Origin of the sequence: Leifsonia sp. Leaf336 (assembly GCF_001423695.1) — a bacterium.
Classification (GTDB): Bacteria; Actinomycetota; Actinomycetes; order Actinomycetales; family Microbacteriaceae; genus Leifsonia.
Map to the genome: position 1 here is coordinate 281,207 of NZ_LMOZ01000002.1, position 56,358 is coordinate 337,564.

General features: G+C 70.3%; 53 protein-coding genes (2 of these 53 only partly in view). 30 read left to right on the top strand and 23 right to left on the bottom strand.

Features of this window, described 5'->3' with window-relative positions:
* The 5 genes from ASF88_RS10275 to ASF88_RS10295 all read right to left on the bottom strand — a co-directional run.
* A protein-coding gene (locus ASF88_RS10275) for a YqaJ viral recombinase family protein (RefSeq protein WP_235493480.1) crosses the window boundary here: on the bottom strand, positions 1-460 show its 5' portion. 176 nt of this gene lie to the left of the window's left edge; the window shows 460 of its 636 coding nt (coding positions 1-460); the start codon lies at positions 458-460; its stop codon lies off the left edge, out of view.
* Between the two features lie 149 nt (positions 461-609).
* Positions 610-1,644, bottom strand: coding sequence for a Gfo/Idh/MocA family protein (locus ASF88_RS10280; RefSeq protein ID WP_055917650.1), 1,035 nt, complete (start codon positions 1,642-1,644; stop codon positions 610-612).
* A 50-nt stretch (positions 1,645-1,694) separates the two neighbouring features.
* On the bottom strand, positions 1,695-2,432 hold the full coding sequence (locus ASF88_RS10285) for a ThuA domain-containing protein (RefSeq protein ID WP_055917654.1): 738 nt from the start codon (positions 2,430-2,432) through the stop codon (positions 1,695-1,697).
* Complete coding sequence (locus ASF88_RS10290) at positions 2,429-3,577, bottom strand: Gfo/Idh/MocA family protein (RefSeq protein WP_055917657.1); 1,149 nt, start codon at positions 3,575-3,577, stop codon at positions 2,429-2,431. Before ASF88_RS10290 ends, ASF88_RS10285 begins: the two co-directional genes overlap by 4 nt.
* A gap of 110 nt (positions 3,578-3,687) precedes the next feature.
* Positions 3,688-4,875, bottom strand: a complete 1,188-nt coding sequence (locus ASF88_RS10295; protein ID WP_055917660.1) for an ROK family transcriptional regulator — start codon at positions 4,873-4,875, stop codon at positions 3,688-3,690.
* Positions 4,876-5,044: 169 nt separating this feature from the next.
* Here ASF88_RS10295 and ASF88_RS10300 point away from each other — a divergent pair, with 169 nt between their 5' ends.
* Genes ASF88_RS10300 through ASF88_RS10315 form a run of 4 tightly spaced genes read left to right on the top strand, consistent with a single transcriptional unit; the run spans position 5,045 to position 9,087 of the window.
* Positions 5,045-5,776 (top strand): sugar phosphate isomerase/epimerase family protein, encoded by a 732-nt coding sequence (locus ASF88_RS10300; RefSeq protein ID WP_055920269.1) that lies wholly within the window; start codon positions 5,045-5,047, stop codon positions 5,774-5,776.
* Complete coding sequence (locus ASF88_RS10305; protein ID WP_055917663.1) at positions 5,773-6,870, top strand: Gfo/Idh/MocA family protein; 1,098 nt, start codon at positions 5,773-5,775, stop codon at positions 6,868-6,870. Before ASF88_RS10300 ends, ASF88_RS10305 begins: the two co-directional genes overlap by 4 nt.
* A 40-nt stretch (positions 6,871-6,910) precedes the next feature.
* Positions 6,911-8,044 (top strand): Gfo/Idh/MocA family protein, encoded by a 1,134-nt coding sequence (locus ASF88_RS10310; RefSeq protein ID WP_268765644.1) that lies wholly within the window; start codon positions 6,911-6,913, stop codon positions 8,042-8,044.
* On the top strand, positions 8,041-9,087 hold the full coding sequence (locus ASF88_RS10315) for a sugar phosphate isomerase/epimerase family protein (RefSeq protein WP_055917669.1): 1,047 nt from the start codon (positions 8,041-8,043) through the stop codon (positions 9,085-9,087). Before ASF88_RS10310 ends, ASF88_RS10315 begins: the two co-directional genes overlap by 4 nt.
* A 3-nt stretch (positions 9,088-9,090) precedes the next feature.
* On the opposite strand, the gene ASF88_RS10320 is transcribed toward ASF88_RS10315, so the two are convergent.
* On the bottom strand, positions 9,091-9,762 hold the full coding sequence (locus tag ASF88_RS10320) for a DedA family protein (RefSeq protein ID WP_082518895.1): 672 nt from the start codon (positions 9,760-9,762) through the stop codon (positions 9,091-9,093).
* Positions 9,763-9,816: 54 nt separating this feature from the next.
* On the opposite strand from ASF88_RS10320, the gene ASF88_RS10325 reads away from it, so the two are divergent.
* On the top strand, positions 9,817-10,404 hold the full coding sequence (locus ASF88_RS10325; protein ID WP_055917672.1) for a pentapeptide repeat-containing protein: 588 nt from the start codon (positions 9,817-9,819) through the stop codon (positions 10,402-10,404).
* Positions 10,405-10,468: 64 nt separating this feature from the next.
* Here ASF88_RS10325 and ASF88_RS10330 read toward each other — a convergent pair whose 3' ends face one another.
* A complete protein-coding gene (locus ASF88_RS10330) occupies positions 10,469-11,140 on the bottom strand; it encodes an ABC transporter ATP-binding protein (protein WP_055917675.1) in 672 nt (223 codons plus the stop codon).
* A 29-nt stretch (positions 11,141-11,169) separates the two neighbouring features.
* On the bottom strand, positions 11,170-12,741 hold the full coding sequence (locus ASF88_RS10335; protein WP_055917677.1) for an ABC transporter permease: 1,572 nt from the start codon (positions 12,739-12,741) through the stop codon (positions 11,170-11,172).
* Positions 12,742-12,903: 162 nt separating this feature from the next.
* Here ASF88_RS10335 and ASF88_RS10340 point away from each other — a divergent pair, with 162 nt between their 5' ends.
* The 6 genes from ASF88_RS10340 (at position 12,904) to ASF88_RS10365 (ending at position 18,449) form a co-directional block, all read left to right on the top strand.
* Positions 12,904-13,674 (top strand): response regulator transcription factor, encoded by a 771-nt coding sequence (locus ASF88_RS10340; protein WP_327063239.1) that lies wholly within the window; start codon positions 12,904-12,906, stop codon positions 13,672-13,674.
* Positions 13,671-15,341 (top strand): sensor histidine kinase, encoded by a 1,671-nt coding sequence (locus tag ASF88_RS10345; RefSeq protein ID WP_082518896.1) that lies wholly within the window; start codon positions 13,671-13,673, stop codon positions 15,339-15,341. Before ASF88_RS10340 ends, ASF88_RS10345 begins: the two co-directional genes overlap by 4 nt.
* Positions 15,338-16,171, top strand: a complete 834-nt coding sequence (locus ASF88_RS10350; protein WP_055917681.1) for an alpha/beta fold hydrolase — start codon at positions 15,338-15,340, stop codon at positions 16,169-16,171. Before ASF88_RS10345 ends, ASF88_RS10350 begins: the two co-directional genes overlap by 4 nt.
* A gap of 198 nt (positions 16,172-16,369) precedes the next feature.
* A complete protein-coding gene (rplJ, locus tag ASF88_RS10355) occupies positions 16,370-16,885 on the top strand; it encodes a 50S ribosomal protein L10 (protein WP_055917683.1) in 516 nt (171 codons plus the stop codon).
* Between the two features lie 52 nt (positions 16,886-16,937).
* Positions 16,938-17,327: a 50S ribosomal protein L7/L12 gene (gene rplL / locus ASF88_RS10360; RefSeq protein ID WP_055917685.1), complete on the top strand. Its 390-nt coding sequence runs from the start codon at positions 16,938-16,940 to the stop codon at positions 17,325-17,327.
* 459 nt (positions 17,328-17,786) lie between these two features.
* On the top strand, positions 17,787-18,449 hold the full coding sequence (locus ASF88_RS10365; RefSeq protein WP_055917687.1) for a class I SAM-dependent DNA methyltransferase: 663 nt from the start codon (positions 17,787-17,789) through the stop codon (positions 18,447-18,449).
* Positions 18,450-18,455: 6 nt separating this feature from the next.
* Here ASF88_RS10365 and ASF88_RS10370 read toward each other — a convergent pair whose 3' ends face one another.
* Entirely contained in the window at positions 18,456-19,604 is a 1,149-nt protein-coding gene (locus ASF88_RS10370; RefSeq protein ID WP_055917691.1) for a hypothetical protein, read from the bottom strand.
* 54 nt (positions 19,605-19,658) lie between these two features.
* Here ASF88_RS10370 and ASF88_RS10375 point away from each other — a divergent pair, with 54 nt between their 5' ends.
* Together ASF88_RS10375 and ASF88_RS10380 are read left to right on the top strand one after the other, a co-directional pair.
* Positions 19,659-20,144, top strand: a complete 486-nt coding sequence (locus tag ASF88_RS10375; RefSeq protein WP_235493404.1) for a MarR family winged helix-turn-helix transcriptional regulator — start codon at positions 19,659-19,661, stop codon at positions 20,142-20,144.
* Between the two features lie 61 nt (positions 20,145-20,205).
* Positions 20,206-21,444 carry an MFS transporter gene (locus ASF88_RS10380; RefSeq protein WP_055917696.1) on the top strand — a complete coding sequence of 413 codons (1,239 nt, stop codon included), beginning with the start codon at positions 20,206-20,208 and terminating at the stop codon, positions 21,442-21,444.
* A gap of 284 nt (positions 21,445-21,728) precedes the next feature.
* Here ASF88_RS10380 and ASF88_RS10385 read toward each other — a convergent pair whose 3' ends face one another.
* The 5 genes from ASF88_RS10385 to ASF88_RS10405 form a co-directional block, all read right to left on the bottom strand.
* Positions 21,729-22,736 carry a LacI family DNA-binding transcriptional regulator gene (locus ASF88_RS10385; RefSeq protein ID WP_055917699.1) on the bottom strand — a complete coding sequence of 336 codons (1,008 nt, stop codon included), beginning with the start codon at positions 22,734-22,736 and terminating at the stop codon, positions 21,729-21,731.
* Between the two features lie 10 nt (positions 22,737-22,746).
* On the bottom strand, positions 22,747-22,983 hold the full coding sequence (locus ASF88_RS10390; protein WP_055917702.1) for a hypothetical protein: 237 nt from the start codon (positions 22,981-22,983) through the stop codon (positions 22,747-22,749).
* Between the two features lie 4 nt (positions 22,984-22,987).
* The gene (locus ASF88_RS10395) at positions 22,988-23,902 is read right to left on the bottom strand and encodes a carbohydrate ABC transporter permease (protein WP_055917705.1); all 915 of its coding nucleotides are present in this window, start codon (positions 23,900-23,902) and stop codon (positions 22,988-22,990) included.
* Positions 23,899-24,939 (bottom strand): carbohydrate ABC transporter permease, encoded by a 1,041-nt coding sequence (locus ASF88_RS10400; protein WP_055917708.1) that lies wholly within the window; start codon positions 24,937-24,939, stop codon positions 23,899-23,901. The genes ASF88_RS10395 and ASF88_RS10400 overlap by 4 nt, the downstream gene beginning before the upstream one ends.
* 87 nt (positions 24,940-25,026) lie before the next feature.
* Complete coding sequence (locus ASF88_RS10405) at positions 25,027-26,319, bottom strand: ABC transporter substrate-binding protein (protein ID WP_055917711.1); 1,293 nt, start codon at positions 26,317-26,319, stop codon at positions 25,027-25,029.
* 193 nt (positions 26,320-26,512) lie between these two features.
* Between ASF88_RS10405 and ASF88_RS10410 the strand changes: the two genes are divergently transcribed.
* From ASF88_RS10410 to ASF88_RS10420, 3 genes are all read left to right on the top strand, one after another.
* The gene (locus tag ASF88_RS10410; RefSeq protein WP_055917714.1) at positions 26,513-28,387 is read left to right on the top strand and encodes an ABC transporter ATP-binding protein; all 1,875 of its coding nucleotides are present in this window, start codon (positions 26,513-26,515) and stop codon (positions 28,385-28,387) included.
* An 88-nt stretch (positions 28,388-28,475) separates the two neighbouring features.
* Positions 28,476-29,717: an Nramp family divalent metal transporter gene (locus ASF88_RS10415; RefSeq protein WP_055920275.1), complete on the top strand. Its 1,242-nt coding sequence runs from the start codon at positions 28,476-28,478 to the stop codon at positions 29,715-29,717.
* A gap of 143 nt (positions 29,718-29,860) precedes the next feature.
* On the top strand, positions 29,861-32,146 hold the full coding sequence (locus tag ASF88_RS10420; RefSeq protein WP_082518897.1) for an ATP-binding protein: 2,286 nt from the start codon (positions 29,861-29,863) through the stop codon (positions 32,144-32,146).
* Positions 32,147-32,159: 13 nt separating this feature from the next.
* Here the strand turns inward: ASF88_RS10420 and ASF88_RS10425 are convergent, their stop codons facing one another.
* The gene (locus ASF88_RS10425; RefSeq protein ID WP_055920277.1) at positions 32,160-32,828 is read right to left on the bottom strand and encodes a metal-dependent transcriptional regulator; all 669 of its coding nucleotides are present in this window, start codon (positions 32,826-32,828) and stop codon (positions 32,160-32,162) included.
* 71 nt (positions 32,829-32,899) lie between these two features.
* On the opposite strand from ASF88_RS10425, the gene ASF88_RS10430 reads away from it, so the two are divergent.
* From ASF88_RS10430 to ASF88_RS10455, 6 genes are all read left to right on the top strand, one after another.
* Positions 32,900-34,264 carry a cystathionine beta-synthase gene (locus ASF88_RS10430; RefSeq protein WP_055917718.1) on the top strand — a complete coding sequence of 455 codons (1,365 nt, stop codon included), beginning with the start codon at positions 32,900-32,902 and terminating at the stop codon, positions 34,262-34,264.
* A 45-nt stretch (positions 34,265-34,309) separates the two neighbouring features.
* Positions 34,310-35,455: a cystathionine gamma-synthase gene (locus ASF88_RS10435; RefSeq protein ID WP_055917721.1), complete on the top strand. Its 1,146-nt coding sequence runs from the start codon at positions 34,310-34,312 to the stop codon at positions 35,453-35,455.
* A gap of 9 nt (positions 35,456-35,464) precedes the next feature.
* Entirely contained in the window at positions 35,465-35,884 is a 420-nt protein-coding gene (locus ASF88_RS10440; RefSeq protein ID WP_055917724.1) for a VOC family protein, read from the top strand.
* Positions 35,885-36,007: 123 nt separating this feature from the next.
* Positions 36,008-36,559 carry a GNAT family N-acetyltransferase gene (locus ASF88_RS10445; protein ID WP_055917727.1) on the top strand — a complete coding sequence of 184 codons (552 nt, stop codon included), beginning with the start codon at positions 36,008-36,010 and terminating at the stop codon, positions 36,557-36,559.
* 59 nt (positions 36,560-36,618) lie between these two features.
* Positions 36,619-37,731, top strand: a complete 1,113-nt coding sequence (locus ASF88_RS10450) for a carboxylate-amine ligase (RefSeq protein WP_157498306.1) — start codon at positions 36,619-36,621, stop codon at positions 37,729-37,731.
* 59 nt (positions 37,732-37,790) lie between these two features.
* Entirely contained in the window at positions 37,791-38,060 is a 270-nt protein-coding gene (locus ASF88_RS10455) for a hypothetical protein (protein ID WP_055917734.1), read from the top strand.
* Between the two features lie 10 nt (positions 38,061-38,070).
* Here ASF88_RS10455 and ASF88_RS10460 read toward each other — a convergent pair whose 3' ends face one another.
* The 3 genes from ASF88_RS10460 to ASF88_RS20810 form a co-directional block, all read right to left on the bottom strand.
* The gene (locus ASF88_RS10460) at positions 38,071-39,540 is read right to left on the bottom strand and encodes a DUF1254 domain-containing protein (protein ID WP_082518898.1); all 1,470 of its coding nucleotides are present in this window, start codon (positions 39,538-39,540) and stop codon (positions 38,071-38,073) included.
* 94 nt (positions 39,541-39,634) lie between these two features.
* Complete coding sequence (locus ASF88_RS10465; RefSeq protein ID WP_055917737.1) at positions 39,635-39,841, bottom strand: hypothetical protein; 207 nt, start codon at positions 39,839-39,841, stop codon at positions 39,635-39,637.
* A 184-nt stretch (positions 39,842-40,025) separates the two neighbouring features.
* Positions 40,026-40,187, bottom strand: coding sequence for a hypothetical protein (locus ASF88_RS20810; protein ID WP_200935265.1), 162 nt, complete (start codon positions 40,185-40,187; stop codon positions 40,026-40,028).
* Positions 40,188-40,276: 89 nt separating this feature from the next.
* Here ASF88_RS20810 and ASF88_RS10475 point away from each other — a divergent pair, with 89 nt between their 5' ends.
* Complete coding sequence (locus ASF88_RS10475; protein ID WP_055917743.1) at positions 40,277-41,245, top strand: aldo/keto reductase; 969 nt, start codon at positions 40,277-40,279, stop codon at positions 41,243-41,245.
* A 6-nt stretch (positions 41,246-41,251) separates the two neighbouring features.
* Here the strand turns inward: ASF88_RS10475 and trxA are convergent, their stop codons facing one another.
* Positions 41,252-41,635, bottom strand: coding sequence for a thioredoxin (trxA, locus tag ASF88_RS10480; protein ID WP_055917747.1), 384 nt, complete (start codon positions 41,633-41,635; stop codon positions 41,252-41,254).
* A gap of 153 nt (positions 41,636-41,788) precedes the next feature.
* Here trxA and ASF88_RS10485 point away from each other — a divergent pair, with 153 nt between their 5' ends.
* From ASF88_RS10485 to ASF88_RS10510, 6 genes are all read left to right on the top strand, one after another.
* Complete coding sequence (locus ASF88_RS10485) at positions 41,789-42,400, top strand: glyoxalase (protein ID WP_055920283.1); 612 nt, start codon at positions 41,789-41,791, stop codon at positions 42,398-42,400.
* 92 nt (positions 42,401-42,492) lie between these two features.
* Positions 42,493-43,782, top strand: a complete 1,290-nt coding sequence (locus ASF88_RS10490) for a bifunctional glycosyltransferase family 2/GtrA family protein (protein ID WP_055917750.1) — start codon at positions 42,493-42,495, stop codon at positions 43,780-43,782.
* Positions 43,779-45,881, top strand: coding sequence for an ArnT family glycosyltransferase (locus tag ASF88_RS10495; RefSeq protein ID WP_055917753.1), 2,103 nt, complete (start codon positions 43,779-43,781; stop codon positions 45,879-45,881). Before ASF88_RS10490 ends, ASF88_RS10495 begins: the two co-directional genes overlap by 4 nt.
* A gap of 164 nt (positions 45,882-46,045) precedes the next feature.
* Positions 46,046-47,350 carry an APC family permease gene (locus ASF88_RS10500; protein ID WP_055917755.1) on the top strand — a complete coding sequence of 435 codons (1,305 nt, stop codon included), beginning with the start codon at positions 46,046-46,048 and terminating at the stop codon, positions 47,348-47,350.
* 165 nt (positions 47,351-47,515) lie between these two features.
* Positions 47,516-48,496 carry a LacI family DNA-binding transcriptional regulator gene (locus ASF88_RS10505; RefSeq protein WP_055917757.1) on the top strand — a complete coding sequence of 327 codons (981 nt, stop codon included), beginning with the start codon at positions 47,516-47,518 and terminating at the stop codon, positions 48,494-48,496.
* A 47-nt stretch (positions 48,497-48,543) separates the two neighbouring features.
* Positions 48,544-49,929, top strand: a complete 1,386-nt coding sequence (locus ASF88_RS10510; protein ID WP_055917760.1) for an MFS transporter — start codon at positions 48,544-48,546, stop codon at positions 49,927-49,929.
* 27 nt (positions 49,930-49,956) lie between these two features.
* Here ASF88_RS10510 and ASF88_RS10515 read toward each other — a convergent pair whose 3' ends face one another.
* Positions 49,957-51,228: an MFS transporter gene (locus tag ASF88_RS10515; RefSeq protein WP_055917763.1), complete on the bottom strand. Its 1,272-nt coding sequence runs from the start codon at positions 51,226-51,228 to the stop codon at positions 49,957-49,959.
* Between the two features lie 116 nt (positions 51,229-51,344).
* On the opposite strand from ASF88_RS10515, the gene ASF88_RS10520 reads away from it, so the two are divergent.
* Positions 51,345-52,457 carry a glycerate kinase gene (locus tag ASF88_RS10520; protein WP_055917766.1) on the top strand — a complete coding sequence of 371 codons (1,113 nt, stop codon included), beginning with the start codon at positions 51,345-51,347 and terminating at the stop codon, positions 52,455-52,457.
* 320 nt (positions 52,458-52,777) lie between these two features.
* Here the strand turns inward: ASF88_RS10520 and ASF88_RS20945 are convergent, their stop codons facing one another.
* The 3 genes from ASF88_RS20945 to xylA all read right to left on the bottom strand — a co-directional run.
* Positions 52,778-53,164 (bottom strand): hypothetical protein, encoded by a 387-nt coding sequence (locus ASF88_RS20945; protein WP_055917769.1) that lies wholly within the window; start codon positions 53,162-53,164, stop codon positions 52,778-52,780.
* A gap of 488 nt (positions 53,165-53,652) precedes the next feature.
* The gene (locus tag ASF88_RS10530; protein ID WP_055920285.1) at positions 53,653-55,095 is read right to left on the bottom strand and encodes a xylulokinase; all 1,443 of its coding nucleotides are present in this window, start codon (positions 55,093-55,095) and stop codon (positions 53,653-53,655) included.
* A 127-nt stretch (positions 55,096-55,222) separates the two neighbouring features.
* Positions 55,223-56,358 carry the 3' portion of a xylose isomerase gene (gene xylA / locus ASF88_RS10535; protein WP_055917772.1) on the bottom strand. 58 nt of this gene lie beyond the right edge of the window, so only the last 1,136 of its 1,194 coding nucleotides appear in the window; its start codon lies beyond the right edge, outside the window; its stop codon occupies positions 55,223-55,225.

Below are 56,358 nucleotides of genomic sequence, written 5' to 3' on the forward strand. Positions count from 1 at the left end.
ACACGAAGAGGGTCCGCTCGGCGCCGAGGACGTACTGCTGCCACCAGATCTGGCGCAGGTAGCTCCGCGGGATGCTGTTGAACGGTTTGTTGGTCGTCTTGATCTCGGCGAGCTCGATCCGGCCTCCCTGCCGGACCGTCAGCCCGTCGGGCGTCGCCAGGTGGCGGCGGTCGCGCTCGGCGTGGAACAGCAGGTCGGACGGCTGGATGCCGTGCGTCGCCGCGACCCACGCGGCGATCTCCGGCTCGCGCACGCGCCCGTGCTGCGTGAAGACGTTGCCCGAGAACCCCGAGCCGTTCAGCTTCTCGGTGACTGCGGCGCGCAAGGATTGCTGGGTCGACAGCTTGGCGACGTCGGTGGCGGTGATCCCGCGGCTGCGGGCGCGGAGCCAGCCCACCCTGTCGCTCGACGACGCCACGACGCGCGCCAGGTGACCTTCGGCTCCGGGAACGGCGGGCACGACCGGCCGTGGCGCCGGTGCGGACGTCACCGGCCCGAGGTCCGCCAGCACGCCCGGCCGGTACAGTTCGCGCCGGGAGAGGTCGCGGTCAGGGGCGGCGGAGCGGTCGAACACCCCTCCATTCTGCAACGCTCGGCCGACGCGCGCCGTCACCCCACGCCCGCGGCGCCGAGCTGACGGCGTGCCTCGTCGATGGTGGCCATCGTCGAGACCGCCTCGTCGAGCGGGTGCAGCGGGGATTCGGTGCGGCCCTCGGCGACGTAGCGGGCGAGCGCGGCCGCCTCGTACGACATCCCCTGACGGTGCGGACGGCCGTAGGGGTCGTTCCAGTGGGCGGCGAGGCCGCCGTCGGCGCGATGGAAGCGCAGCCCGCTCGGGCCCCAGAACGGGCTGTCCATCTCGATGCGGGCGTCCGACCCGGCGATCGTCGCCAGCGAAGGCGTGCCGGCCAGGAGGCCGGTGCTGAGCAGGGCCTGGCCGCCACGGGCCGACGTCAGCAGGAGCGCGACCTGCTCGTCGACGCCGGTGGAGGCCAGGGTGCCCGTCGCGATGATTCCGGCCGGTGCGCCGAGCGCGAAGGAGGCCCACGACACCACGTAGACCCCGAGGTCGAGCAGCGCACCTCCGGCGAGGGCCGGGTCCCAGAGCCGGCCCGCCGGATCGAACGGCGCGCGACCTCCGAAGTCGGCGGTGACGACCCGGATGTCGCCGAGGGCGCCGTCGGCGAGGAGCTGGCGCACGATGTCCGTCTGCGGCAGGTAGCGCGTCCACATGGCCTCCATCGCGAAGACCCCGGCCTCGCGCGCCGCCGCCACGATGGTGCGAGCCTGCTCGGCGGTGGCGGCGATCGGCTTCTCGATCAGCACGTGCTTGCCCGCGCGGATCGCCAGGAGCGCGTGTTCGAGATGCTCGCTGTGCGGGGTCGCGACGTAGACGACGTCGACCTCGGGATCGGCGACCAGGGCTTCGTACGAGCCGTAGGCGCGCTCCACGCCGTGGGCCGCGGCGAACGCGCTCGCCCGCTCGGCGGAGCGCGAGCCGCAGGCGACCATGCGCTGGGAGGTGTGGGCGTGCAGGGCGTCGGTGAAGTCGGCGGCGATGCCGCCGGGGCCGATCACGCCCCAGCGCAGGGCGGGAGCGTCGGCCGGGTCGGGGAAGCGGGGCGAGGGAAGCACGTCGGTCATGCCCCCAGTCTGCCCTGCCCCGGCAGGTGGGATCTGCCGGGACGGGCGGCTCACACCGGCTGCGGGTTCGAGACCTCGGGGGCCGCTCGCACACCGGCGACGGGAGCCGCCCAGCGCACGCCGTTCGCCAGCACGCGTCGCACCTGCGGGTGGTAATAGACCGGGTACTCCTGGTCACCGGGCGAGAAGTAGAAGATCTTGCCGCGACCACGGGTGAAGGTGACCCCCGAGCGGAAGACTTCTCCGCCCGTGAACGAGCTGATGAAGACCAGGTCGTCGGGCGTCGGGATGTCGAAGAACTCCCCGTACATCTCCTGCGCCTCGATCACGATCGGCTGCTCGACCCCCTGGGCGATCGGGTGGGTCGGGTTCACGTTCCAGACCAGCTCGCGCTCGCCGCCCTCCGGGTTGCGCCACCGGAGCGAGCAGGTTGTGCCGAGCATCCGGATGAAGATCTTCGAGAAGTGGCCCGAGTGCAGCACGATGAGGCCCATGCCGCCGAGCACGTGGCGTCGCACGCGCTCCACGACCTCGTCGGAGACCTGGTCGTGGGCGATGTGACCCCACCAGAGCAGGACGTCCGTCTCGGTGAGCGCCTCCTCGCCGAGCCCGTGCTCGGGGTCGGCGAGGGTCGCGGTGCGCACGGCGACATCGTCGCCGAGCAGCTCGGACAGGCCGGCGGCGATGGCCCCGTGGATGCCGTCGGGGTAGATCGCGGCGATCTCGGGCTGGGTGGTCTCGTGGACGCCCTCGTTCCAGACGGTCACGCGCAGTGCGGTCATGGTCATGCCTCCGTGGTCTCGGTGCTGGTGGTGTCGGTGCTGCCGGCGTCGTCGAGGCCGGTGGTGGCCGGGCTCAGCCGCACCTCGGCGCCGCGACGCGCGGACTCGTAGGCCGCGTCGATGACGCGGGCGCGGTCGAGCGCGAGAGAGCCGTCCCAGTGCGACCAGTTGGCCTCGTCGGCGACGTGCTCCAGGAAGGTCTCGACGACGGCGAGGTGGCCGCGGCCGGCGTCGGCGGTCACTGCGATGTCCTCGACCTCCTCACCCTCCCCGGTGAAGATCGTGAGTTCGCCCGCGGGCGCGTAGTCGACGACCCGGAGGTCGGCGCCGCCCTCGGTGCCGTAGAGCGTGATGCCGAACTCGTCGCCGGCGGGACGGTAGGCCGCCCAGCTGGTCTCGAGGACGATCGACCCGCCGCCCTCAAGCCGCAGCAGCATGCTGGCGAGGTCCTCCACCTCGTAGGCGGAGCCGACGTGCTGCTTGTCGCTCTTCGCGCCGCCACGGCCGCGTGCGCCGAGCTCGGAGTGAGTGACGGCCGAGACCGCGGTGACCTGCGGCTCGCCGAACAGGTGCAGGGCGTAGTCGAGGACGTGCACGCCGATGTCGATCAGCGGGCCGCCTCCGGCCATCTCGCGGTTGGTGAACCAGCTGCCGAGGGCCGGGATGCCCGCGCGGCGCAGCCACACCGCCCTGGCGTGGTACGGCCGCCCGATCTGGCCGTCGTCGATGGCCGCCTTGAGCGCCTCGATGTCGCCGCGGCGGCGGTGGTTGAAGGCGACCTCCAGCACGCGGCCGGCGCGGTGCGCGGCGTCGACCATCGTCCGTGCCTCGTCGGCGGTGCGCGCGATCGGCTTCTCGCTGAGCACGTGGATGCCGGCCTCGAGCGCGCCGACCGTGATGGGCGCGTGCAGGAAGGTGGGGACGGCGACGCTGACGACGTCGAGGTCGCCGTCGGCGACGAGGTCGCGCCAGTCGCTGTAGCGGCGCTCGACGCCGTACTTCTCGCCGAGCTCGGCGCGCGGGCCGTCCTCCATGCCGGCGATCGCGACGAGCTCGACGCCCGGGAGCTTCGCGTAGGCGTCCATGTGCTGCTGGCCGGCCCAGCCGAGGCCGACGACTCCGGCGCGGAGGGTCTTGGATGCGGTGGTCACTGCTGTCCTTTCGAGGGGGTTTGTTCTGGAGTTGTTCCGGACGGTGAAGAGGTCGGGGGGTCGATCGAATCGATTCGATGCTAGACGCGGCGGTCGACCGCGTACGGCGGTCAGCGGGGGAGGGGATGGGAGGCGATGCCCGGGCCGAGCGTGTGCTGGATGACCATGATGGCCGCTCCGATGGCGCCGCCGGTCTCGCCGGAGCGGGACTCGGTGATGGTCAGGTGCTGGGTGGCGAGCGGGGTCGACCGCTGGTAGACGACCTCCCTCACTCCGGCGAGCAACTGCTCGCCGACGCGGGACAGGCTGCCGCCGACCACGACGAGAGACGGGTTGAGCATGTTCACGCAGGTGGCGACGACCTCGCCGAGGTCGCGGCCCGCCTGCCGGATCGCCTGGAGCACCTCCGGGTTGCCCGTGCGGGCCAGTGCGACGACGTCGTCGCTGGTCTCGGCCGGGATGCCCGCGGCCGTGAGCGCGCGGGCGATCGCCGGCCCGCTGGCGAGGGCCTCCAGGTCGGCGTCGCGCGCGCCGTGACTCGGCGTCTCGCTCGAGAACGGCACGCGGACGTGGCCGAGGTCTCCCGCGGAGCCCTGCGCCCCGCGCTGCAGCCGGCCTCCGCTGATGATGCCGGCGCCGATGCCGGTGGCCACCTTGACGAACAGGAGGTCCGAACGGTCGGGCCACGCGAGGGCATGTTCGCCGAGCGCGAGGAGGTTCACGTCGTTGTCGACCAGCACCGGGACGTCGAATGCGCGCCGCACGTAGGCCGGGATGTCGAACCGGTCCCAGCCGGGCATGATCGGCGGGTTGACCGGCAGGCCGGTCGAGTGCTCGACCGGTCCGGGGACGCCGATGCCGATGCCGACCAGGTCGGCGAGCGGGCGGCCGGTCGCGGCGAACAGTCGCTGGGCGGCCTTCAGAGCCCAGTCGAGAACCGGCTCCGGGCCATCGGCGATGAGCAGGCGCCGCGACTCGCGGGTCGTGATCGTGCCGGCGAGGTCGGCCAGGGCGACGACGCCGTGCGTGGCGCCCAGGTCGATCGCGACCACCACGCGCGAGTCGGGGTTGAAGCGGATGCGGGCGGGAGGGCGGCCCCCCGTCGAGACGTCGTCTCCGGCGGGCGCCACGAGCCCGGCGGCGGTCAGCGTGTCGATGCGCACCGCGATCGTCGAGCGCGCGAGCCCCGTGAGCTCGGCCAGCTGCGCGCGCGTGCGCGGCACGCCGTCGCGCAGGATCGCCAGGAGGTCCGAGGCGTCCGCAGCGACGATGCCGGGCTCCCGGACGCTGTCGGTCATGCACGTATTGAACCACACCGCTCTTCAGCCGTCCAAAGACTGACGACAACACTTCGACTTTTGATTGACATTCGACAGAAGTGCGACTTGAATGATGACGGACGCCGCATCGTGCGTTCCCATCCCCATCTTTCGACCGAGGAGAACAGTGTCGAACTCAAACCTCTCCGTGCAGCTCTATACGGTCCGCGAGCTCCTGACCGAAGACACGGTCGGGACCCTCCGCCGGATCGCCGAGATCGGATTCACCCAGGTCGAGCCGTTCGGCCTCCTCGACTTCGCCGACGGCCTCCGTCAGGGCTTCGCCGAGACCGGCCTGACCGCCCCGACGACTCACCAGGGCTTCATCGGCCGCGACGACGAGGCTCTCGACACGGTGTTCGCCACCGCCGCCGAGCTCGGCATCCAGACCGTGATCGACCCGTACGTGCCCGCCGAGCGCTGGCAGACCGCGGCCGACGTCGATGAGACCGCCGCGCAGCTCAACGCCGCGGCCAAGGTCGCCGCCAAGCACGGTGTGCGCGTCGGCTACCACAACCACGCCCACGAGCTCGAGAGCACCATCGACGGCGTCACCGCCCTCGAGTACTTCGCCGGCAAGCTCGACCCGGAGGTCGTGCTCGAGGTCGACACCTACTGGGTGGTCGTCGGTGGCGGGAACCCCGCGGAGCTGCTCCCGAAGCTCGGCGACCGCGTCGTCGCCCTCCACGTCAAGGACGGCGCAGGCACGACCGAGACCAAGGACCAGGTCGCCGTCGGCCAGGGCTCGCTGCCCATCGCGGAGATCATCGCCGCCGCCCCGAACGCCCTCCGGGTGATCGAGCTCGACGACTCACGTGGCGACCGCTTCCAGGCCGTCGCCGACAGCTACGCCTTCCTCACCTCCGAGGCCTTCGCGTGACCGGCGGCAAGGTCGGCGTCGGCCTCATCGGCGCCGGCGTCATCAGCAACCAGTACCTCGAGAACCTCACCGCGTTCCCCGACCTCGATGTGCGCTTCGTCGCCGACATCGACCTCGAGCGCGCGAAAGCGCAGGCCGACAAGTACGGGGTCCCCGGCTCCGGCACGGTCGAGGAGCTCCTCGCCGACGACGGCATCGAGATCGTGGTCAACCTGACCATCCCCAAGGTGCACGTCGAGGTCGCGCTGCAGGCGCTCGCCGCCGGCAAGCACGTGTGGAGCGAGAAGCCGTTCGCGCTCGACCGTGCCAGCGGCGTGCAGCTGCTGGAGGCCGCGCACGAGAAGGGACTGCGCGTCGCCACCGCGCCCGACACCTTCCTGGGCGCCGGCATCCAGTCGGCCCGCCGCATGGTCGAGAACGGCGGCATCGGGGCTCCGCTCACCGCGCTGACCCTCCTGCAGAGCGCCGGCCCGGAGTCGTGGCACCCGAACCCGGACTTCCTGTTCCAGGAGGGCGCCGGCCCGCTCTTCGACATCGGCCCGTATTACCTCACCGCGCTGGTGCAGCTGTTCGGCCCGGTCAAGCGCGTGAGCGCCGTGGCCTCCAAGGCCAAGGAGACCCGCGTCATCGGCTCGGGCCCCCGTGCCGGCGAGTCGTTCGCGGTGACCGTGCCGACGCACGTCAGCGCGCTGTACGAGTTCGAGAGCGGCCAGACCGCGCAGTCGATCTTCAGCTTCGACTCCAAGCTCGGCCGCACGCAGTTCGAGGTCGCCGGACTCGAGGCTACCCTCGTCGTGCCCGACCCCAACACCTTCGAGGGCGACCTCCTGGTGCACGGAGCCGACGGCGTCGAGACGCTGCCGTCGACCGGAACGACCAGCACGCGCGGCATCGGCGTCGTCGAGCTCGCCCGCGCCATCCGCGCCGGTGTGCCCGAGCGCGCCTCGGGCGAGCAGGCCTTCCACGTCCTCGATGTGATGGTGGCGACGATCGAGGCCGGCGAGTCCGGCACCCCGGTCGAGGTGAAGAGCACCGTCCAGGTCGCACCCGCCCTCCCGGAGGACTGGGACCCGCGCGCCTCCACCCTGGCCTGAGGCTGGCACGCACAACATGTCGGACGACGGACGGAGAGATGTGAGCGGCACCGAGTCGGGCGGCCTGAGCCGACGGGACGAGAGCACGGCGGGGTCGCGGCTGCGCGTCGCGATCGTCGGAGGCGGCTTCATGGCGGAGGTGCACTCCCGCGCCGCACGCGCCGCTCGCGCCGAGCTGGCGGGCATCGTCTCGTCCACTCCGGAGCGTTCGGTCGCGGCGGCCGAGCGCCTCGGCATCGGCCGGGCGTACGGCTCGCTGGAGGAGGTGCTCGGCGACGACTCGATCGACGTCGTGCACGTCACGACGCCGAACGCGCTGCACGCGTCGCAGGCCGCGGCCGTGCTGGCCTCCGGAAAGGACGTGGTCTGCGAGAAGCCGCTGGCCACGTCGGTGGCCGACGGGGAGTCCTTGGTCGCCGCGGCCGCCGGGCGCACCGCGACCGTGCCGTTCGTGTACCGGTTCCATCCGCTGGTGCGGGAGGCGCGGGCGCGCTTCGCCTCCGGCGCCGCGGGCCAGGTGCTCACCGTCAACGCCTCGTACCTGCAGGACTGGCTGCTCGCCGCCGGCGACGACAACTGGCGCGTCGATGCCGAGCAGGGCGGCCGCTCGCGCGCGTTCGCGGACATCGGCTCGCACCTCGTCGACCTCGTCGAATTCGTCAGCGGCGACCGGGTCGCGCGACTCTCGGCGAAGAAGCGCACTGTCTTCGCCGAGCGCGCCGCCCACGCCGGCATCACCACCGAGGACGCCGCGGCCGTGGTCATCGAGACCGAGTCCGGCGCCATCGGCACCCTGCTCGTGTCGCAGGTGGCGCCCGGCCGCAAGAACCGGCTGTGGCTCGAGATCGCGGGCAGCACCGAGAGCGTGGCCTTCGATCAGGAGCAGCCGGAGACGCTGTGGATCGGCCGTCGGGCCGGGAGCCTCCTGGTGCCCCGCGACGCCGACCAGCTCAGTGCGGACGCCGCGCGGCTGTGCGTGGTCCCGTCGGGTCACCCGCAGGGCTACCAGGACGCGTTCAACGCGTTCGTCGCCGACAGCTACGCGGCCGTCGCGGGGCAGAGCCCCGACGGACTGCCGCGCTTCGAGGACGGCCTGCGTGCCGTCCGGATCACCGACGCCGTGATCGACTCGGCCGAGTCGGGCACCTGGATCGAGATGGGAACCACCGAATGACCGACACCACCACGACCGACGCAGCCGAGTCGGGCCGCACGCACCCGGTCACCCTGTTCACCGGCCAGTGGGCCGACCTGACGCTCGAGGAGGTGGCGAAGTACGCCTCCGAGTGGGGCTACGACGGCCTGGAGATCGCCTGCTCGGGCGAGCATCTCGACGTCTGGCGTGCCGCGGAGGACGACGCGTACCTGCAGGGCCGCCTCGACATCCTCGACAAGTACGGCCTGAAGGTGTGGGCCATCTCCAACCACCTCAAGGGCCAGGCGGTCTGCGACGACCCGATCGACTTCCGCCACCAGGCGATCGTCGGCTCGAAGGTGTGGGGCGACGGCGACCCGGAGGGCGTGCGCCAGCGCGCCGCGGAGGAGCTGAAGCTCACAGCCAAGGTCGCCCGCAAGCTCGGCGTGGACACCGTCGTCGGCTTCACCGGATCGAGCATCTGGCCGTACGTCGCCCAGTTCCCGCCGGTGCCCGCCTCCGTCATCGACGCCGGCTACCAGGACTTCGCCGACCGCTGGAACCCGATCCTCGACGTCTTCGACGGCGAGGGCGTGCAGTTCGCGCACGAGGTGCACCCGTCCGAGATCGCGTACGACTACTGGACGAGCGTGCGCTCCTTGGAGGCCATCGACCACCGCGAGGCCTTCGGCTTCAACTGGGACCCGTCGCACATGATGTGGCAGGACATCGATCCGGTCGGCTTCATCGTCGACTTCAAGGACCGCATCTACCACGTGGACTGCAAGGACACCCGGCTGCGCCCGAAGAACGGCCGCGCCGGCGTGCTCGGCTCGCACCTCCCGTGGGGCGACCCGCGCCGCGGCTGGGACTTCGTCTCGACAGGTCACGGCGACGTGCCGTGGGAGGACTCCTTCCGCGCGCTGGAGTCGATCGGCTACACGGGTCCGATCTCCATCGAGTGGGAGGACGCCGGCATGGACCGCCTGCACGGCGCCGCGGAGGCCGTGGGCTACATCCGTTCGCTGCTCTGGAAGCTCCCGACCGCGTCGTTCGACGCCGCGTTCAGCAACCAGGACTGAGCGTCAGCGAGTCGGCCGGTGCTCGTCTCCGGCCGACTCGACGCTGGTGGCGGGCACCGTCTCGGTGCGCGACCGCCTGTCGAGCACCCACGCCCGGATCCCCGCCACGATCGAGGCGAGGATGACGACTCCGGCCACGAGATAGGCGATCGGCCGGACGCTGGGGTTCACCGCCGCGAAGTATCCGATGACCGTGATGAGCACGCCCCAGCTGAGCGCTCCGACCAGGTTGGCCGTGAAGAACCTCCAGTACTTCATCGCGCTGATGCCGGCAATGGGTGGGATGAAGACGCGGCCCCAGGGGATGTAGCGGCTGATCACGACCGACCACCAGCCGAAGAGCTCGTAGAAGCGTTCGGCCCTGCGCACGCCCGCCTGCACCCAGCGGCCTCCGCGCCGTGCGAGGTACGGCCGGCCCAGCCTCCGGCCGAACCAGAAGCCGACCTGATCGCCCAGCACCGCCGCGATTCCCACACCGATCGCCAGCACCCAGATCGACAGCTCGGAGTGCGTTCCCGTGAGCAGGCCGGCGGCGAAGAGCAGCGAGTCACCGGTGATGAACGGGATGAAGACGCCGACGAACAGCGCGGTGCCCGAGAAGACCAGGCCCCAGACCGCGAGGTAGAAGACGATCGGGCCCACGTCTCCGAGGAAGTCCGTGAGGTCGTGGGTCATCCTCCGAGGGTATCGGGCCGCGATGGGCACCGCGCTGGTCGCTAGGCTCGGGACGTGGAGATCATCCGGGGCGAGGACTGGTACGGGCGCGACCTCGACGGCCTCGAGTTCGACGGCGCCGAGTTCGTGGACGTCGACATGACCGAACTGCGGTCGACGGGCGCGACGTTCACCGCGTGCACGTTCCGCAGTGTGCGGTTCAACGTCGGCGAGCACACCGACAGCGCGTTCGTGAACTGCACGTTCATCGGCTGCAACTTCTTCGACGCGACCTTCCGGCGCTGCAAGTTCACCGGCAGCAGCTTCAGTGGATGCGATTTCGCGCTGCTGAAGGTGGAGGGCGGCAACTGGTCGTTCGTCGACCTCGGCCGCGCGGAGCTGCGCGGCGCCGACTTCACGGGCGTGAAGCTGCGGGAGGCCGACCTCAGCCGTGCACGGTGTCAGGAGGCCGTGTTCGCGGGCTGCGACCTCTCGGCGGCGGTGCTCGCCGGCGCCGACTTCTCGGCGGCGAACCTGGTCGGCAGCGACCTCACCGGCGTCGACCCGGAGGAGGTGGGCCTCCGCGGCGCCACCATCGATGTGCGTCAGGCCACGATGCTCGCCGAGGCGGCCGGGATGACCGTGGTGGCGACGCCGTCGTAGCGGCCCTCGCGCGACGACGCCCGCCCCCGGTGTCGCGGGAGCGGGCGTCGAAGACGGATCGCGGCTACGCGACCTCTTTCACCTGGCCGTGCTTGATGTGGAGGCGACGCTGCGCGCGCTTCGCCACGGCGGTGTCGTGGGTGACGACGATCACGGTGAGGCCGCGGTCGCGCCAGAGGCCCTCGAGGAGGTCCATGATCTCGTCCCTGGTCTCCTCGTCGAGGTTGCCCGTCGGCTCGTCGGCGAGCAGCACGTCCGGGTTCTTCACCAGAGCGCGGGCGATCGCGACGCGCTGCTGCTGACCACCCGAGAGCTCTGTCGGGAGGTGGCTGCCGCGGTCCGCGAGGCCGACGGAGGCCAGGGCCTCCGCGGCCCGGCGCTTGCGCTCCTCGGCACTGACCTTGAGCGGCGCGAGCGCGGTCTCCACGTTCTCCTGGGCGGTCAGGGTCGGGATCAGGTTGAAACCCTGGAAGACGAATCCGATCTCGTTGGCGCGGATGTCGGTCAGCTTGCCGTCGCCGAGCTTCGACAGGCTCGCCGGCCCGAGCTCCACGGACCCCGAGGTGGGACGGTCGAGCGCGCCGAGCATCTGCAGCAGCGTGGACTTGCCTCCACCGGTCGGCCCCTGGATGGCGACGAGTTGGCCGTCCGGGATCTCCAGGGTGACGTCATTGAGGGCGATGACCTCGCGCTTGGACTGGGTGTACTTCTTGGTGACGTTCGTGAGGGTGTACACGATGGCTCCTTCTGGTCGTCTCGACCGGGTCAGGCGACCGAGCGCAGGGCGGCGGCGGGGCGGAGGCGGGAGGCGCGCCAGCCGCCGATGGCGCCGGCGAGCAGGCCGCCGAGGACTGCAAGGGCGACGGCGCCGACGATGATCCAGAGGGTCACCGGGGCGTGCAGTGCGATGTCGGCCGTCGTGCTGGTGGCCGCCCGGCGGACACCGGCGAACGCGCCGTTGCCTCCGGCGAAGCCGCCGCCTCCGGCGAAACCGCCTTCACCGCCTGCGGCGCCTGTGCCGCCGGTGCCGACCGCTCCGTTCGCGCCGGTCCGACCGGCGGCATTGGCGAAGCCGGAGCCGATGCTGCCGGTCAGAGTCGGGGAGATCACGTTGACCACGAAGACTCCGATCAGTCCCACCGCGACGCCGATGACGCCGCCGATGAGGCCCTGCACGACCGACTCGCCGGCGACCTGGCCGGTGATGCGGCGGTTGGACCAGCCGATCGCCTTCAGGGTGCCGAACTCGCGGGTGCGGCGGGTGACGCCCGAGATGGTGAACAGGATCGCGATGAGGAAGGCCGCAGCGAGCACGATCACCGACAGCCAGGTGCCGAGGTTCGAGATGAGCTGGCCGGCGCTCCCGAGCGAGCCGGAGACGCTGGAGGCCAGGTCGGCCTGCGTGCTGACGGTCGTGCCGGGCAGCGCCTTGGTCAGGTCGGTCTTGATCTGGTCGATGTCGCTGGAGGACGCGGCCGTGATGTAGACCGACGAGATCTTGGAGGCCTGGCCGGACAGGGTCTGCGCGACATCGAGCGGGATGTACGCGTTCGAGGCCGTCGTGGAGTCGGCGCCGGTCGCCGACACGATTCCGATGACCTTGAAGTCGGTGCCGCCGATCGTGACGGTGTCTCCGACGGCCTTGCTCGCGCTCTTCGCGTAAGCCGCATCGAGGACGACGACGTCTGCGCCCTTGTCGGAGGCGGTGAAGGTGCGCCCGCTCGACAGCGTCACGGACGACAGCGGTCCGACGGACTTGCCGGCCGGGTCGAGGCCCATCACCGAGAACGTGTCGACGGAGAACGAGCTGCCGCCCGCGCCGTCCGCGCCTCCGGTCGGCGGGGGAGTGCTCGCGGTCGCGCCGCCTCCCGCCTGGCGCTGCTCGCGCAGCTGCTGGAAGTTGGGGAGGGTGCCGCTGAAGCTGGTGTTGGTCAGGGAGAGGACCGCCGCGGCCGACTGGACGTTGTCGACCTTCTTGGCGGTGGTCAGCGTGGACGCGTCCATCACCGTGGCTCCGCGGGTGGGCTGCAGGCGCGACGTGTTGATCGACCGGCCGGAGCCGGTGTCGGTTCCCGCGCCGGCGCCGAAGTCGAAGCGCGGGCCTCCGCCCTGCGCCTGCTGGGTCGTCGCGTTCTGCGCGGTCGCGGGCTGGGAGACCGTGACGTCGGTCCCGACCCCGTAGACGGACTGCAGCACGCTGGCCTGCGCGTCCTTGACGCCGGCGGAGATTGCGTTGACGATGATGACGAGCGCGATCGCGAGGGCCATGCCGATCGCGATGATGACCGTCTGCTTGCGGCGATTGAGGAGCTCGCGCCGCAGATATGTCCCGAACATTGGCTTCCATATCTCTGGGGTCGGAAAGAAGAGTCATCGGGACGCTAGGTTCGGCGGTTTTCGGCTCACTGTGGCGAAGCTATGTTTTCGCCGTATGCGTGGCCGAAACCTCTCAGAAGGTCCATAGGTTTCACAAAGTCACTGTCAAGTGGACTCCTCATAATGGGAAAGGTGACCATCAACGCCCGCGCCGCCTCCGGCCCCTCCAGCCAGCCCCGTACCCTTCTGCGCCGTGCCGACGGCAGTTCGATCCGCGTCCTCGTCGTCGACGACGAGGCGACGCTGACCGACCTGCTCGCCATGGCGCTCCACTACGAGGACTGGGAGGTCAAGACCGCCTCCAATGGGCAGCAGGCACTGCAGCTGTCACGCGAGTTCAAGCCGGACGTCGTGGTGCTCGACATCATGCTGCCCGACATCGACGGGCTCCAGGTGCTGTCGCGGATGCGCGCCGACGGCAACGAGGCGCCTGTGCTGTTCCTGACGGCGAAGGACTCCCTCGACGACCGCATCGCCGGTCTCACGGCGGGAGGGGACGACTATGTCACGAAGCCGTTCAGTCTGGAGGAGCTGGTCGCCCGGCTCCGCGGCCTGCTGCGCCGGTCACGCGCGGCAGTCGCCGACCAGGACGACCCGGTGCTCATCGTCGGCGATCTCGTCCTCGACGAGGACAGCTACGAGGTGCACCGCGACGGCGAACCGATCCAGCTGACGGCCACCGAGTTCGAGCTGCTCCGCTTCCTGATGCGCAACCCGCGCCGCGTGCTCAGCAAGGCGCAGATCCTCGACCGGGTGTGGTCGTACGACTTCGGCGGATCCTCCAGCGTCGTCGAGCTCTACATCTCCTACCTCCGCAAGAAGATCGACGCCGGTCGGCCGCCGATGATCCACACCGTCCGCGGCGCCGGCTACATGGTGAAGGCCGCGCAATGACCGCTGCCCGCACTGCGGGCGCCCCGACCCCCGGCCGTGAGCGCGTCCGGCGCCTCGGTCTCCGTCCGTTCCGCTCGTGGACGCTGCGCAGCCGTGTGGTGCTCGTCGTGGTCGCGATGCTCGCGGTGCTCGGCGCGGTGATCGGGACGGTCAGCGTCCTCGCCCTGCAGAACTACCTGATGGAGCGACTGGACCAGCAGCTGACCAGCGCTCTCGAGCGCGGTCAGCACACGGCCGACCGCATCAACGCGGGAGGCCCGACGATCCCGGAGGCCCAAGGCGTCGTGACGACGCCAGGGCAGCCGACGGGGACTCTCGGCGCCGTCCGCAGCGCGAATGGAGGACTGCTCTTCCCCCCGGTCGTCCTCTCCGACCGACCGTCGCAGTCGACCGATCAGCCGCTCGGACCGAAGCAGGTGACCATCAACGGACTCGCCCTGCTCACCGTTCCGGCCGACTCCCAGCCGCGCACGGTCGACCTGGGCGCCTCCCTGGGCTCGTACCGCATCGCCGCGGCCCAGCTCGACAACGGCGACAGCGTCATCATCGGCCTTCCTCTCAGCGAGGTGAACGCGACGATCCAGCAGCTCACGCTGGTCATCGTCCTGGTGACCCTCGCGGGGCTCGTCTTCGCCTTCCTCATCGCCAGCTTCGTCGTCCGCCTGGCGATGAAACCCCTGGCGCGCGTCGCGTCGACCGCCGAACAGGTGGCGCACATGCCGCTCGACCGCGGCGATGTCGCGCTGTCGGTGCGTGTGCCGGAGGCGGACACCGACCAGCACACGGAGGTCGGCAAGGTGGGCTCGGCGCTCAACCGGATGCTCGGACACGTCGCGTCCGCGCTGACGGCCCGGCAGGCGAGCGAGCAGAAGGTCCGCCAGTTCGTCGCCGACGCCAGCCACGAGCTCCGCACGCCGCTCGCCTCCATCCGCGGCTACGCCGAGTTGACCCGGCGCTCGCCGCACGAGCTGCCGCAGGACATCACCCGCTCGATCGGCCGCATCGAGTCGGAGGCCACCCGAATGACGTCCCTGGTGGAGGACCTGCTGCTGCTCGCCCGGCTCGACGAGGGACGGGAGCTCGACCACGACCCCGTGGACCTCTCGCTGCTGCTGATCGACGCCCTCAGCGACGCGCACGCCGCCGGTCCCGACCACACGTGGAGCCTCCACCTGCCGGAGGAGCCGGTGGAGGTGTCGGGCGACGCCCCTCGACTGCATCAGGTGGTCATGAACCTGCTCGCCAACGCGCGGGTCCACACGCCGGAGGGCACCAAGGTCGTCGCGTCCCTGGCCGTGGACACCGCCGCTCAGGAGGCCGTCGTCACGGTCGCCGACGACGGTCCCGGCATCCCGGAGGACCTCCAGTCGACGCTGTTCGAGCGCTTCGCTCGCGGCGACAGCAGCCGCAACCGCGCCACCGGGTCCACGGGCCTGGGCCTCGCGATCGTGCAGGCGGTCGTGGAGGCGCACGGCGGCGCGGTCGCCGTGGTCAGCGAGCCGGGGTCGACCGTGTTCACCGTGCGGCTGCCGCTGGCGCCACTGGACCCTCCGGCTGGAGCAGCGCCCGCGGCCACGGCCCCGGCCGACTCCGGTATCGCCGACACCGCCGGAACCTCCGAGATGGACTCCGACCCCGCCGAGACCGACGGAGCAGTGCGGGAGTGACCGTCGCGGTGCTGCCGACAGTCGCGTACGGGGACCCGTCCGCCCCTCCGCTGATCCTGTTGCGCGGGCTGCCGTCGGAGCCCGGGCGCGCCCGCGGCCTCGACGCGCTCACCGAGCGCTGGATCGTCGGCGGCCCCGCCCGCTCGCATCGCGTGCACGCGGTCGGCAGGCCTGCGCAGCTCGCGCCGGGGGCGACGATGGCCGAGATCGCCGCCCTCTACGCGGGCGCCCTGCGGCGCCGGTTCGGCGCTCCGGCCGCGGTGATGGGGGTGTCGACCGGAGCGAGCATCGCCCTGCAGCTCGCGACCGACCATCCCGACCTGGTCAGCTCGCTGGTGGTGGCGGCGGGTGCCGCCGCGCTCGGGGCCGCGGGTCGTGCCGTCCAGCGCCGCTACGCCGACCTCCTCGCCACCGACGAGCGGGTGGCCACGAGCGAGCTGGCCGTCGCGACGATGGACTCCCCGCTCCTGGCGCCGGCGGTCCGCCTCGTCACGCGGCTCCTGCCCGGGCCCGCCGACCCAGCGGGCCTGCGTGTGCTGGTGGAGGCTGAGGACTGCTACGACGTGCGCGACCGGCTCTGCCGCGTGGCCGCGCCCGCGCTGGTCGTCTCGGGCGGGCGCGATGTCTTCTACCCCCTCGACCTCGCGACCGAGACGGCGCACCGCCTCCCGAGGGGAACCCACATCGTCTACCCGAACCGTTCGCACGCGGGCGTGCCGCTGCATCCCCGGTTCGGCCGCGACATCGGGGAGTTCTTGCGCGCCCAGCTTCCGGCCGGCCGGATCCGGTCCGGCGATTTGCGTGCCCAGGGGTCGATCCCGTACTCTTGACGGAGCCAAAGACCGCTGGTCGACGTGCATGCACGTCTGAAGTTCCACTCAGGTGGAGGCCCGCGCAGGTGTGTGAAGCACTTCCCGCAGTTCTCTGCGATGACGAGCTCCGTGCCCTGCGCCGGAGCTTTTTTCTTTGCCCGCGGTCGAGGCGCACACCGCTCCCGCGGTGTGCGAGAAGACAACCGAGGAGTAGCCATGGCGAACAAGGAAGCCACGGTCGCCGAGCTCGAAGGACTGTTCGAGAGCTCGACCGCCGTTCTGCTGACCGAGTACCGCGGTCTCACTGTTGCTCAGCTCAAGACGCTGCGCAAGTCCATCAGTGAGCACGCGACGTACGCCGTGGTGAAGAACACGCTGACCAAGATCGCGGCCAACAACCAGGGAATCTCGTCGTTCGACGACGAGCTGGTCGGTCCGTCCGCGATCGCGTTCGTGCACGGCGACCCCGTCGCCGTCGCGAAGGCACTGCGCGACTTCACCAAGGCAAACCCTCTGCTGGTGGTCAAGGGCGGTTACTTCGACGGTAACCCGCTGACCGCAGAAGAGGTAGGCAAGCTCGCCGACCTCGAGTCCCGTGAGGTTCTGCTGGCCAAGCTGGCCGGCGCCTTCAAGGCCTCGCTGTTCGGAGCCGCATATCTGTTCAACGCACCGCTGTCGAAGGCCGTTCGCACGGTCGACGCGCTGCGTGAGAAGCAGGAGTCCGCTGCCTGATCCGTACGGATCACGCAAGCGGTGAGTAACCACACACACTAAGGAGAAAATCATGGCAAAGCTGTCGACTGAGGAGCTGCTCGACGCGTTCAAGGAGCTCACGCTCATTGAGCTCAGCGAGTTCGTGAAGAAGTTCGAGGAGACCTTCGAGGTCACCGCCGCCGCCCCCGTCGCCGTGGCCGCCCCGGCCGCCGGTGGTGCGGGTGCCGCTGCCGAAGAGGTCGAGGAGAAGGACTCGTTCGACGTCGTCCTCGAGGCCGCCGGTGACAAGAAGATCCAGGTCATCAAGGAGGTGCGCGCCCTCACCAGCCTCGGCCTCGGTGAGGCGAAGGCCCTCGTTGACGGCGCGCCGAGCACCGTGCTCGAGGGCGCCAACAAGGAGACCGCCGAGAAGGCGAAGGCTCAGCTCGAAGAGGCTGGCGCCACCGTCAACCTCAAGTAGTCGACGCCCCGTCGGGGCTTCTTCTACCGCAGGCTGACACAGCCACGCGACGCGGACTCCTTCTGTAACAAGAGTGTTCCGCGTTGTGGAGGGCGTCGCCCCCGTAACGGGGCGGCGCCCTCCGTGGTTTAAGCCACGCCGGCCGGCGCAGCGCGGACGCTCGTCCCACCAGAGCGTCCGATCGCGCCCGCCTGCGTGCATCGGTGTGCAAGGACGCACAACCGGAAGAAGAAACCACGATGAATACCTGGCGTACTTTCGCCTCCACCCTGCGCGGACTCGGGGCCGCGCTCCTGCACGGTGACCACCGCGATGACGGCGCTCACCCGCCGGATCTATACCGCAGGACCCTCCTGTACGACCGGTACCTGCGGTAATCCCAGTTGAGGGGCACGCTGTTGTCGCTTTCCACCCCGGGAAGCGACAACGGCGTGCCCCTCGTGCTTGTAGGTTGGGGCGGTGGAGAGCGAAGCGGAGGCGCGGGTCGCCTACGACCTGGTGGCCGACGACTACGCGGCCCTGCTCGAAGGCGAGCTCGAAAAGCTGCCGCTCGAACGCGCGCTTCTGACGGCATTCGTCGAGCAGGTCGACGCGACAGGGGGAGGCCCGATCGCCGACCTCGGCTGCGGGCCCGGACGGGTCGCCGGCTTCCTCGCAGGGATCGGAGCGGACATGCGCGGCATCGACCTGTCGCCGGGCATGGTGGAGGTCGCGCGCCGCGACCACCCGGGCATCCCGTTCGCGGTCGCGCCGATGGCGGCGCTGCCGTTCCAGGACGGCGAGCTCGCCGGCGCGCTGGCCTGGTACTCGATCATCCACATCCCGCAGGACCTGCAAGACGGGGTGTTCGCCGAGTTCGCTCGGGTGCTCCGCGTCGACGGGTTGCTGCTGCTCGCCTTTCAGGTCAGCGAAAACGGCGACGAAGACGTCGTGCACCTCCGGCAGGCCTACGGGCACGAGATCGACCTCCGCACTCGTCGCCAGTCACCCGCTCGCGTGAAGCGTCGCCTCGAAGAGGCCGGCTTCGCGCTTCTCGCCGAGCTGGTCCGCGAGCCGATCCCACCGGAGAAGTCCCGGCAGGCCTTCGTGCTGGCTCACCGCTCGGCGGACGCCGACTCCTGAGGGCCGCTACGGGAACGGCAGCGCGACGGGGTACCAGTACGTCTGCATCGCCGCGTCGCTCGCGCACGTCTGCAGGGCCACCACGCCGGCGGTCGCCGGCGCGGTGAGGCAGAGGCCGGTGGCAGCATTGACGAGCTGCAGAAGCGAGCCGCCCGAATTCGACACCGATTGCGGTATCCACAACTGCTGCAGGTTCGACGTGTTCGAGGTGTTGACGACGACGCCGGATCCCACGCCCGTGGTGCTCGCCGTGACGAAGCCGTTGTTCGTGGCTGTCGTCCTGACGCGCAGTTGGATGGCGTTCAAGCCGCTGACCGGGAGCATCGAGATCGCCTGGTTACCGAGGCTCACGTCCGTGCCGATGTTGTGGCAGGTGAAGGTGTCGATCGGAGACCCGGTTCCGGCGCCGACTCCACCGCGGAGGTCGAGGCAGAGCGCGGCGGGGCTGAGGATGTTCTGCGGTTTGACCTGGTAATACGTGGTGACGTTCGACAGAACGGTGAACGGGTAGATCAGCGAGGTGGTGATCGGCTCGGGGGTGGCCGTCGCCTGAGCCTGGAGGTCGTCGAGCGCGATGTCGGCTCGGAAGGCGGGGGTGAAGCTCGTCGTTCCTGAGGTCGAACCCAGCGCGGACGCGAGGGTCTGACGATTCTGGCCGCTGTTCGCGGACGAGCTCGACCCTCCCGTCGGATACCCGCGAACGCAGAACAGCGCGGTGGCCTGGGGGGCGAGCGCGACGGCTGCGCTCGTGACGCCGCTCGCCCAGGCGCCGGAGACCGCTCCCGGCACCGGGTCGGTCGCCGTCGTGCAGGCCGCCGCGGATGCGACCGGCCAGACCACAGCAGTGAGCAGTGTCCCGAGCCCGGTCGCCGGAGTCGAGTCGGGGAGCGCCGTCAGGGTCACGTCAGACGTGCCGGCGAACGTCGTGGACGACTGGGCGTTGGTGACGCTCACCAGATATGTCGTCTGGTAAAGGTCGTTGGTCATGACGGCGCTGACCGCGGTCGGTGTCACGGTCACGGACTCCTGTCCGACGGTCACCGAGCCCGTGGCGGTCACGCGTGCACTCCAGCCGGCGGAGGCGGGGATCGCGCACACGAGTCCTGCCACCGACACGGCGGCCGTGATCGGGAGGATCCATCGGGCGATGCGCACGAAGAGCAGGATAAGGGCTTGATTTACATAGGCAAGCTATGTAAAATGGATGACGTGACCGAAACCCTGTCCTCTCCGACCAGCGACACCGCCCAGCTCCGCCAGACGCTCGGCGATCTCGTCGTCGCCAGCCACCGGCTCACCCGTCTCGCCGCGCGCGTCACGGGCAACACCGAGTCGCCGGCGACCTGGCGCACCCTGAGCGTGCTGCAGAGCGCGGGGCCGATGCGGCTGGGCGAGCTCGCGGCCCAGAGTCGCGTCTCGCAGCCCACGATGACCAAGATCGTCCGCAATCTGGTCGAATCCGAGTGGGTCAAGCGGATCGCCGACACCGATGACGCGCGGGCCTGGCAGATCGCGATCACCACGACGGGCGCAGACGCGCTGCAGGCGTGGCGCGACGCCCTGTCGGACGCACTCGTGCCGATGTTCGCCGACCTGACGGAGGACGAGCTCGCCGCGATGCGCTGCACCGTCGAGATCATCGCCTCGCGCGCCGAGCTCTCGACCGCGGCATCGGCCGCCGTCGCCGGTCGCTGACGGTTCGCCAGTCCGTCCTTTTCACCCACCAGCACTATCGCCGAGGAGGCCTCGCCCGTCCATGTCCCACCAGAAGCCCGACAACATCCTCAAGCAGCCGACCGCCGTCTGGGCGGTCGCGTTCGCGTCGGTCATCGCGTTCATGGGAATCGGTCTCGTCGACCCGATCCTCCCAGCGATCGCGGCCAGCCTGAAGGCGACGCCGACGCAGACCGAGATGCTCTTCACGAGCTATCTGCTGATCACGGGTGTGGCGATGTTCTTCACCAGCTGGATCTCCAGCCGGATCGGCGCCAAGCGCACGCTGCTGATCGGCCTCGCGCTGATCGTGGTGTTCGCCCTCGCTGCCGGGCTCTCGCAGAACGTCGCCTCGATCATCGGCTTCCGTGCGGGCTGGGGGCTCGGTAACGCACTGTTCATCTCCACCGCCCTGGCGACGATCGTGGGTGCCGCATCCGGCGGCACGTCGGCGGCGATCATCCTGTACGAGGCTGCGCTGGGCCTCGGCATCGCGATCGGCCCGCTCCTCGGCGGCCTCCTGGGCAGCTGGAGCTGGCGTGGACCCTTCTTCGGCACCGCCACCCTGATGGCGATCGGGTTCATCGCGATCGTCGTGATGCTCAAGAAGAACCCAGAGAAGCCTCAGCCGACCAAGCTCTCCGCCCCCTTCCGGGCTCTCGCCCGCCCGGCGCTCGGCTTCCTGGCCGCCGCCGCCCTGTTCTACAACATCGGCTTCTTTGTGCTGCTCGCGTACACGCCGTTCGCTCTCGCCGCTCTCGGGATCACCGACGCGATCACCCTCGGTTTGATCTTCTTCGGCTGGGGACTCGCTCTCGCCGTCACCTCCGTGTGGGTCGCGCCGCTGCTGACGGCCCGCCTGCCGCGGACGCGGGTGCTGTGGCTCATCATGCCGCTGCTCGCGCTCGACCTGGCCGCCGCCGGCCTGTTCGCGGCCTCGATCGCCGCGCTGATCGTCTGCGTGATCGTCGGCGGCCTGCTCCTCGGCATCCTGAACACCGTGCTGACCGAGTGCGTGATGGAGGCCACCGACCTCCCGCGGTCCGTCGCCTCGAGCGCCTATTCCGGTGTCCGCTTCCTGGGCGGAGCGATCGCCCCGCCGGCCGCCACGCTGCTGGCCGACGTGTTCACGCGGGCGACCCCGTTCTACGCGGGCGCCATCTCCGTGCTGATCGCCGCTGCGCTCGTCATGCTCGGCCACAAGCACCTCCGCCGCGTGGACGGCGTCCACGAGACGCAGCAGCAGGAGGCCGAAGTCCTCGCGCTCGCCGACGCCGACTGATCGGCTCGGCAGACGCGGGAACTCAGACGCGGAGAACTCAGACGCGGAGAATTCAGTCGCGGAGAACGAAGAGCCGCCCTGTCCTAGCCAGGGCGGCTCTTCCCGTCTGCGCGCTAGGAGCGACGCGTACGGAGGGCCGTCGGCGCGCGATCGTGCCTACCCGAAAGGCGCGATCGGCCGACGGCCTGTTGACTCATTGTCTCAGATCCACAGGGTTCGATCGTTCATATCCGATACGATTCGCGCGATTGCGCACGATTCATCCCGAGAATGGACGAAATCCCTCAGCGCGGGGGAGCGGTCGACGTGCGGACGATCAGCCGGACCTCGGCGCGCACCGAGGTGGTGCGCGGCTCGGCTCCGCCCAGTTCGTCGAGCAGGATGCGGGTCGCGACAGCGCCCTGCTCGAACGGGCTCTGCGCCATCGTCGTCAGCCCGAAGCACGCGGAGAAGTCGTGGTCGTCGATGCCGATGACCGACAGGTCGTCCGGCACCCGCAGACCGTGATCGCCCGCGGCGAGGATCGCCCCCATCGCCATCTCGTCGGAGCCCGCGAACACCGCGGTCGGCCGCGGCCCTGGCCCGTCGAGAAGCCGGTTCATCGCGGCGCGGCCCTCCGGGAGGGTGAACCCGCCGGGGATGACCCACTCGGGCCGCACCGGCAGGTGCGCGGAGCGCATGGCCTTCTCGAAGCCGCGCAGCCTCCCGGTCGGGACGCTGCTGTTCAGGCCCTCCTCGTCTTCGCCGCCGAGGTGCGCGATGTCGGTGTGGCCGAGGCCGATGAGGTGCTCGGTCGCCGTGCGCGCGGTCGCCTTCTCGTCGATCCCGACGCTGCGCAGCCCCTTGACCGGGCCTCCCACGACGATCGTCGGGTGGCCCAGGGAGGCGAGCTGCTCGCGCTCGTCCGGGGTGAAGTCGAGGCAGAGCGCGAGGAGGGCGTCTGTGCGCTTACGCAGGATGCTGCGGTGGAAGACGCGCTCCCGGTCTCCGCGGTGGCCGCCGAGGTTGAACAGGATCATGTCGTAGCTGGCGGAGCGGAGCTCCGAGTCGACGCCCTCCAGCACCTGCGTGTAGAACCACCGGCTCACCGACGGGACGACGACGCCGAGCGCGAGCGTCCGTCCGCTCGCGAGCCCCGATGCGCTCGACGACGCGACGTAACCGAGTTCGTCGGCGGCGCGTCGCACAGCGGCGCGCGTGGTGTCCGACACGTTCGGGAGCCCCCGTAGCGCTCGCGAGACCGTCGCCGTGGAGACGCCGGTCGCGCGCGCGACCTCCTCGATACCAGCCATGCGCGTCCCGTCAGGAGTCCTGGGCCGCCCGCGCCTCTTCCGCCCTCAGGCGCGCCGCCGCCATACGGCGGCGCGCCTGCAGGAGCAGTATGAAGATGACGACGAGCACGAGCGAGACCAGCGCCCAGGCGAGCGCGGGTTGGCCGGTGAGCTCGCAGACCGCGGTGATGATCACGAACGCCACCCCGAAGAAACCGACGAAGCCGAGGCCGATGTCGATGTACTCCCTCGGGTCGTTCCTGCGCATCAGGTCAGCCCTTCACTCCACCTGCCGTCAGGCCCGCCACGATCCGGCGCTGGAAGATCAGCACGAGGATGATGAGCGGGACTGTCACGATCGTACCGGCAGCCATGATGGCCGTGTACGGCTCCTGGTGCGGCTGGCTTCCTGTGAAGGAGGCGATCGCCACGGTCACCGGCTGCGTCGCGTCGCTCGACAGCTGGCTGGAGATCAGGAACTCGTTCCAGGACGAGATGAACGCCAGGATCGCGGTCGTGAACACGGCGGGAGCCGCCAGGGGCAGGATGATCTTGCGGAAGGCCTGCGCCTGCGAGCAGCCGTCGATCCGGGCGGCCTCCTCCAGGTCCCACGGCATCTCGCGGAAGAACGAGACGAGCGTGTAGACCGTGAGCGGGAGGGCGAACGAGATCTCCGGGATGATCAGCGCCTGGTACGTGCCCATCCAGCCGATGTTCGTGAACAGCTGGAACAGCGGCGTGATGAGCGCGACGCCCGGGAACATCGAGGCGGCCAGGATGATCCCCAGGATGACGCCCTTGAACTTGAAGTCCAGGCGGGCGAGCGCGTACGAGGCGAAGATGCCGACGACCAGCGAGATCAGCGTCACGCAGACGCCGATGAACAGCGAGTTCAGCAGCGCGCCCGGGAGGTTGTTCCCGAGCTTGGTCGAGAGCGCGGTCGCGTAGTTGTCGAGGGTCACGTGCGTGAACCACGGCGTGTTGTCGCTCGTGTAGCCGACGTCGCGGAACGACGTGACGACCATCCAGTAGAACGGCAGCAGACACCACAGCACGACGACGATCGCCTGGACGCCCGTGCGGATGCCCTGGTTCCTGCGGCGCTGCTTGCTGCGGTTCTTCGTCTGAGTGCGGGGCAGTGCGTTGGCCTCTGCGGTGGCCGAGGCGGGGCCGGCGACGGTGGTCATCCCTTCGCTCCCTTCGCTTGCGTCTCCTGTGTTCGCACCACGTTCGTGCCGAGGAACCGCACGAAGATGAATGCGACGAGGAAGATCAGGATGAACGTGATGGTGGAGAGGGCGGCAGCGCTGTTGAAGCCCTGCCTGATCTGATCGACCACGAGGATGGACAGCGTCGTCGTGGCATGGCCTGTGCCGCCTCCACCGCCTGTCAGGATCTGCGGCAGGTCGTAGATGCGGAGCGCGTCGAGGACGCGGAACAGGACCGCGACCATCAGCGCCGGCTTCAGCAGCGGCATGGTCACCCGCCAGAATCGCTGCCAGGTGCTCGCGCCGTCCATCTTCGCCGCCTCGTAGACGTCCTCCGGGATGATCTGGAGGCCGGCCAGGATGAGCAGCGCCATGAACGGCGTCGTCTTCCAGGTGTCGGCGATGATGACCGCGAACCGGGACGCCCATTCGTCGCTCGTCCACAGGATGTGGGCGTTGAGGACGGCGTTGGCGACGCCGGCGACCGAGAAGATGAAGAACCACAGCTTCGCGGTGACGGCGGTCGGGATGGCCCACGGGATCAGGATGGCCGCGCGGACGAAGCCGCGGCCGCGGAAGGCGCGGTTCATGATGAGCGCGAACCAGAGGCCGAGGACGGTCTCGAGGATCACCGTCGTGACGGTGAAGAAGAACGTCACCCCGACGGCGCTCCAGAAGGTGGAGCCGAGGTTGCCGGGCGGGCACGAGACGGTGGTGCCGTTCGGCCCCTGGCACTGCTGGAACAGCCAGTGGGCGTAGTTCTGGAAGCCCGCGAACCCGCCCTGCACGAACAGGCCGGTCGCCGGGTCGAGCCCGGCGTCCTTCTGGAAGGACATCACGATGGCGCTGACGATCGGATAGCCGATCACCACGGCGAGCAGGACGATCGTGGGCAGGATCAGGTAGAGGGCCCAGCGACTCTGCTGGCGACGAGTGTGCTTGACCCCGGCTCGCTGTTCAGGCTGCTTGCCGGCGTTCTGCGTTGAAGAGGGGGCGACGACGTTCGGCGTTGACATGTGTGCCTCCGAGAGGAAGGACGGGAAGTGGGGGAGCCGGGCGGCGGGAAGGTTCCCGCCGCCCGGCGACCGTGGAGGGCAGGGGCGCTACTGGCCCGAGCTCGCGGTCTTGATGGCGGCGGACATGTCCTTCAGCGCCTGGTCGACGGACTTGTCGCCCTTCAGCGCCGCGTAGGCGTTGTCCTGCACGGCCTTGGTGATGGCCGGGTAGAACGGCGACACCGGACGCGGAACCGCGTTGGCGATCGACGTCTTCAGGGTGGACAGGTACGGCAGCTGGCTGTTCAGCGACGCGTCGTCGTACAGCGACGCCAGCACCGGCGCCAGCGAGCCCTGCGTCACGAAGAACTTCTGGGTCTCTTCGCTCTGCAGGAACTTCAGGAACTCGAAGGCGGTCGCCTTGTGCTTGCTGTACACGCTGATCGCGGCGTTGTGACCGCCCAGGCTCGAGACGCCCGGCTTGTCGGCGCTGATGCCCGGCAGCGGTGCGATGCCGAAGGTGTCCTTCACCGTGGAGGATCCGTCGGTCTTGGCCAGGCTGTACACGTACGGCCAGTTGCGGAGGAACAGCAGCTTGCCGGCCTCGAACGCCTGTCGGCCCTGCTCCTCCTGGTAGGTGATGGCCTCGGCGGGGATGTTCCCGTTCTTGAAGCCGTCCACCAGGCGGGTCAGGCCCGCGTTGGCCTCGGAGCTGTCGACGGTGACGGTCTTGCCGTCGTCGCCGACGATGGTGCCGCCGTTGGTGTTGATGGCCTCGGCCACGTTCACCGTCAGACCCTCGTACTGGGCGAACTGACCGGCGTAGCAGCCGATGTTGTTCGTCTTGGCGATGGCGCAGTCCTTGATCATGTCATCCCACGTCTTGGGAGGAGTGGTGACCAGGTCCTTGCGGTAGTACAGGATGCCGCCGTCGGAGGTCTGCGGCGCGGCGTACTGCGTGCCGTTGTAGGTGCCCGACTTCACAGTGGGGCCGAGCAGGGCCGAGTTGTCCATCTTGAAGTCGCCGGTCAGCGGCTGCAGCCAGCCCTTCGCGGCGAACTCGCCCGTCCAGACGACGTCGACATCGACCACGTCGTAGTTCGGGTCCTTCGCCTGGAAGTGCTGCACGAGGTCGTCGTGCTGCTGGTCGGCCTGGTCGGTCTGCTCCTTGAAGGTGACCTTCTCGTTGGGGTGGGCCGCGTTCCACTTCTCGACGAGAGGACGGACCACGTTGGAGTTGTCCTTGCCCTGCACATAGGTGATCGGGCCTTTGCCCGTGAGGTTCTGGCTGGCGTCGCCGCCGCTGCTCCCACCTGATGATCCGCCGCCGGTGCATCCCGCAAGGGCGAGGCCCGTGATGGCGACCACCCCTGCGATCACGGAGAGACGTGCTGCTTTCATTTCACTCCTCGTTGAGCTCTTGGTGCAGGCGCGGGTGCGCCCGGGCTCAACGTACTCCGGGGCGCGAGTCCATGCAAGCGTTTACGTCAAGCGCTTGCATTGCGATTCGGTCACAGGGCTTCTACCCGCGGGCGGGGGAGGCGGGCGGCCGGCGGCGTCGCCGCACGGAGTTAGGCTTTCGTCTGTGAGCGGCATGCGCGGGATGGGCGGAGGCGGGATGCGTTCGCGCGTCAGCGCGAGCGACGTGGACGCTCAGCGGGCGCTCAACGCCGACGCGCCGCGGATACCGCACCTCTTCCGCCGCATCGTGACCCTGTTCGCGCCGCACAAGGGCGCGATCGTCATGACGATGATCCTCGTGCTGGTCGGGGCCGCGCTCTCGGTCGTGCCTCCGCTGCTGACGCAGCGGGCGTTCGACGAGGGGCTGTTCCCGAAGAGCGGCAAGCCCGATCTCCCGGTGCTCACGGAGATCGTGGTGGTGATGATCGTGGTCTTCGTCGGCTCGGCCCTGCTCGGCGTCTGGCAGACCTATCTGACGGCATCCGTCGGCAACAGGGTGATGGGCGCTTTGCGCGTGCGACTGTTCTCGCACCTGCAGTCGATGGAGCTGAGCTTCTTCACGAAGACGAAGACCGGCATCATCCAGTCGCGGCTGCAGAACGACGTCGGAGGCGTCGCGAGCGTCCTCACGAACACGATGTCGAGCATCCTCGGCAACACCGTCACCGTCATCGCCGCGCTCGTCGCGATGCTGCTGCTGAACTGGCAGCTGACCATCGTGGCCGTCATCCTGATGCCGATCCTCGTGATCGCGCAGCGCCGGGTCGGGCAGGTGCGGGCGCGCATCGCGACGAAGACGCAGGAATCGCTGTCGGACATGACCGCGATCACGCAGGAGACGCTGAGCGTGTCCGGCATCCTGCTCTCGAAGAGCTTCAACCGCCAGTCCGCCGAGGTGGCGCGCTACTCCGACGAGAACCGTACGCAGATCCGGCTGCAGGTGTCGCAGGCGATGAGCGGTCAGTGGTTCTTCGCGATGGTGAACATCTTCCTGTCGTCGATCCCGGCGATCGTCTACCTGGTGTCGGGATGGTTGATCCTCGGAGGCGCCACCGACATCACGGCAGGGACGATCGTCGCGTTCACGACCGTGCAGGCCCGGCTGCTCTTCCCGCTGCTGGCGCTGATGCGGGTCGCGCTCGACCTCCAGACCTCCGGCGCGCTCTTCGCCCGCATCTTCGAGTACCTCGACCTGAAGCCGGCGATCGCGGATGTACCGGATGCCGCGCCCGTCGACCCCGGCCGCGATCTCGGACGGATCGAGTTCGACCATGTGGTGTTCCGCTACCCGGACGCCAGGGAGGGCGAGCGCAACACCCTCGACGACGTGTCGTTCGTGATCGAGCCGGGCGAGTTCGCCGCGTTCGTGGGGCCGAGTGGGGCGGGGAAGACCACGGTCAGCTACCTGATCCCGCGCTTCTACGACGCGACCTCCGGGCGGATCCTCTTCGGCGACACCGACCTGCGTCTCCTGCAGCAGGACTCGCTCGTCTCGCACATCGGCGTGGTGAGCCAGGAGACGTACCTCTTCCACGCCTCCATCGCCGAGAACCTGCGGTACGCGCGGCCCGAGGCGACTCAGGAGGAGCTGGAGGCCGCCGCCAAGCAAGCGAACATCCACGAGACGATCGTCAGCTTCCCCGACGGCTACGAGACGATCGTGGGCGAGCGCGGTTACCGGCTCTCCGGAGGTGAGAAGCAGCGCATCGCGATCGCCCGCGTCCTCCTGAAGGATCCGGAGGTCCTGATCCTCGACGAGGCCACGAGCGCTCTCGACACCATCTCGGAGCGGGTCGTGCAGCAGGCACTCGACACGGCCTCCCGCGGCCGGACGACGATCGCGATCGCCCACCGGCTCTCCACGATCGTCGCGGCGGACGTGATCTTCGTCATCGACCACGGGCAGGTCGTCGAGCGCGGCACCCATCGGGAGCTGCTGGAGCTCGACGGCATCTACGCTCGGCTGTACCACGAGCAGACCGAGACGGCCATCCTCGACCGCGATTAGGCGGTGCCGAGGCCGGGGAGGTGCGGACAGGCGCCGCTCGATCGCGCGATGTTAGACTCGCCTAACATTCTGATCAGCGGAGGCGATGATGGCGCTGGATGTCGCGGAGCGGCAACCTCGCACCCGTCTGCGTCTCTGGCTGCTCCTCGGCCCGGCGTTCGTCGCGGCGATCGCCTACGTCGACCCGGGCAACGTCGCCGCCAACCTCACCGCCGGCGCGCGCTACGGGTACCTGCTGGTCTGGGTGCTCGTCGCCGCCAACGCGATCGCCGTCTTCGTGCAGTACCAGTCGGCCAAGCTCGGCATCGTCACGGGTCGCAGCCTTCCCGAGCTGCTGGGCGCCCGCCTCGGCACGGCCGGCCGGCGTGCGTACTGGGCGCAGGCCGAGCTGGTCGCCGCCGCGACCGACATCGCCGAGGTGATCGGCGGCGCCATCGCGCTGAACCTCCTCTTCGGGCTGCCGCTGCCGCTCGGGGCTCTCATCGTCGGCGCCGCCGCCATCGGGATCCTCGCCGTGCAGTCACGACGCGGCCAGCGGCCGTTCGAGGCCGTGATCCTCGCGCTGCTCGCCGTCATCGCGGTCGGCTTCCTCGCCGGGCTGGTCGTCAGCCCGGTGGACTGGCGCGCCGCGGCGAACGGGCTGATCCCACGGTTCGACGGGGCCCCCACCGTGCTGCTCGCCGCGAGCATGCTCGGGGCGACAGTGATGCCGCACGCGATCTACCTCCACTCCGCGCTCGCTCGCGATCGACACGGATCGAGCGCCGACACCGGGCGGCTGCGGACGCTGCTGCGCGCCACGCGGCTCGACGTGGTCCTCGCGCTCGTGCTGGCGGGAGCCGTCAACATCGCGATGCTCCTCCTCGCCGCTTCGGCTCTGCCCGGTGTGGCGGGGACCGACACCATCGAAGGTGCTCACGCCGCGATCGGCGCGGCCCTCGGGCCGGTCGTCGCGGCGGCCTTCGCGATCGGCCTGCTGGCGTCGGGTCTGGCCTCCACGTCGGTCGGAAGCTACGCGGGCGCCACCATCATGAGCGGGCTGCTGCACGTGCGCGTGCCGCTGCTCGTGCGGCGGGTCGTCACGCTCATCCCTGCAGTGGTCATCCTCGCGCTGGGGGTGGACCCGACGTGGGCTCTCGTGCTGTCCCAGGTGCTCCTGAGCCTCGGCATCCCGTTCGCGATGATCCCGCTGCTGCGGCTCACCGGTTCGCGGGAGGTCATGGGCGCGCATGTCGACCGGATGTGGGTGCGCTGCGTCGGCGTGGGGATCGCCGGGCTCGTCGTCGTCCTCAACCTCGCGTTGGTGGTGCTGACGGTCTTCGCCGCGTAACCGCTGCGTGATGCAACCACGCCGACGTCGGGTGCATCAATGTCTCAGTCATCGCCTTGGTATGTCTGCGACGGTTGCCGTCACCTCAGCGTTCCGAAAGAATTGAAGAGACTGAGATACTAAGTGCATGGGAGGTTCGGTGAATGGCTGAGCCTGAACGGCGCCGCCCCGGCGCGCTCCCTCCGGAATACTCCTCATTCGTGGATCGGCGCACGCAGTTGGCCGCCGCTCGCGCCGCCTTGGGCGAGACGCGACTTCTGACGCTTCTCGGGCCCGGAGGCGTCGGCAAGACGCGGTTCGCCATCCGCCTTGCCCAGAGTGTGCGCAGGCTCTATCCTGACGGACTCTGGTTCATCGATCTGAGCGGGGTGAGTACGAGCGGATCGGTGGTCGACGAGGTCAACCGGATCATCGGAGCGCAGGGAGCGTCGGGCGACGGGACGGAGTCCATCGCGCAGTTCTTCGGAAACGGCATCGGCCTACTCGTGCTCGACAACTGCGAACAGGTGGCCCGGCAGTGCGCCGAGCTGGTCGGAAAGATCCTGGTCGAGTGCCCCGGCATCTCGGTCATCGCGACGAGCCGAGCTGTGCTACGAATCGCGCCGGAGCGCATCTTCGAGGTGGAGCCGCTCGAAGTCCCCGGTTCGAAGCGGGGCGCCCCGTCGCCGGCCATGAGTCTGTTCCTCGACCGAAGTGCCGCCGTTCTCCCCGAGCCGAGTCCAGCCGAAATGGATGCGATCGCCGAGATCTGCATTCGGCTCGACGGCATGCCGCTCGCCATCGAGCTGGCGGCGGCCCGCGTCCGTGTGATCTCACCGGCGCAGATCCTCGAACGGCTCGCGGAGCCGCTCTCCCTACTCGCGGGCGGCGTCCGCGATGCGCCGGATCGCCAGCAGACCATCCGTGCGGCCATCACCTGGAGCTACGACCTCTGCACCGAGGTCGAACGGGACGCACTTCGTCGGATGTCGGTGTTCACCGGCAGCTGGGACCTGGAAGCGGTCGAATGGATGTGCGGCTCGGGTCGGGACTGCGACACCCTCGACCTCGTGCAGTCCCTGCTGGACAAGTCGATCCTCTCGCGCCGCCCCTCCAGCCATGTCGCCTACTTCGGCATGCTCGACACGGTTCGCCGGTTCGGAATCGAGCAGTCGACGCCGGAGGAGCTTCACGAGGCTCGGTCGAGGATGCGGGACTGGTACTTCGCACGACTGACCCGGCTCGAGGCGGACTGGTTCGCGCCTAACCAGGCCTATTGGCTCGCAACCACCAGAACGGAGCTCCCGAACATCCGGTCCGCCATCGGATTCTGCATCGCTGCGGGCGACGCACCGGCTGCCGCCCGACTCCTGATCACCGGATGGCGCGTCGTCTGGCAGGCGAGCGGGCGCATGGACGAACTGTACCGGTGGAGCCTGGGGGTGCTCGATCTCGGGATCCCGCAGACTCCTGAGGGGGCTCAGCTCCTGACTGTGCTCGCTATGTCGGCGTTCGGGCGAGGCGAGGTGGAGGCCGGGGTGTCACGGCTGGCACTGGCCGAAGAGCTGGCAGAGCGCGTGGACGACGATTTCAGCCGAGCGATGGTGGCTGGCGCGCGTGCCCACATCGAGCACAGCCCTCGATCGATGGGCATTCTTCTCGAGGCGCTCCGTCTGGAGGGAGGTACCAACGCCAATCCTGCGCGGTCGAACCTCGAGGAGGCGATCGCGATCGCCGAGTTCGGTCTGGGCGACGAGTCGGCTGCCGCGAAGCGACGAGAGGCGCTCGTCGCGCGCTCCATACGGGCAGGGGATTCGTTCGAGGCGGCGATCATGCTGACCAACTCGGGAACGATAGCGACCACCCGAGGCGATTTCGACAGCGCTGTACGATTGCTCCGGCAGGCGCTGAGCCTCAACCAGAATCTCGAGGATCCGTTCGCCATCGCGATGTCGGAGGAGACGTTGGCCGGTGCCGCCGCGGGGCAGCGGGACTTCGTCCGCGCCGCGACCCTTCTCGGGATCACCGACGGGGTCGGCGGCTCCGCCGGCGTTCTGGCATCGTACGCGCCGAACACGAGGGGAATCCGCTCCGCGATCGTCGAATCGACGTCGTCCTCGTTGGGGGAGCAGGCCTATGCGGCGGCTTTCGCCAGGGGAGCGGCCCTCACCCCGGCGGAGGGGATCGCCTACGCGCTTGGAGCGCAGCTTCCCGGCGGTGCGACGGGCAGACGGTCGTCGTCCGTCCCGGTCGGGGGGCTGTCGGCGCGCGAGAGCCAGGTGGCCGCCTTGGTCGGACAGGGACTGACCGACCGTCAGATCGCCGAGCGGCTGGTGATCTCGCGTCGAACGGCGGAGGGCCATGTCGCCAACAGCCTGACGAAGCTCGGCTTCACGTCGCGAACGCAGCTCGCCGCCTGGAGTGCGCGCTCCGAAGCGACGTCCGGCTGAGCCTTCCGGACGCTCAGCCCGCAGCGACCCACACCGCGGCGGCGGCGGTCGCACCCAGGACGACCGGCCGGCCGTCGATGATCGCGGTCACGTCACCGGCGAACGCGCGGTGCTCGTCGACAGTGAGCGAGACGTCCAGGCCGATCCCGCGCTCGCCGAGATAGCGGAGGACAGCGGGGTCGGCGTCGGAGATGCGAACGACGGTCAACGGCACGCCGGTCTGCGCCGACAGCAGCGGTTCGGCCTCCGGGCGACGTGGTGTGCCGTCAGCGGTCGGGATCGGGTCGCCGTGCGGGTCTCTCGCCGGGAATCCGAGGCGCCGGTCGATGCGGTCGACCAGCCCGTCGGAGACCGCGTGCTCCAGCACCTCCGCCTCGTCGTGCACCTCGTCCCAGCCGTAGCCGAGCTCCTCCACGAGGAAGGTCTCGATGAGCCGGTGCCGGCGGACCATCGCCAGTGCGCCGCGACGGCCTGCCTCGGTGAGCTCGATGCCGCCGTACGGCTCGTGCACCAGGAGCCCCTGATCGACGAGGCGGCGGATCGCGTCGGACACGGTGGCCGCGCGAACGCCCATCCGCTCGGAGAGCTGCTTGACCGTGATCGGATCGCCCGACCACTCGGTCGCCGACCAGATCAGCTTCAGGTAATCCTGTGCCACGGGGGAGAGATCGGACACCGGCATGACCACGAGTCTAGGCAGCCGGGCTGAAACAGAGCGAACCCTCCTCCACGCGCCCTGTTACGGTTGACGGCGTGAAGTACGCAGAGACCATCACAGACTTGGTCGGCGACACCCCGCTCGTGAAGCTCAACCGGCTGACCGACGGGATCGCGGCGACGGTGCTCGTCAAACTCGAGTACCTGAACCCCGGAGGCTCGTCGAAGGACCGCATCGCTTCCCGCATCATCGACGCTGCGGAGCAGGAGGGGCTGCTGCAGCCCGGCGGCACGATCGTGGAGCCCACGAGCGGCAACACGGGTGTCGGGCTCGCGCTCGTCGCCCAGCAGCGCGGCTACCGGTGCGTGTTCGTGCTGCCCGACAAGGTCGGCGAGGACAAGCGCAACGTGCTGACCGCGTACGGCGCGGAGGTCGTGGTCACGCCCACCTCGGTTCCCCCGGAGCACCCCGACTCCTATTACTCGGTGTCCGACCGGCTCGCCGCCGAGATCCCCGGCGCGTTCAAGCCGAACCAGTACTACAACCCGAACGGGCCGCGCAGCCACTACGAGACCACCGGTCCCGAGATCTGGCGCGACACCGACGGTCGCATCACCCATCTGGTCGCCGGCGTCGGCACCGGCGGCACCATCTCGGGCACCGGCCGGTTCCTCAAGGAGGCCTCCGACGGCCGCGTGCGGATCATCGGCGCCGACCCGGAAGGATCCGTCTACTCGGGCGGCACCGGCCGCCCCTACCTCGTGGAAGGCGTCGGCGAGGACTTCTGGCCCGGCGCGTACGACCCGTCGGTCGTCGACGAGGTGATCCCGGTCACGGACGCCGAGTCGTTCCACATGACCAGGCGGCTTGCCCGTGAGGAGGGCATCCTCGTCGGCGGGTCGAGCGGCATGGCCGTCGTGGCCGCCCTGCGCGCGGCGAAGGACCTGAGCGCCGACGATGTCGTCGTGGTCATCCTGCCGGACGGCGGCCGCGGTTACCTCGCCAAGATCTTCAACGACAAGTGGATGCGCTCCTACGGCTTCAGCGAGGTGCCAGACGAGGCCACCGTTCACGATGTGATCCGCACCAAGCGCGGCGACCTGCCCGACCTGGTGCACACGCACCCGACGGAGACCGTGCACGACGCCATCGGGATCATGAACACCTACGGCGTCTCGCAGCTGCCGGTGCTCACGGCCGAGCCTCCCGTCGTCATGGGCGAGGTCGCCGGCGCGCTCGACGAGCGGTCGCTCGTCGACGCGGTGTTCAGCGGCCGCGCGCGCATGAGCGATCCGGTCGGCGCGCACCTGGGCGAGCCGCTGCCGCTGATCGGCGTCAACGAGCCGGTCACGGCCGCGCGGGCGGCGCTCGCTGTCGCCAACGCCCTGCTGGTCACCGACGGCGGCAAGCCCGTCGCCGTGCTGACCCGGCAGGATCTGCTCACCTACCTCAGCGAGTAGCCGCTCGCCTCCCTCCCTCTCGACCTCGTAGCAGTAAGGATCCCGATGTCCCACGGTTTCGCCACGCGCGCCATCCATGTCGGCCAGGAGTTCGACCCGACCACGGGCGCGATCATCCCGCCGATCTACCAGACTTCGACGTTCGTGCAGGACGGCGTCGGCGGGCTGCGCGGCGGCTACGAGTACGGCCGGGCGGGCAACCCCACCCGCACCTCCCTCGAGACGCTGCTGGCGTCGCTGGAGGGCGGCGTGCGAGCGCTGTCGTTCGCCTCCGGCCTCGCGGCGGAGGACGCCCTGCTGCGCGCGGTGCTGCGCCCGGGCGACCACGTGGTGCTCGGCAACGACGTGTACGGCGGGACGCACCGGCTCATCAACCGCATCCACGGCGCCTGGGAGGTGCGCAACACGACGGTCGACCTCGGCGACCTGGACGGGGTGCGCGCGGCGCTGGGCATCGAGGGCACGCGCATCCTCTGGATCGAGACGCCCAGCAACCCGTTGATGAAGATCAGCGACCTGGCCGCGCTCGTCGAGCTCGGCCACGCCGCGGGCGCCCTCGTCGTCGTCGACAACACCTTCGCATCTCCTGCCCTCCAGCAGCCGCTCTCGTTCGGAGCGGACGTCGTCGTGCACTCGACCACGAAGTACCTGGGAGGCCACTCCGACGTCATCGGCGGCGCCCTGGTGTTCGCCGACCTCGAGCTCGCCGAGAAGGCGCAGTTCATCCAGTTCGCCGCAGGCGCCGTCTCGGCGCCCATGGACGCCTGGCTCACCGTGCGGGGAATCAAGACGCTCGACGTGCGGATGCAGCGGCACAGCAGCAACGCGCAGGCGATCGCGGAGGCCCTGGTCGGCCGCCCCGGCATCGACGCCGTCTACTATCCGGGTCTGCCCGACCACCCCGGACACGACCTCGCCGCCGCCCAGATGAGCGGCTTCGGCGGCATGCTCTCGGTCGCGCTCAGCGGGGGAGCGGCCGCCGCGCGCCGCTTCGCCGAATCGACCGAGGTGTTCCAGCTGGCCGAGTCGCTCGGCGGGGTGGAGTCGCTCATCGGCTACCCCTCGGAGATGACGCACGCGTCGGTGCGCGGCACCGAGCTTGAGGTCCCGGACAACGTGATCCGCCTGTCGGTCGGCATCGAGGACGTCGCCGACCTCCTCGCCGACGTGGAGCAGGCGTTGGCGCGCTAGCCTGCACGCATGGATCAGCGCATCAGCCTCGTCACTCTCGGCGTCCGCGACCTCGCCCGCTCCCGCGCTTTCTACGAGGAGGGTCTGGGCTGGTCGCCCGCCGACGCTCCGGAGGGTGTGGTCTTCTACCAGCTGCCGGGCATGGCGTTCGCGCTGTTCGGCCGCGACGATCTGGCGGAGGACGCCCGCCATCCCATCGACGGCTCCTTCAGCGGCATCACGCTCGCGTGCAACCAGCGTGACGAGGCCGCCGTCGACCGCGTCCTCGCGCAGGCCGAGGCGGCGGGCGCCAGCATCCTCAAGCCGGCCGAGCGCGTCTTCTGGGGCGGTTACTCCGGCTACTTCGCCGACCTCGACGGGCACGTCTGGGAGATCGCGTACAACCCCGGCTGGACCCTCGCCGACGACGGGACCCTCACCGTCGGCTGACGTCGAAGCCGAGGTCGTCCCGTCGAGGGGATGGTGACGGCGTGTGCGCGCAGAGGGTGTCGCGTGCCACTGACGATCCCGCGTTGGCCGACGGGCAGCCGCCGGAGGCGAGAGGATGGGACCATGACCTCCATCCGCCCGGCCCGACCCGCCGACGCCGACGCCGTCCTCCGCCTCTTCGACGATGCCATCGCCTGGTTCGTCACCATCGGGAACACCGGGCAGTGGGGCAGCGAGCCGTTCTCGACGCAGCAGAAGCAGGTGGAGCGGGTGACCGGCTGGGTCGCGGAGCCCGGCTCCTGGGTCGCCGAGCACCCCGACGCGGGGGTCGTCGGCTTCCTCGCCCTCGGGGAGGCGACCGAGTACGTGCCCGCCGCGACGCAGCCGGAGCTCTACGTGCGCGTGCTCATCGGGTCCCGCGACCCGCGGGCGAAGGGCACAGGACGTCTGCTGCTCGGCTTCGCCGAAGAGCAGGCCCGCTCCTCCGGAGTCGACTTGCTGCGCGTGGACTGCTACGCGGGAGGCAGCGGTGATCTGATCCGGTTCTACGAATCCTGCGGCTATCGCGCGACGACGACGTTCACCGTGGGCGCGTGGCCGGGCCAGGTGCTCGAGAGAGCCCTCGAACCCTCCCTCGGAACCTCCCCTGGACCGCTCGGCGACGTGCACGCGTAGAGCGGATTCACGGCTTACGGGGTATTGCTCAGTGAGGACCCCTCACCGATAGTGGAGGCGTGAGGACTTTCGGGGTGGAGGAGGAACTCCTCCTGGTGGACGGCCGCGGTGTCGCGACGCCCGTCGCACCGTTCGCATTGGCCGACGCTCCGGCCGGATCCGAGGACCGCCTGGGCGCCGAGATCCAGCAGGAGATGATCGAGACGCAGACGCGTCCGCAGCTCGGCTCCGACGCGCTGTTCGCCGAGATCGTCGAGGGCCGCACGCTCGCCGACGCTCTCGCCCGCCCGCACGGCGCCCGCGCCGTGGCCGTCGCGATGTCGCCGCTGCCGCTGCGGCCGCACGCCACGCCCGACCCGCGGTACGACCAGATGATGCAGCGGTACGGGCTCACCGCCAAAGGCACGCTGGTGTGCGGGTGTCACGTGCACGTCGCCATCCACTCGCGCGAGGAGGGCGTCGCCGTCCTCGACCGGATCCGCACCTGGTTGCCGACGCTGCTCGCCCTCAGCGCGAACTCCCCGTTCGTCGGGGGTGTGGACACCGGCCACGCGAGCTACCGGTTCGTCGCCTGGCACCAGTGGCAGAGCGCGGGCCCGACCGACCTCTTCGGCTCGGTGGAGGCCTACGACAGCTTCGAGCGGCTGCTGGTCGAGACCGGCGTCATCCTCGACAAGGCCATGCTGTACCTCGACGCCCGGGTGTCGCACAAGCAGCCGACCGTCGAGGTCAGGGTCGCCGACGTCTGCCTGGACGCACGCGACACGGTCGTGCTCGCCGCTCTGGTGCGCGCGCTCGTCGACACCGCAGTCGACGAGTGGCGCTCGGGGGTCCCGCCGCTCGCCACGCCCTCCGCGGCGCTCCGCCTCGCGGAGTGGCAGGCCGCTCTCACCGGCGTCGGCGGTATGCTGCCGCATCCGGTGACCGGTCGCGAAGGCACCGCCGTCGCCGCGATCGACGCGCTCCTGACGCACACGGCGCACGCACTGCAGGCGAACGGCGACCTCCAGCTCGTGCGGCGTGGAATCGCGCGCATCCTGCAGAACGGCGGGGGTGCGGGGCGGCAGCGTGCGGCTTTCGCACGGCGCGGGCGGATGGCCGATGTGGTCGCCGAGGCGGTCGCGCTGACCCTCGACGCGGGCGAAGAGGGCGACGACCGGTTCGTCGCGTAGCAATCCCTTCCGCACACGCCTGGACGCGCTTATCCTTCGGACATGATGGGGCTTTCGACATGACGGGGAAGGAACTCGCCCACCAGCACGCCGTCTACACGTACGGCTCGCTTCCGCTGACGCTCATGTACAGCCCCACGGCGACAGCGGCGTGGGAGGTGTACTTCGGCGGTGACTACCTCGGACTCGTCGAGGAGGCGCACACGGCCGGCGAAGCCTGGCCGTCGTTCGTCGCCCGCCCTCCCGGCGAGGAGGAGACCGGGGACGGCATCCCCGCCCGCGACTGGCGCGTTGCCGTCGAACTGCTCGCTGCGCGCGCGGGCCTCTGAGCTCGTCCGCTCAGTCCGTCGGATCCACGGGCTCGGTCACCCGTTCGAGCTCTGGGAGCCTCCACGATCCGTCGAACCACGATTCCAGCGGCCCGTAGAGCCGGACCATCGGGAACCACGACTTGCCCGGAACCGTGCCGATCCAGTTCGACTCGTGGCCCTTCGGCGCCTTCGGTCCGAACCACAGCAGGAACGAGCCGTCGTGGTCCGGCCTGACGGTGCCCTCCAGACTGGCCAGCGCGGGGTAGGGGTTGTCGGGAAGCTGGAGCAGCGAGCGGGTCTGGGTGTCGTAGAGGTCGATGGACCAGAAGTTCTTCGCCGGTGGATCGGCGGGGATCCGCAGGGTGTAGGTCGCCGCTCCGTCGAGCACCTGGCCGTCGGCGTCTTCCGCGGTATAGGCGTAGGCGGAGCCCGCACCGACCTGGGCGTGCGCCATCGCGGGCGTGATGACCGTCGCGAAATAGTGGAACTGCGTGCGCGCGTCGAGGAGGCGTGCGCCGTCGCTGAGGAATTCGTAGCTGCCACCGACGAAGGCGTTCTTCCAGGAGATCCCCTCCCAGAAGTACGCGGCTGGATCGCGCGGCTTGTACACCAATGTCCGGGAGATGGCGGCGCCGAGGCGCGCGCCCGCGTCGAGCAGCGCGGCGCGATGCGGGTCGGGATCGAACGGACGGCCGGGGGCCAGCCCGAGAGCCGCGAATACCCCGGCGCGCTCCGGATCGAGCGCTTCCGCCGGCTCCTCCTGGATGATCTGGTCGATCTCGTGGAAGAAGCCGAGATCGTTCGAATGGATGCTGTTCTGCGGCACGTCGGCGATGTTGATGAACGTGTTCTCGCGCGGCGCCCCCGCCTCGTTCAGCGGGTAGATCCGGGTCTGCTTCATCGCCGGAACGCCGCCGAGCGTGCGCAGGACCACCCAGTTGGTGAACGTCGCCGGACGACACACGAAATAGCCGTCGGGGACCTCCCCCTTGTGGCCGGGAGGCAGGAAGAGGTACTTCCCGCCCTCGCCGCGGTCGGGTCCGGGAATGCCCATGTCGGTGACATAGCGGAACCAGAAGTCGTCGACGACGCACAGCGATTGCGGCGGCGCTTCGATCACGGTCGGCCCCCACACCCTCAGGTCGAGGAAGGTCGTGCCGTAGGTCGTCTCGGTGTTCGCCGTCAGGTAGTAGCCGCCGGAGTTGGCGCGCGGATCCGTGTAGCCGATGATGTCGGGACTGCTCACTCCCGTTGAACGCAATCCGGTGCGCAGGGCGACCACCGACGCTCCGGGGATCCCGATCAGGAACGCTTCAGCCGCGCGCATCAGGTCGAGAGCGTCGTAGGCGGCGTCGACGGTGCCGGCTCGCGGCACGCCGTCGGTGAACGTCAGCGCCCCGAACGGCGTCTCCACGTCGTCCGGAGTCGAGATGCTCTTCAGCGCGGCTCGCATCTCGTCGACGCTGTAGCCCGCCCCGGGCGTCCCCTCGATCGGCATCGCCGTCCTCCCCGCGGCCGGTGCATCCGGCCGCTGACGGGAAGCTACTGGCCGCGGCGCCGACGCGTCTAGACCTCCGTGCGGCTCCTCCGTGTCAGAACGCGAACTGCGCCCACTCGGCTCGCGCGAGGTTGACGCGTTCGCCGTGCCGCTCCACCACCCAGTGCGAGGGTGTCCCCGCCAGATATGTGCACAAGACGGTCTCGCTGCTCCAGCCGTCCGCGGAGCGGATCCATCGCACCAAGTGGATGTCCTGCCCCGGTTTCGGCGCGTTCCCGATCGGTGTGTCGTAGGTCGTCACGCTGCACCCCTCCCCAGTTGTGCAGCCGGTCCCCTCCGGTGGAGGCGCGACGTATCGCCCCTCCGCCAGCTCGGGACTGGCTCCTTGCACTAGACCCTAGTGGGGTACAAGCCCGGGGGACAAGAGGGTTCAGGTGAACGGCAGTGGACGGGTTCGGGACGCGGATCCGGCAGCCGCCGGCCGGTCAGATGGTCGGGTCGTCCTCGTCGTCCGCCGCAGCGTCGTCCTCGGGCTCGAAGACGCCGTCGGCGTCGTACGGGCCGCCGCCTTCGCCCTCGGCCAGGGCGTCGACGTCGATGGGTTCACCGGAGGGCGTCTCCGGCCAGTTCTCTCTCGCATCGGTCATGTGGTGATGGTAGGCCGAACGGGGCACCGGGAGAACCTCCCAGTCTTTGCCGTCGCCGCGTAGCGTCGGGGAGGAGAGGAGAACCAACCATGGAATACACCCGACTGGGCTCGACCGGCCTCACGATCAGCAGAATCGCGCTGGGCTGCATGAGCTTCGGAGACACGTCCCGCGGTTTCAACGAATGGGCGCTCGACGACGAGGGCGCCGCACCGATCTTCCGCCAGGCGGTGGAGGCCGGGATCACCTTCTGGGACACCGCCAACATCTACGGCTACGGCAGCTCGGAGGAGATCGTGGGCCGCGCCGTCCGCGAGTACACGCGCCGCGAGGACGTCGTGCTGGCGACCAAGCTCAACTTCCGGATGCACGACGGCCCCGGCGGCGCCGGGCTGTCGCGCCGCGCGATCCTGGAGCAGATCGACGCCTCCTTGCAGCGGCTCGGCACCGACTTCGTCGACCTCTACCAGATCCACCGTTTCGATCCGCTGACGCCGGTCGAGGAGACGATGGAGGCCCTCCACGACGTGGTCAAGGCGGGCAAGGCCCGGTACATCGGCGCTTCGTCGATGTGGGCTTGGCAGTTCGCGAAACTGCAGCACGCGGCCGACCTCGGCGGCTGGACGCGGTTCGTCACCATGCAGGACCAGTACAGCCTGATGATGCGCGAGGAGGAGCGCGAGATGTTCCCGCTGCTGGCGGACCAGGGGGTCGGCAGCCTCCCGTGGAGCCCGCTCGCGAAGGGCCGGCTCACGCGTCCGTGGGGCGAGCAGACCCTGCGCGGCGACACCGATCCGCTGCAGGCCCGGTACACCGAGGAGCACGACCGTCCGATCGCGGAGGCCGTGCAGCGCGTGGCGGAGGCCCGCGGCGTGCCCATGGCGCAGATCGCCCTGGCGTGGGTGCTGCGCAACCCGGTCGTGGACGCACCGATCGTCGGGGCGACCAAGCCGCATCATCTGCCCGACGCGGTCGCAGCCGTGCACCTGGAGCTGACCGACGACGAGGTGCGGCAGTTGGAGGAGCCCTACACGGTCACCCTGCCGACCGGCTACTGAAGAGGGTCAGGCCTCGGGCGCGGCCGCGGCGGACTTGGCCTCCGCGATGGAGGCGCGCACGGCCTCCATGTCGAGCGCCTTGACCTGGCCGATGAGGTCCTCGAAGGTCGGGGCGGGGAGCGCGCCCGGCTGCGAGAAGACCAGGATGCCGTCGCGGAACGCCATCAGGGTCGGGATGGAGGTGATGCCGGCGGAGGCCGCGAGAGCCTGCTCCGCCTCGGTGTCGACCTTGCCGAACACGACGTCGGTGTGCTCCTGCGAGGCCTTCTCGAAGATGGGGCCGAACATGCGGCACGGGCCGCACCACTCCGCCCAGAAGTCCACGAAGACGATGTCGTTCTCGGTGATCTTCGACTCGATGTTCTGCGCGGTCAGCTCGACGGTGGCCATGGGTGTCTCCTTGAAGTCGCGAGGGATGCCGCGGCCGTCGGGTGGGATCGGTCGCATCGAATGGAACGGTACGCCTGCCCGCTGAATTCCCGGGCCACCATCGAGCAGGATTGGAGAAGCACCACCCTCGCCGACGCTTCTACCGTGAGTGTCATGACCTCCATCGATCACATCACCCTCGAGGTGGCGGACGCCTCCGCCGCCGAACGCTTCTACGCCGAGGCCTTCGGGCTCGGCGACCGGGTGCGCGTCCGGGCCTCCGACGCGCCGACCTCCGGGTTCCGCGGCTACACCGTCTCCATCACGGTGTCGCAGCCCGCCGACGTGCGCGCCTACGTGGACTCCGCGGTCGCCGCCGGCGCCACCGTCATCAAGCCGGTCGCCACCTCGCTCTGGGGAGTCGGCGCGACCGTGCAGGCGCCCGACGGCGCGATCTGGAAGATCGCGACCTCCGCCAAGAAGGACACCGGCCCGGCCAGGCGCGAGCCCGAGTCGGTCGTGCTGCTGCTGGGCGCCGACGACGTGAAGGCGAGCAAGCAGTTCTACGTCGGGCGCGGCCTGCCGGTGGGCAAGAGCTTCGGGTCGTACGTGCAGTTCGACCTGAAGGGGAGCCCGGTGCAGCTGGGCCTCTACAAGCGCCGTGCCCTCGCGAAGGACGCCGGCGTGCCCGAGGACGGCGACGGGTCGCACCGCATCGTCATCGGCGGCGGTGCCGACAGCGTCGTGGACCCGGACGGGTTCGCCTGGGAGGCCGCAGCGCGCTGAGAGGCCCCGCATAGCAACCCCTGAGAAGACGCATTCGGAGGGCATAGCCCCGCGAAAGGTCACAGGAATGTAACGACGCCAAGGTGGCTGTCATGTCCCAGCCACCGACCCTCTCGCTCGACATCGTCGTGCCCGTGTACAACGAGCAGGCGACGCTCGACACGTCCCTCCGCCGGCTGCACGCCTACCTGACCGACGCGGTGCAGGCGAGCTGGCGGATCACGATCGCCGACAACGCCAGCACCGACGAGACGCCCGCCATCGCGGACTCCCTCGCCGCGGAGCTCGGCGGGGTCATCGCCGTGCACCTCCCGCTGAAAGGGCGCGGTCGCGCCCTCAAAGCGGTGTGGGGCTCCTCGCCCGCCGAGGTGCTCGTCTATCTGGACGAGGACCTGTCCACCGACCTCGCCGCTCTGCCGCCGCTCGTGGCGCCGCTGCTCTCCGGTCACTCCGATCTCGCGATCGGCACCCGGCTCGGGAGGAGCTCACGCGTCACGCGCGGCGGCAAGCGCGAGTTCATCTCGCGCAGCTACAACCTCCTGCTGCGTCGCACGATGTCGGTCGGGTTCTCCGACGCGCAGTGCGGCTTCAAGGCGATCCGACGCGACGTCGCCCAGCGCCTGCTCCCGCTGGTGGAGGACGACGCCTGGTTCTTCGACACCGAGCTGCTCATCCTCGCCGAACGCGCGGGGCTGCGGATCCACGAGATCCCCGTCGACTGGGTCGACGACCCGCACAGCTCGGTCGACATCGTGCGCACGGCGCGCGAAGACCTCAAGGGGATGCTGCGCGTCGGCACCAACATCGCGCGCGGCCGCATCCCGGTGGAGGCCGTCTATGCGGAGCTGGGGCGTCGGCCCTTCGCGCCTCCCAGGCCGCCGAGCTTCTTCGGGCAGGTCGTGCGGTTCGCGATCGTCGGCGTGCTCTCGACCGCGGCGTACGCGCTGCTCTACCTTCTGTTCTCCGGGTTCCTCGGCGGCCAGGTCGCCAACTTCGCGGCCCTGCTGCTGACGGCCGTCGCCAACACCTGGGCCAACCGGCGCTTCACGTTCGGCGTGCGCGGCAGGCCGGGGATGGTCCGCCACCAGTTCCAGGGGCTGGCCGTGTTCGGGATCGCCTGGGCGCTGTCCGGCGGCTCGCTCGCCCTGTTGCACGCGACCGCGCCCGGCGCTTCCCCGCAGGTCGAACTGATCGTGCTCACCGTGGCGAACCTCGTCGCGACCTTGCTGCGCTTCGTGCTGCTGCGGCTCTGGGTCTTCAGGTCCACCCGGAAGTCTCCGGCGAGCCCAGCGGCGCATGACGCTCCGGCTGCCCTCCGCCCTGCGCCCGCGCCCTCCACCACACCCGAACTCGTGCTCACCCCCACCGAAACGGAGCGATGACCATGTCCGCCACCACTGCTGCCCCGCCCACCCCGGCATCGGCCCCGGCCGGCGCCTCCACCACGGCTGCTCCGCCCGCGCGCCTGCGGACGGCGCTGAGGCGGATCGTCCGCGGGCGGGAGGACGCCGCCGCCTGGGAGCGCCCGGCGCTCCTCGGCCTCCTCGCCGTCACCGCGCTCCTCTATCTGTGGGACCTCGGCGCCAGCGGCTGGGCCAACTCGTTCTACTCGGCCGCGGTGCAGGCGGGGTCGGTCAACTGGGAGGCCTTCTTCTACGGCTCCAGCGACGCCGCGAACTCGATCACCGTGGACAAGCCTCCGGCGAGCCTCTGGATCATGGCCCTCTCGGTGCGGATCTTCGGGCTCAGCTCGTGGAGCATCCTGGTGCCGGAGGCGCTGATGGGCGTCGCGACCGTGTGGCTCGTCTACCTGACCGTTCGCCGCAACTTCAGCGCGCGCACCGCGCTGCTCGCCGGCGGCGTGCTGGCGGTCACCCCGGTCGCCGCGCTGATGTTCCGTTTCAACAACCCCGACGCGCTGCTGGTGCTCCTGCTGACGCTCGCCACCTACCTGACCCTCCGCGGCATCGAGTCCGGCCGCGTCCGCTGGGTGATCTGGGCGGGGGTCGCGATCGGGTTCGGGTTCTTGACCAAGCAGCTGCAGGCGTTCCTCATCCTGCCGGTGCTGGCCGGCGTCTACCTCGCGGCGGCGCGCGTCTCGTGGGCCAAACGCTTCGGCCACCTGCTCGCCGCGCTCGGCGCGGTGGTCGTGGCGGCCGGATGGTGGGTCGCGATCGTCGAGCTGGTACCGGCATCGCTGCGCCCGTACATCGGCGGCTCGCAGACCAACAGCTTCCTGGAGCTGACCTTCGGCTACAACGGTCTCGGCCGGCTCACCGGCAACGAGACGGGAAGCGTCACCGGCGGTGCCGGCGCGGCGACCGGCGGCGGCATGTGGGGTGCCACCGGCATCCTCCGGCTGTTCGAGAACGAGATCGGCGGTCAGATCACCTGGTTGCTGCCGGCCGCGCTCGTGCTGTTCGTCGTCGCCCTCGTGCTCGGCAGGAGGCTCGCACGCACCGACGCACGCCGCGCCACCCTCCTGCTCTTCGGCGGCTGGCTGATCGTGACCGCGCTCGCGTTCAGCTTCATGGCAGGCATCTTCCACGCGTACTACACGGTGGCACTGGCCCCGGCGCTCGCCGGGGTGGTCGCGATCGGCGCCTCCGCGGTCTGGGGAGCGCGCGACCGGCTGTGGGTGCGCATCCTCTCGGCCGTGACGATGCTCGGCACCGCGGTGTGGGCGTGGGTGCTGCTCGACCGCGCGACCGACTGGCTGCCGTGGCTCAAGGTCGTCGTGCTGATCGTCGCGCTCGCGGCGTCCGTGCTGCTGCTCCTTCCCCCGCGCAGCCGGGTGCTGTCGGGCGCGACCATCGCCGCGACCCTGGTCGGAGCACTGTTGGCGCCCACGGCCTACACGATTCAGACGGTCACGACCGGTCATACCGGATCGATCGTCACGGCGGGGCCGACCGTGGCCGGCTCGATGGGCGGCCCGGGCGGAGGCCGCGGCTTCGGCGGCGCGCCGAACGGAGGACCCGGCGGGTTCGGCGGGGCGCCAGGCGGGCAGGGTGCGCCGGGCGGGACCACCGGCGGCACGGCCAACGGCCTCCCCGGCGGCGGGACGGCACAGGGCGGGATCGCACAGGGCGGGACGGCACAGGGCGGCGCGGCCGGCGGGATGGGCGGCCTCCTCGGCTCCAGCACCGTCAGCTCCGAGCTCGGCACGCTGCTGAAGACCGACGCGTCGAAGTACACCTGGGCCGCCGCGGCCATCGGCTCCAACTCCGCCGCGGGCTACCAGCTCGCGACGCAGGAGGCCGTGATGCCGATCGGCGGGTTCAACGGCTCCGACCCGTCGCCCACCCTCGCCCAGTTCGAGCAGTACGTGGCTCAGGGGAAGATCCACTACTTCATCGCGGGCGGGGTCGGCCAGTCGAACGGCGGGAGCAAGGCCTCCAGCCAGATCGCCAGCTGGGTCGAGGCCAACTTCACGGCGACCACCGTCGGAGGTGTCACCGTCTACGACCTGACGAAATAGCGGTCCCATCGCCGGCGAAGGGTACGTCGACGCCCCTATCCCGCACGGATAGGGGCGTCTGCGTGCCCTTCGGCGTCGGCGAGTTCGCGCGGCTGTCCGCCGATGAGCGAAGGCTGGCAGCGGATGGGCGGCGGGATGTCGGTGGCCCGCGCCAGGATGGTCGGGTGACGGAACGCGCGCCATCGACCACGCGAGAGCCGGCGGGGGAGCCCGTCGAGCATCGCGGCCACCTCGGGGTGGCCGGAGGCGCCGCGCTCTACGTCGCCGCCGTGCTCGGCACCGGCATCCTGGTGCTCCCGTCGCTCGCGGCCGCTGCCGCGGGGCCGGGCGCCATCCTCGCCGTCGCCGCCCTCGCGCTCATCTCGGTGCCGCTCGCGGCCACCTTCGCCGCGCTCGCCCGCCGGCATCCCGACGCGGGAGGCGTGGCGACCTTCGCCCGCCGCGCCTACGGTCCCACCTCGGCGCGCATCGTGAGCTACTGGTTCTTCTTCGGCACCCCGATCGGCGCTCCGATCGCCGCGCTGATGACCGCGCGCTACGTCGTCGCGGTGATCGGAGGCGACGCGGCGCAGACGACCCTCATCGCGATCGCGCTCATGGTGATCCCCGTCGCGGTGACCGCCTTCGGCGTGCGGTTCGCCGCCTCCGTGCAGCTCGTCCTGTCCGGCGCGCTGGTCGCGGTCCTCGTCTTCGTCCTCGCCGCCGCCGCGCCGCACGGCCGGGCCGAGAACCTCGAGCCGCTCCTCCCGCACGGCTGGGCGGGCGTCGGGCTCGCGATGAGTCTGTACATCTGGGCCTTCGCCGGCTGGGAGGCCGTTGCCGGCATCGGCGGCGAGTTCCGCAACCCGCGCCGCGACATCCCGCGCGCCACCGCTCTCGCGCTGGTCATCGTCTCGGTGGCCTACCTGGCGATCCAGACGGTCACCGTGACGGTGCTGGGCGGAGCGGCCTCCACCTCGGCGGTGCCGCTGCTCGATCTGGTCGACGCGGCGACGGGATCCGGTGGCGGAGTGGTCGTCGCGGTGATCGCGGCGATCGTCGTCACGGGTGTGTTCAACGCCTACCTCGCGGCCTTCAGCAAGCTGGGCGCCGCGATGGGCCGCGACGGCGACCTCCCGCGGTGGTTCGGCCGCGGAGCCGAGAACGGCGCGGTGGCCCGGCGCGGGCTGCTGCTCTCGGCGGTCGTGATGGCGCTGTACTCCGTGGTCGTGCTCGCCAGCGGCGACCTTCAGCCGTTCATCCTCGTCCACACCAGCATCGCCGCGGCGGTCTACGGGCTCGGCGTCGCGAGCGCGATCGTCCTGCTCCCGACCCGATCGGTCGGCTGGTGGATGGCGGTGCTGTCCTGCGTGTTCGCGGCGGGGCTGCTCGCGCTGGCCGGATGGCACCTCGTCTTCCCGGCCGGCATCGCGGTGATCGCCGTGGTGGTCGGAGCGTTCGCCCGGCGCAGAAGGCCCCGTCCCGCATAATGGGTGAACGCTCCTCACCCGGAGGAGCAGCGCGGGTGACGGCCCGCATCGCGACACCCCGGGGAGGGCGCCGTGACCCACGATTCTGCGACGCCGGAGAATGCGGCGGCCCCTGCCGGCGCCTCCGTTCCCACTTCGCCCGTACCGATCGTGCGAGCGGCCAGCATGCGCGATGTGGCGCAGCTGGCCGGCGTCTCGCACCAGACGGTCTCGCGCGTCATCAACGACCATCCCAGCATCCGCGACACGACGCGGCAGCGGGTCCTGGAGGCGATGGAGGCGCTGCACTACCGTCCCAACCCGGCAGCGCGCGCTCTCGTCACGGCCCGATCGCGCACCCTGGGCGTGCTCTCGACGACCGCGGCGGCGCTCTACGGCCCCGTGTCGAGCATCAACGCGGTGCAGAGCGCCGCCCGCGAAGCCGGGTACTACCTCGCCGTCGCGCAGCTCGCCGAGTTGAACGCCGAGGGGATCGCCGCGGCCCTGGATCACCTGCTCGCTCAGGCCGTCGAGGGCATCATCGTGATCGCCCCGCAGGAGCTGGTGGTCGAGCAGCTCTCCGGCGCGGGACTCGTCGTGCCGTACGTCACCCTGCAGGGCGGCGCCGAGTACGACGCGCGCGTGCTGACCGTCGACCAGGAGGCCGGCGCCCGGGCGGCGACCGCGCACCTGGTCGCGCTCGGCCACCGCTCGATCCACCACATCACCGGGCCGCTCGAGTGGTTCGAGTCGCAGGCCAGGGTCGCCGGCTACACGCGCGAGCTGGAGGCCGCCGGCCTGCCCGTGCCTCCCTTGCTGGAGGGCGACTGGTCGGCCGAGTCCGGCTACCGCGCCGCGCGAGACCTCCTGAGCCGCACGGACGCGACCGCGGTCTTCGCGTCGAACGACCAGATGGCCCTCGGCGTCTATCACGCGGCCCGGGAGGCCGGCCGGCGGATTCCCGACGAGCTGAGCATCGTGGGATTCGACGACATTCCGGAGGCCGCCCACTTCTGGCCGCCGCTGACGACCGTGCTGCAAGACTTCACCGAGCTCGGGCGCCGCAGCGTCGGCCGCCTGGTCGCCGAGATCGAAGGTGGCGAGGTTCCCGGCCCGGTGAGCCTCGTCCCCGAGTTGATCGTCCGGGCCTCCACGAGCCCGCGCTGACGTTCCGCGCCTGCCCCGATGTCACCCGCAGGCCATAGGCTCGAGGGATGAGCACCGACCGGGGATCGACGACGGCGGCCGGGCAGCTCTCGAAGCCGGAAGGGGTGCTCGCCCCTCGCTATCGCTGGGTGAGCATCGGCATGTGCCTGCTCGTCACCCTGGCCGCGTTCGAGGCGCTCGCCGTCACGACGATCATGCCTGCCGTCAGCCACGAGCTCGACGGCGCGGCACTGTACGCGTTCGCGTTCGCGGGCCCGCTCGCGGTCGGCGTCGTCGGGATGGTGCTCGCGGGTACCTGGTGCGACCGAGGCAATCCCCGCACGGTGCTCTTCGCGTCCGTCGTGCTGTTCGCCGCCGGCCTCACGCTCGCCGGAGCGGCTCCCACCATGCCGCTGTTCGTCACCGGGCGGCTCGTCCACGGGCTGGGCGGTGGCGCCCTGACGGTGGCGCTGTACGTGATCGTCGCGCGCGTCTATCCCGCGCGCCTCCACCCGAGCATCTTCGCGGGCTTCGCCGCGGCGTGGGTCGTGCCGTCGCTGATCGGCCCCGTCATCGCCGGTACCGTCGCGGAGACGGCGGGCTGGAGGTGGGTCTTCCTCGGTGTCGTGGCGCTGGTGTTCCCGGCGATGCTGATGGTCGTCCCCGCCATGCGCGGTGTCCACGGCCCGGACCATCGCCCTGACGGCGGCGGCCGCGAGCTCGCGCGGATCGGCCTGGCCGCGCTTGTGGCGGTGGCGGTCCTCGGACTGACGCTCGCGGCCGAGGCCCGCGGGCCGGTGCAGTGGATCGTGCCGGTGGTCGCGGCGGTGGTCGCGGTCGCAGCGTTGCGTCCGCTCCTCCCTCGCGGCGTCCTGCTCGCGCGCCGCGGACTGCCGAGCGTGATCCTGGTGCGCGCGATCGTCGCGGGCGCCTTCTTCTCCGCCGAGGTCTACGTGCCGCTGATGATGGTGTCGCAGTACGGCGCGTCCCCGGCGGTCGCCGGGCTCGCCCTGACGGCCGCCGGTCTGAGCTGGGCCGCCGCGTCGTGGGCGCAGGGACGGTTCCCCGCCATCGGCAACCGCCTCGCGGCCCGTCTCGGTGCGCTCGGGCTGACGATCGCGATCGGGTCGCTTCTGGTCACGGCGCTGACCGGTGCTTCGCCGATCGTCATCGTCGTCGGCTGGGCGTTCGCCGGGATCGGGATGGGGCTTCTGTACCCGCGGCTGGGCGTGCTCACTCTCGAGTACTCCACGCCCTCCGACCAGGGCTTCAACAGCTCGGCCCTCTCGATCGCCGACTCGACCGGCTCCGCCATCGCCCTGGCAGCGACGGCGATCGCGTTCTCGGCGCTCGGCGGCGCGGAGTCCCCTGCGGCGTTCGCGGGGGTGTTCGCCGTCAACGGGCTGCTCTGCATAGCCGCCTGGCTGTGCGGCCCGCGCATCCTGGCGCGCTGACGAGCTGACGACCCGCAGCGCGGCGGCTCAGGTGGTCGTGACCGCCGCGTCGCCCTGTCCGCGTGCGCCCGCCGTGTCCGCGGGGTCGCCCTGGTGGCGGCTGGCGAACAGGAACGGGATCCCGATCAGCTCGATCACCCCGCCGATGACCAGAGAGGCGCCGTAGCCCCAGAGGTCCGCCGCACGCCCGAGCGCCGGTTGGATGACGACCCCGCCGAGGCTCCCGAACAGCGAGTCGAACGACAGCACGGTCGCGCGCTGCTTCGACGGGATCATGTCGTTGAGGTACGCCTGCCGAACCGGACCGGCGACCGCGAAGACGAAGCCCCACACCACGAGCAGCACGACAGCGAACCAGAAGAACGCCGTCAGCCCGAGCAGCACCAGCACCACGATGCTGCACAGCGACGCGCCGATCACCGTCGACGTCCTCTTGGCGAACAGCCGCCGGAGCCGAGGAGCGAGGATTCCGCCCGCCACCTGCGCCAGCGAAAGGATGGCTGCCGCCAGCCCCGCGATCGAGTACGCCGTCGGGTCGCCGTACAGCTGGAGCAGGTACGGCTGCAGCGCATAGAACGCGTAGATGCCGACCCCGGAGGCGAACGGGGCCGAGAGGATGACGTAGCGCACGGAGCGCTTGCGCATCCCGTGCTCGATCGACTGCTGGAGGATGTTCCTGGTCGCCTTGAGCGGCCCCATCGACTTGTCGGGCGTGAAGCCGAGGTCGCGCATCGCCACGAACGCGAAGACGAACATCAGCACCAGCACGGCCGCCCGCAGCAGGAACGGCACGCCGAGGTTCGTGGCCTGGGCGATCACGCCGCCGAGCACCGACCCGACGAACATCGCGACACCCGTCACGACGAGCCCGCGGCCGAAGACCGCCTCCAGACTCCCCGTGTAGCCCGTCACGGCGAGGGCGTCGACCAGCCAGGCGTCGACGGCGCCCGAGAAGAAGGTGAAGCCGAGCCCGAGGAGCATGGAGGCGAGCGCCCACCACACGAACGGGGCGTGCCACACCCAGAGCAGCCAGTAGAGCGCGGTCGACAGTGACAGCGTGATGGTGCCGAGCAGATAGGAGGCGCGCCTCCCGATGGTGTCGGCGACCACGCCGGTGGGGATCTCGAAGATCACCATGCCTGCCGTGAAGAAGGCGTTCGCGGCGAACGCCTCGAAGTTGGTGAGCCCGGCATCCAGGAGGAACAGCGTGTTGATGCCCCAGATGAACGACGCGGCGAGGGTGTTGCCCAGCAGCAGCGTCAGGTAGACGCCCTGCACCCGCCGGGCGGAGGTGGTCATGGTGCGGACCTGCGTGTTGCCGTCATGGCGGACATCATCGTCCGGTCGCGCGCGGTGCACCAGAGGAGGCTGGTGGAGTCGGTGGCGCGAGGGAACGGTGTGGCAGGCTGAGTCGCATGGCCACCGTCGTCTTCGCTCCCGACTCGTTCAAAGGCTCGGCGACCGCGACCGAGGTGGCCGCGGCGCTCGCCGAGGGGTGGATGTCGGTGCGCGCGGACGATCGTGTCGTGCCGATGCCGATGGCCGACGGCGGCGAGGGCACGCTCGACGCGTTCGAGGCCGCCGTTCCGGGTTCCGGCCGGCGCCCGGTGAGCGTAACCGGCCCCGAGGGTGTCGACCGGGAGGCGAGCTGGCTCCTCCTGCCCGGCGGGATCGCGGTGGTGGAGCTGGCGGAGACGAGCGGGATCGGCCTGATGCCCGCCCTCGCCGTGTTCGACGCCCAGACGGCCGGATTCGGCCAGGCGATCGCCGCCGCGCTGGACGCGGGTGCGACGCGGCTGCTGCTCGCGATCGGCGGCAGTGCCTCCACAGATGGCGGTGCCGGGATGCTGAGCGCACTGGGCGCGCGGCTGCTCGATGCGACCGGTTCGGACATCGCATCCGGCAATCGGGGTCTTGCCGAGCTCGCCGTGGTCGACCTCACCGGACTGCGCCCGCTCCCGCTCGGCGGGGCGCGCATCCTGAGCGATGTGACGAACCCGCTGCTCGGGCCGGATGGCGCCGCAGCGGTGTTCGGGCCGCAGAAGGGTGCGTCCGCCGATGACGTGCCGGTGCTGGAGGCGGGTCTCGCCCGCTTCGCGTCGGCGCTGCGGGAGGCCGGGGTGGAGGTCGATCCGCGCACTCCCGGCGCGGGCGCCGCAGGCGGGACCGGTTTCGGCCTCCTCGCCTGGGGTGCCGAGCTCGCTCCCGGCGCGGCGGCGGCGGGGGAGGCGCTCGGCCTGCCGGAGGCCCTCGCGGAGGCGGACGTCGTGGTGACGGGGGAAGGCCGCTACGACTCCCAGTCGGCTGCGGGAAAGGTCCCCGAGTACGTCGCGCTCCTCGCCGCCGCGGCCGGGATCCCGGCGCTGCTGGCGGCGGGCTCGATCGCCGCCGACCCGCGCGGCTTCGCCGGCGCCGCCTCCCTCTCCGAGCTCGCGGGAGGCTCCGCCGCCGCGATCGCCGAGCCGCTGCGCTGGGCGCGCGCCGCCGGCGGCGCCCTGGCCCGACGGTTCGCGCCGCCCACCCCCTGACCGCCCGCGATTCGTGACGAATGTCGCTATTCGTGCCACGAATCACGAGATTCGTCACGAGTGTCGCGACACCTCTCTGGCAGCGGGCTCGATCCTCGTCGAGCCTCGCGGATTCGCCGGCGTCGCCTCGCTTTCGGAGCTCGCCGGAGGCCCCGTCGAAGCCTTTGCGGAAACGTTGCCCTGGGCGCGAGTCGCAGGCGTCGCTCTGGCCCGCGACTTCACGCGGTCAACCGGGTGACGCCTCTGCGCATTCGCGCCGAAGGTCACAAATGCGCAGAGGCGCGTTGGTCACGAATGTCGTGATTCGTGCCGAACCATCCTCAGTTGGCTCGTGCTTCGTCGGGCACGGAGGACTCGGCGTCCGATGTGGACTCGGCCTCCGATGTGGACTCGGCGTCCGATGTGGACTCGGCCTCCGATGTGGACTCGGCCTCCGGGGTCGACTCGGCCTCCGGGACGGACTCATCGACGCTCAGCGGTCCGTCGTCCGCAGAGAGAACCTCCAGGGTGGTCGTAACCGGTTCGAAGTCCGGGGCGGACACCGTGATGACGATGGTTCCCGTGAGGCCGGGTATGCCGACGGCCGGAATGATCAGCAGGGTGCCGATCGGCGTGACGGTGATCGGGCAGGTGGCGGCGGTTCCGTTCACCGTGACGTAGACGACCGTGGGGAGGGCCTGCCCGTCGAACGGAACGATCGTTCCCATCAGGATCAGGGACGAGTTGTTGTAAAAGCTGTCCGCGTGCGCGTCGAAAGTGAAGTTTCCGAGCTGTGCGGGTGCCGATGCGGCGTGCGCGGGCGACGTCGCTATGAGTGAGATCGCAGGCGCGCTCCAGGCTGCTACGCCGATCGCCGTTCGACGGCTGACTCGCGCAGCGCTGGGTGAGGATGCAACTGAGATCTGATTATTGCTGTTGAGCCCGGGGGGGGCATGCGTAGCGCTCCGATTCGTCTCGGTGAGTATGTGAGATGGGTTCTCGACCGCTTGTGCGGCACCGGTGCAGGGGCGGCGACGGTATCCCGGATCGGGCTCGTTGCCGTTTGGCTCTGCATCCTTCAAATTCTATATAGAGAGCTCAAACTTCGAAAAATCTATTTAAGACTTACAATTTATGTATTCCAGAATAATCACTGAAATGGAACCACATCGGAGACTTGCGGTGGGATCGTTCGCCGCCCGGATGGCACTACGGACTAAGGCACGTAGACTCGCCGCTGCTCGCGGATGATCGCCCGCGTGTCGACCGCGAGCGGGGCCGCCGACTCCACCGTCCACGTCGGGCGCGTGCCCGTGAGCGCCCACGCCGCTTGCACGGCGCCGCCGTCGGCGACGTACTCGCCGGGGGAGGGGATGACCACCGGCGCGTCGAACACCTGCGCCGCGATGGTGGCGACGGCCGGGTTCTGCGCTGCTCCGCCGATCAGCAGGATGCGCTGCTCCCTGCTGCGCTCACCGGCCAGGGCGACCCGGCGCACCGCGTCGAGGCCGTCGGCGAGGCCGCACAGCATCCCCTCGATGGCGGCGCGCGCGAAGTTGGCCGGTCGGGTCGTGGCGAGCGTGAGGCCGTGGAGGCGGGCCTTCGCATCGGGGAGGTTCGGCGTGCGCTCGCCCTCGAAGTAGGGGATCAGCACGACTCCGCCAGCGCCGGGCTCCGCCTCCAGAGCGAGAGCGGCGAGACCGTCGTGGTCCACCCCGAGCAGCCCGGCGATCGAGTCGAGCACGCGCGCGGCGTTGAGTGTGGCGATGAGCGGCAGGGAGACGCCGCTCGCGTCGGCGAAGCCCGCGACCGTGCCGCTGGCGTCGGCGACCGGCTCCGCGGTGACGGCGAACACGGTGCCGGAGGTGCCGATCGAGACGACGACGTCGCCCTCGGTCGCGCCGAGGCCGAGCGCGCCTCCCGCGTTGTCGCCGGCGCCAGGGCCGACGAGCACACCGCTCGGAGTGCGGCCCGCGGAGTCGGCGGGGCCGAGCACGCGCGGCAGGACGACCCCGTCGCCGGCCGTTCCGGCCTCTCGGCCGGGGCGGCCGAGCGCGCGCTCGAACAGTTCGAAGTCGTACGCGCCGGTGGCGGCGCTCCAGTACGCGGTTCCGCTGGCGTCGGAGCGGTCGGTGGTCAGGGCCTCCAGGTCGGGGCCGAGGGGGCTCTCGTCGGCGGGGCCGTAGCCGCGCAGGCGCCAGGTGAGCCAGTCGTGCGGCAGCGCCACGGCGGCCACGCGCGCGGCGTTGGCCGGCTCGGCGTCACGCAGCCAGCGCAGCTTGGTGGCGGTGAAGGAGGCGACGGGCACCACCCCGACGCGCTCGGCGTAGGCGTCGGCCCCCACCTCGTCGATCAGGTCGCGCGCAGCCTGGGCGCTGCGGGTGTCGTTCCAGAGCAGGGCGTCGCGGATCACGCGCCCCTCGGCGTCGAGCACGACCATGCCGTGCTGCTGGCCCGCGATCGAGATCGCGGCGACGTCATCGAGACCTCCGGCCGACTCGATCGCCTGCTGCAGGGCCGCCCACCAGGCCGCCGGGTCGACCTCGGTGCCGTCGGGATGCCCCGCGCGGCCCGAGCGCACCAGCGCGCCGGACTCGAGGTCGCGGACGACCACCTTGCAGCTCTGCGTCGACGAATCCACTCCCGCGACCAACGTCACATCCGACACGCGCGCTCCTCACCTTCCACAGTCATCAATGTCGTCACCGATCGAGGGGCACGTCGTTGTCACTTCCGAGGCGGAAAAGCGACAACGACGTGCCCCTCGACGGAGGCTGAGCAGCAGCTCAGCCGCGAGCGCCCAGCAGGTGCTCGAGGGCCAGCTGCTGCAGGCGCACGAAGCCGAAGCCCTTGCCGCCGAAGTACGCGCTCGCGTCGAAGTCCTCGTACGCGCTGCGGTCGGCCAGGAGGTCGTCGTAGCTCTCGCCGGAGCCGAGGGTCGGCTGCGACAGCTCGGTGACGCGCGAAGCCTCCAGGGCCTCCTGCACCTCGGGGTCGGCGCGGAACGCGGCCGCACGCTCCTTGAGCAGCAGGTAGGTGCGCATGTTCGCCGCGGCGGAGTCCCACACGCCCGTGATGTCTTCGGTGCGCGACGGCTTGTAGTCGAAGTGGCGCGGGCCGTCGTAGGCCTGGCCGCCGTTGGGGCCGCCGTTCTCGAGCAGGTCGACGAGGGCGAACGCGTTCTGGAGGTCGCCGTGACCGAACACGAGGTCCTGGTCGTACTTGATGCCGCGCTGGCCGTTGAGGTCGATGTGGTAAAGCTTGCCGTGGTACAGCGCCTGGGCGATGCCCGCGGCGAAGTTGAGGCCCGCCATCTGCTCGTGACCGACCTCGGGGTTGAGGCCCACCAGCTCGGGGCGCTCGAGCGAGTTGATGAAGGCGAGCGCGTGGCCCACCGTCGGCAGCAGGATGTCGCCACGGGGCTCGTTCGGCTTGGGCTCGATGGCGAAGCGGATGTCGTAGCCCTTGTCGGTGACGTAGTCGCCGAGCAGGTTGACGGCCTCGCGGTAGCGCTCCAGGGCGGCCTGGATGTTCTTGGCCGAGTCGTACTCGGCGCCCTCACGGCCGCCCCACATCACGAAGGTCTTGGCGCCGAGCTCGGCGGCCAGGTCGATGTTGCGGAGCACCTTGCGCAGCGCGAAGCGGCGCACGGCGCGGTCGTTGGAGGTGAAGCCGCCGTCCTTGAAGACGGGGGCGCTGAACAGGTTGGTGGTGACCATCGGCACGATGACGCCGGTGTCGGCGAGCACCTGCTTGAGGCGGTCGATCTGCTTCTGGCGCTCGGCGTCGGTCGAGCCGAACGCGAAGAGGTCGTCGTCGTGGAAGGTGAGGCCGTAGGCGCCGAGCTCGCTGAGCTTGGTCACCGCCTCGACCACGTCGAGCTGCGGGCGGGTCGGGCCGCCGAACGGGTCGGTGCCGTTGT

Coding starts and splice junctions, on each gene's coding strand:
- ASF88_RS10455 (WP_055917734.1), top strand. CDS start 37,791: ATGACGGGGAAGGAACTCGCCCACCAGCACGCCGTCTACACGTACGGC.
- ASF88_RS10335 (WP_055917677.1), bottom strand. CDS start 12,741: ATGTTCGGGACATATCTGCGGCGCGAGCTCCTCAATCGCCGCAAGCAG.
- ASF88_RS10405 (WP_055917711.1), bottom strand. CDS start 26,319: ATGAAAGCAGCACGTCTCTCCGTGATCGCAGGGGTGGTCGCCATCACG.
- ASF88_RS10415 (WP_055920275.1), top strand. CDS start 28,476: ATGGCGCTGGATGTCGCGGAGCGGCAACCTCGCACCCGTCTGCGTCTC.
- ASF88_RS10400 (WP_055917708.1), bottom strand. CDS start 24,939: ATGTCAACGCCGAACGTCGTCGCCCCCTCTTCAACGCAGAACGCCGGC.
- ASF88_RS10485 (WP_055920283.1), top strand. CDS start 41,789: ATGACCTCCATCGATCACATCACCCTCGAGGTGGCGGACGCCTCCGCC.
- ASF88_RS10395 (WP_055917705.1), bottom strand. CDS start 23,902: ATGACCACCGTCGCCGGCCCCGCCTCGGCCACCGCAGAGGCCAACGCA.
- ASF88_RS10345 (WP_082518896.1), top strand. CDS start 13,671: ATGACCGCTGCCCGCACTGCGGGCGCCCCGACCCCCGGCCGTGAGCGC.
- ASF88_RS10410 (WP_055917714.1), top strand. CDS start 26,513: ATGCGCGGGATGGGCGGAGGCGGGATGCGTTCGCGCGTCAGCGCGAGC.
- ASF88_RS10380 (WP_055917696.1), top strand. CDS start 20,206: ATGTCCCACCAGAAGCCCGACAACATCCTCAAGCAGCCGACCGCCGTC.
- ASF88_RS10390 (WP_055917702.1), bottom strand. CDS start 22,983: ATGCGCAGGAACGACCCGAGGGAGTACATCGACATCGGCCTCGGCTTC.
- ASF88_RS10505 (WP_055917757.1), top strand. CDS start 47,516: ATGCGCGATGTGGCGCAGCTGGCCGGCGTCTCGCACCAGACGGTCTCG.
- ASF88_RS20945 (WP_055917769.1), bottom strand. CDS start 53,164: ATGGGAACGATCGTTCCGTTCGACGGGCAGGCCCTCCCCACGGTCGTC.
- ASF88_RS10495 (WP_055917753.1), top strand. CDS start 43,779: ATGACCATGTCCGCCACCACTGCTGCCCCGCCCACCCCGGCATCGGCC.
- rplJ (WP_055917683.1), top strand. CDS start 16,370: ATGGCGAACAAGGAAGCCACGGTCGCCGAGCTCGAAGGACTGTTCGAG.
- ASF88_RS10510 (WP_055917760.1), top strand. CDS start 48,544: ATGAGCACCGACCGGGGATCGACGACGGCGGCCGGGCAGCTCTCGAAG.
- ASF88_RS10520 (WP_055917766.1), top strand. CDS start 51,345: ATGGCCACCGTCGTCTTCGCTCCCGACTCGTTCAAAGGCTCGGCGACC.
- ASF88_RS10460 (WP_082518898.1), bottom strand. CDS start 39,540: ATGCCGATCGAGGGGACGCCCGGGGCGGGCTACAGCGTCGACGAGATG.
- ASF88_RS10425 (WP_055920277.1), bottom strand. CDS start 32,828: ATGCCGGTGTCCGATCTCTCCCCCGTGGCACAGGATTACCTGAAGCTG.
- ASF88_RS10440 (WP_055917724.1), top strand. CDS start 35,465: ATGGATCAGCGCATCAGCCTCGTCACTCTCGGCGTCCGCGACCTCGCC.
- ASF88_RS10490 (WP_055917750.1), top strand. CDS start 42,493: ATGTCCCAGCCACCGACCCTCTCGCTCGACATCGTCGTGCCCGTGTAC.
- ASF88_RS10295 (WP_055917660.1), bottom strand. CDS start 4,875: ATGACCGACAGCGTCCGGGAGCCCGGCATCGTCGCTGCGGACGCCTCG.
- ASF88_RS10475 (WP_055917743.1), top strand. CDS start 40,277: ATGGAATACACCCGACTGGGCTCGACCGGCCTCACGATCAGCAGAATC.
- ASF88_RS10340 (WP_327063239.1), top strand. CDS start 12,904: ATGGGAAAGGTGACCATCAACGCCCGCGCCGCCTCCGGCCCCTCCAGC.
- ASF88_RS10515 (WP_055917763.1), bottom strand. CDS start 51,228: ATGACCACCTCCGCCCGGCGGGTGCAGGGCGTCTACCTGACGCTGCTG.
- ASF88_RS10285 (WP_055917654.1), bottom strand. CDS start 2,432: ATGACCATGACCGCACTGCGCGTGACCGTCTGGAACGAGGGCGTCCAC.
- ASF88_RS10280 (WP_055917650.1), bottom strand. CDS start 1,644: ATGACCGACGTGCTTCCCTCGCCCCGCTTCCCCGACCCGGCCGACGCT.
- ASF88_RS10420 (WP_082518897.1), top strand. CDS start 29,861: ATGGCTGAGCCTGAACGGCGCCGCCCCGGCGCGCTCCCTCCGGAATAC.
- ASF88_RS10435 (WP_055917721.1), top strand. CDS start 34,310: ATGTCCCACGGTTTCGCCACGCGCGCCATCCATGTCGGCCAGGAGTTC.
- trxA (WP_055917747.1), bottom strand. CDS start 41,635: ATGGCCACCGTCGAGCTGACCGCGCAGAACATCGAGTCGAAGATCACC.
- ASF88_RS20810 (WP_200935265.1), bottom strand. CDS start 40,187: ATGACCGATGCGAGAGAGAACTGGCCGGAGACGCCCTCCGGTGAACCC.
- ASF88_RS10315 (WP_055917669.1), top strand. CDS start 8,041: ATGACCGACACCACCACGACCGACGCAGCCGAGTCGGGCCGCACGCAC.
- ASF88_RS10320 (WP_082518895.1), bottom strand. CDS start 9,762: ATGACCCACGACCTCACGGACTTCCTCGGAGACGTGGGCCCGATCGTC.
- ASF88_RS10385 (WP_055917699.1), bottom strand. CDS start 22,736: ATGGCTGGTATCGAGGAGGTCGCGCGCGCGACCGGCGTCTCCACGGCG.
- rplL (WP_055917685.1), top strand. CDS start 16,938: ATGGCAAAGCTGTCGACTGAGGAGCTGCTCGACGCGTTCAAGGAGCTC.
- ASF88_RS10445 (WP_055917727.1), top strand. CDS start 36,008: ATGACCTCCATCCGCCCGGCCCGACCCGCCGACGCCGACGCCGTCCTC.